At 59.8% G+C, this 42,270-nt stretch carries 37 protein-coding genes and 1 pseudogene; 24 read left to right on the top strand and 14 right to left on the bottom strand.

Features of this window, described 5'->3' with window-relative positions:
• Positions 1-293: 293 nt before the first annotated feature.
• Together ACP7CZ_RS22500 and ACP7CZ_RS22495 are read right to left on the bottom strand one after the other, a co-directional pair.
• On the bottom strand, positions 294-1,514 hold the full coding sequence (locus ACP7CZ_RS22500) for a CaiB/BaiF CoA transferase family protein (RefSeq protein WP_054920883.1): 1,221 nt from the start codon (positions 1,512-1,514) through the stop codon (positions 294-296).
• Between the two features lie 13 nt (positions 1,515-1,527).
• On the bottom strand, positions 1,528-2,709 hold the full coding sequence (locus ACP7CZ_RS22495) for an acyl-CoA dehydrogenase (protein WP_003187423.1): 1,182 nt from the start codon (positions 2,707-2,709) through the stop codon (positions 1,528-1,530).
• Positions 2,710-2,865: 156 nt separating this feature from the next.
• Here ACP7CZ_RS22495 and ACP7CZ_RS22490 point away from each other — a divergent pair, with 156 nt between their 5' ends.
• From ACP7CZ_RS22490 to ACP7CZ_RS22400, 19 genes are all read left to right on the top strand, one after another.
• Positions 2,866-3,765: a LysR family transcriptional regulator gene (locus ACP7CZ_RS22490; protein WP_236453083.1), complete on the top strand. Its 900-nt coding sequence runs from the start codon at positions 2,866-2,868 to the stop codon at positions 3,763-3,765.
• A gap of 452 nt (positions 3,766-4,217) precedes the next feature.
• A complete protein-coding gene (locus tag ACP7CZ_RS22485) occupies positions 4,218-5,339 on the top strand; it encodes a Re/Si-specific NAD(P)(+) transhydrogenase subunit alpha (protein ID WP_034129252.1) in 1,122 nt (373 codons plus the stop codon).
• Positions 5,340-5,354: 15 nt separating this feature from the next.
• Positions 5,355-5,675, top strand: a complete 321-nt coding sequence (locus tag ACP7CZ_RS22480; RefSeq protein WP_003187417.1) for an NAD(P) transhydrogenase subunit alpha — start codon at positions 5,355-5,357, stop codon at positions 5,673-5,675.
• The gene (locus tag ACP7CZ_RS22475) at positions 5,675-7,111 is read left to right on the top strand and encodes an NAD(P)(+) transhydrogenase (Re/Si-specific) subunit beta (protein WP_021491387.1); all 1,437 of its coding nucleotides are present in this window, start codon (positions 5,675-5,677) and stop codon (positions 7,109-7,111) included. The genes ACP7CZ_RS22480 and ACP7CZ_RS22475 overlap by 1 nt, the downstream gene beginning before the upstream one ends.
• 236 nt (positions 7,112-7,347) lie before the next feature.
• Positions 7,348-8,841: an acetyl-CoA hydrolase/transferase family protein gene (locus ACP7CZ_RS22470; RefSeq protein WP_198791747.1), complete on the top strand. Its 1,494-nt coding sequence runs from the start codon at positions 7,348-7,350 to the stop codon at positions 8,839-8,841.
• Between the two features lie 318 nt (positions 8,842-9,159).
• Positions 9,160-9,375 carry a DUF1127 domain-containing protein gene (locus tag ACP7CZ_RS22465; protein WP_003187413.1) on the top strand — a complete coding sequence of 72 codons (216 nt, stop codon included), beginning with the start codon at positions 9,160-9,162 and terminating at the stop codon, positions 9,373-9,375.
• A gap of 330 nt (positions 9,376-9,705) precedes the next feature.
• Entirely contained in the window at positions 9,706-10,026 is a 321-nt protein-coding gene (locus ACP7CZ_RS22460) for a DUF2388 domain-containing protein (RefSeq protein ID WP_034136006.1), read from the top strand.
• A 106-nt stretch (positions 10,027-10,132) separates the two neighbouring features.
• Positions 10,133-10,441: a DUF2388 domain-containing protein gene (locus tag ACP7CZ_RS22455; protein ID WP_294191143.1), complete on the top strand. Its 309-nt coding sequence runs from the start codon at positions 10,133-10,135 to the stop codon at positions 10,439-10,441.
• Between the two features lie 39 nt (positions 10,442-10,480).
• Entirely contained in the window at positions 10,481-10,801 is a 321-nt protein-coding gene (locus ACP7CZ_RS22450) for a DUF2388 domain-containing protein (RefSeq protein ID WP_003187408.1), read from the top strand.
• Positions 10,798-12,759, top strand: a complete 1,962-nt coding sequence (locus ACP7CZ_RS22445) for a DUF4105 domain-containing protein (RefSeq protein ID WP_127880281.1) — start codon at positions 10,798-10,800, stop codon at positions 12,757-12,759. Before ACP7CZ_RS22450 ends, ACP7CZ_RS22445 begins: the two co-directional genes overlap by 4 nt.
• 408 nt (positions 12,760-13,167) lie before the next feature.
• Complete coding sequence (locus tag ACP7CZ_RS22440) at positions 13,168-14,475, top strand: CitMHS family transporter (RefSeq protein WP_003187405.1); 1,308 nt, start codon at positions 13,168-13,170, stop codon at positions 14,473-14,475.
• A gap of 67 nt (positions 14,476-14,542) precedes the next feature.
• Positions 14,543-15,310, top strand: a complete 768-nt coding sequence (locus tag ACP7CZ_RS22435) for a TerC family protein (protein WP_003187403.1) — start codon at positions 14,543-14,545, stop codon at positions 15,308-15,310.
• 272 nt (positions 15,311-15,582) lie between these two features.
• On the top strand, positions 15,583-17,241 hold the full coding sequence (locus tag ACP7CZ_RS22430) for a Na/Pi cotransporter family protein (RefSeq protein ID WP_003187402.1): 1,659 nt from the start codon (positions 15,583-15,585) through the stop codon (positions 17,239-17,241).
• A 58-nt stretch (positions 17,242-17,299) separates the two neighbouring features.
• Positions 17,300-18,682, top strand: coding sequence for a M16 family metallopeptidase (locus ACP7CZ_RS22425; RefSeq protein ID WP_294191137.1), 1,383 nt, complete (start codon positions 17,300-17,302; stop codon positions 18,680-18,682).
• Positions 18,683-18,750: 68 nt separating this feature from the next.
• A complete protein-coding gene (locus ACP7CZ_RS22420) occupies positions 18,751-19,782 on the top strand; it encodes a DUF5924 family protein (RefSeq protein ID WP_003187399.1) in 1,032 nt (343 codons plus the stop codon).
• 54 nt (positions 19,783-19,836) lie between these two features.
• Positions 19,837-20,985, top strand: a complete 1,149-nt coding sequence (locus ACP7CZ_RS22415; protein WP_034129245.1) for an ABC transporter permease — start codon at positions 19,837-19,839, stop codon at positions 20,983-20,985.
• Positions 20,982-21,785 (top strand): ABC transporter ATP-binding protein, encoded by an 804-nt coding sequence (locus ACP7CZ_RS22410; RefSeq protein WP_014716351.1) that lies wholly within the window; start codon positions 20,982-20,984, stop codon positions 21,783-21,785. Before ACP7CZ_RS22415 ends, ACP7CZ_RS22410 begins: the two co-directional genes overlap by 4 nt.
• A gap of 1 nt (position 21,786) precedes the next feature.
• Entirely contained in the window at positions 21,787-22,725 is a 939-nt protein-coding gene (locus ACP7CZ_RS22405; protein WP_003187394.1) for an MlaD family protein, read from the top strand.
• A complete protein-coding gene (locus ACP7CZ_RS22400) occupies positions 22,722-23,333 on the top strand; it encodes an ABC-type transport auxiliary lipoprotein family protein (protein ID WP_070415401.1) in 612 nt (203 codons plus the stop codon). Before ACP7CZ_RS22405 ends, ACP7CZ_RS22400 begins: the two co-directional genes overlap by 4 nt.
• A 92-nt stretch (positions 23,334-23,425) precedes the next feature.
• Here ACP7CZ_RS22400 and ACP7CZ_RS22395 read toward each other — a convergent pair whose 3' ends face one another.
• From ACP7CZ_RS22395 to ACP7CZ_RS22375, 5 genes are all read right to left on the bottom strand, one after another.
• Positions 23,426-24,655 (bottom strand): nucleoside recognition domain-containing protein, encoded by a 1,230-nt coding sequence (locus ACP7CZ_RS22395; RefSeq protein WP_054897227.1) that lies wholly within the window; start codon positions 24,653-24,655, stop codon positions 23,426-23,428.
• 97 nt (positions 24,656-24,752) lie between these two features.
• A complete protein-coding gene (gltP, locus tag ACP7CZ_RS22390) occupies positions 24,753-26,084 on the bottom strand; it encodes a glutamate/aspartate:proton symporter GltP (RefSeq protein WP_003187390.1) in 1,332 nt (443 codons plus the stop codon).
• 712 nt (positions 26,085-26,796) lie between these two features.
• Entirely contained in the window at positions 26,797-27,264 is a 468-nt protein-coding gene (locus ACP7CZ_RS22385; RefSeq protein WP_034129242.1) for an inhibitor of vertebrate lysozyme family protein, read from the bottom strand.
• A 2-nt stretch (positions 27,265-27,266) separates the two neighbouring features.
• Entirely contained in the window at positions 27,267-27,431 is a 165-nt protein-coding gene (locus ACP7CZ_RS22380; protein ID WP_003187386.1) for a DUF1328 domain-containing protein, read from the bottom strand.
• Between the two features lie 77 nt (positions 27,432-27,508).
• Positions 27,509-27,793 carry a hypothetical protein gene (locus ACP7CZ_RS22375; protein ID WP_020301400.1) on the bottom strand — a complete coding sequence of 95 codons (285 nt, stop codon included), beginning with the start codon at positions 27,791-27,793 and terminating at the stop codon, positions 27,509-27,511.
• A gap of 389 nt (positions 27,794-28,182) precedes the next feature.
• Between ACP7CZ_RS22375 and algB the strand changes: the two genes are divergently transcribed.
• A complete protein-coding gene (gene algB / locus ACP7CZ_RS22370) occupies positions 28,183-29,529 on the top strand; it encodes a sigma-54-dependent response regulator transcription factor AlgB (RefSeq protein WP_034129241.1) in 1,347 nt (448 codons plus the stop codon).
• 10 nt (positions 29,530-29,539) lie between these two features.
• Positions 29,540-31,327, top strand: coding sequence for an ATP-binding protein (locus ACP7CZ_RS22365; RefSeq protein ID WP_054897229.1), 1,788 nt, complete (start codon positions 29,540-29,542; stop codon positions 31,325-31,327).
• A 137-nt stretch (positions 31,328-31,464) separates the two neighbouring features.
• Here the strand turns inward: ACP7CZ_RS22365 and ACP7CZ_RS22360 are convergent, their stop codons facing one another.
• The 6 genes and pseudogenes from ACP7CZ_RS22360 to ACP7CZ_RS22335 form a co-directional block, all read right to left on the bottom strand.
• Complete coding sequence (locus ACP7CZ_RS22360; protein WP_054897230.1) at positions 31,465-32,241, bottom strand: N-acetylmuramoyl-L-alanine amidase; 777 nt, start codon at positions 32,239-32,241, stop codon at positions 31,465-31,467.
• 89 nt (positions 32,242-32,330) lie between these two features.
• Entirely contained in the window at positions 32,331-34,388 is a 2,058-nt protein-coding gene (locus tag ACP7CZ_RS22355; protein ID WP_294191129.1) for a GGDEF domain-containing protein, read from the bottom strand.
• Positions 34,385-35,263, bottom strand: a complete 879-nt coding sequence (locus ACP7CZ_RS22350; protein WP_003187377.1) for an endonuclease/exonuclease/phosphatase family protein — start codon at positions 35,261-35,263, stop codon at positions 34,385-34,387. Before ACP7CZ_RS22350 ends, ACP7CZ_RS22355 begins: the two co-directional genes overlap by 4 nt.
• A gap of 10 nt (positions 35,264-35,273) precedes the next feature.
• Positions 35,274-35,909, bottom strand: coding sequence for a thiol:disulfide interchange protein DsbA (dsbA, locus tag ACP7CZ_RS22345; protein ID WP_003187375.1), 636 nt, complete (start codon positions 35,907-35,909; stop codon positions 35,274-35,276).
• Positions 35,910-36,076: 167 nt separating this feature from the next.
• On the bottom strand, positions 36,077-36,703 hold the full coding sequence (locus ACP7CZ_RS22340; protein WP_014716340.1) for a c-type cytochrome: 627 nt from the start codon (positions 36,701-36,703) through the stop codon (positions 36,077-36,079).
• Between the two features lie 33 nt (positions 36,704-36,736).
• Positions 36,737-36,944, bottom strand: a pseudogene (locus ACP7CZ_RS22335) (cytochrome).
• A gap of 192 nt (positions 36,945-37,136) precedes the next feature.
• Between ACP7CZ_RS22335 and yihA the strand changes: the two are divergent.
• Positions 37,137-37,778 (top strand): ribosome biogenesis GTP-binding protein YihA/YsxC, encoded by a 642-nt coding sequence (yihA, locus tag ACP7CZ_RS22330; protein ID WP_003187369.1) that lies wholly within the window; start codon positions 37,137-37,139, stop codon positions 37,776-37,778.
• Between the two features lie 271 nt (positions 37,779-38,049).
• Here the strand turns inward: yihA and polA are convergent, their stop codons facing one another.
• On the bottom strand, positions 38,050-40,845 hold the full coding sequence (gene polA / locus ACP7CZ_RS22325) for a DNA polymerase I (protein WP_294191114.1): 2,796 nt from the start codon (positions 40,843-40,845) through the stop codon (positions 38,050-38,052).
• A gap of 74 nt (positions 40,846-40,919) precedes the next feature.
• Between polA and ACP7CZ_RS22320 the strand changes: the two genes are divergently transcribed.
• The gene (locus ACP7CZ_RS22320) at positions 40,920-41,210 is read left to right on the top strand and encodes a DUF2782 domain-containing protein (RefSeq protein WP_016978788.1); all 291 of its coding nucleotides are present in this window, start codon (positions 40,920-40,922) and stop codon (positions 41,208-41,210) included.
• A gap of 56 nt (positions 41,211-41,266) precedes the next feature.
• Positions 41,267-42,220, top strand: coding sequence for a homoserine kinase (locus ACP7CZ_RS22315; RefSeq protein WP_054920916.1), 954 nt, complete (start codon positions 41,267-41,269; stop codon positions 42,218-42,220).
• Positions 42,221-42,270: the final 50 nt, after the last annotated feature.

Below are 42,270 nucleotides of genomic sequence, written 5' to 3'. Positions count from 1 at the left end.
GCTTGCGATCTCTCGTAAGCGGGAGGCGAATTCTACAGCGTTACACGCTGCTGTCAACACCTCTTTTTCAACTTCCTTTTGGCTTCGATGAACTGAAGCAACTTGCTGCCGAAAACTGCGTAACTCATTGTTTACCAAGGAGTTTTCCGTTTCGACTGCGCCGGAAGTGGGGCGAATTATAGACAGATATAATTCGCCGTCAACTCTTAATTCCGCTTTTCTATCAATAAGTTAGCTTCGGCTAAAAAACAACCAGCTCTCCACTGGACTTCTATCTATATAGAAGGAAAAGCTTAAATAACACCTGCTTCCTTCAATGCAGCCACATGAGCAGCTCCCAGCCCCAGAACTCCTTGCAGCACCTGAAGCGTGTGCTCGCCCAGTAGAGGAGGCGCACTCCGGTACTCTACAGGCGTCTTGGATAAGCGTATCGGGCTCGCAACCTGAGGCACCATCCCCGCCAATGCATGAGGCAACTCCACCGCCAAGCCACGCGCCTTGACCTGAGGATCGGAAAACACCTGCGCCAGATCATTAATCGGCCCACACGGCACGCCCACTCGCTCCAGCTGCGACACCCACTCAGCGGTAGTCTTGAAGACCGTCGCCTGGCGAATCAAGGGAATCAGCTCCGCGCGATTAGCCACCCGTGCGCGATTGGTGGCGAAACGCACGTCATCCGCCCATTGTGGTTGCCCAGCGACTTCAGCGAATTTACGGAACTGCCCGTCATTGCCTACTGTGAGAATGAAATCTCCATCGGCAGTGGGGAAATCCTGATAGGGCACAATATTAGGGTGAGCGTTGCCCAGGCGCTTCGGCGGCGTCCCGGTGGTCAGGTAATTCATCGCCTGATTCGCCAGGCAAGCCACCTGCACATCCAGCAACGCCATGTCGATATGCTGCCCACCACCATCGTGATCGCGATGAGCTAGCGCAGCCAGGATAGCCACGGTCGAATAAAGCCCGGTCAAGATATCGGTCAAGGCTACGCCAACCTTTACCGGCCCGGCGCCTTCATCCCCTTCAGGCCGCCCCGTCAGGCTCATGAGCCCACCCAAACCTTGGATCATGAAGTCGTAACCGGCGCGCATCGCATAGGGGCCCGTCTGGCCAAACCCCGTGATGGAGCAGTAAATCAGCTCCGGGTTAACCTCTTTGAGGGACTCGTAGTCCAGCCCATACGCCGCAAGGCCGCCCACCTTGAAGTTTTCGATCAGGATGTCCGACTTGGCAGCCAGGTCGCGTACCAGTTTCTGGCCTTCTGGTCGGGTAAAGTCGATGGTCACCGACTCTTTATTACGGTTGGCCGACAGGTAGTACGCCGCCTCACTGGTGTTCTCGCCATCCGCATCCTTAAGGAAGGGAGGACCCCAAGCGCGCGTGTCGTCGCCGCTGCCCGGCCTTTCGACTTTGATCACCTCGGCCCCAAGGTCTGCAAGAATCTGCCCGGACCAAGGGCCCGCGAGTACTCGCGACAAATCCAGCACTCGCAGATGCGAAAGCGCGCCCATACCCATGCTCCTATTAATAGAACGCTTGAAGACCGGTTTGCGCGCGCCCCAGGATCAAGGCATGCACGTCATGGGTCCCTTCATAGGTGTTGACCACTTCCAGGTTGACCAGGTGGCGTGCTACCCCGAACTCGTCAGAGATGCCGTTACCGCCCAGCATGTCCCGGGCCATGCGCGCGATGTCCAATGACTTGCCACACGAGTTACGCTTCATGATCGAAGTGATCTCCACCGCCGCCGTACCCTCATCCTTCATCCGCCCCAGGCGCAGGCAACCTTGCAGGGCCAAGGTAATCTCGGTCTGCATGTCTGCCAGCTTCTTCTGGATCAGCTGAGTGGCAGCCAATGGGCGACCAAACTGCTGGCGATCGAGTGTGTACTGGCGCGCGGTATGCCAGCAGAACTCAGCAGCCCCCAGCGCACCCCAGGAGATCCCGTACCGTGCCGAGTTAAGGCAGGTAAACGGCCCTTTCAAACCACGTACATCCGGGAAGATATTTTCTTCCGGCACAAATACGTTATCCATGACGATTTCACCGGTAATGGAAGCCCGCAACCCCACCTTGCCGTGGATAGCCGGAGCGCTCAGACCTTTCCAGCCTTTTTCCAGGACAAAGCCACGGATATCTCCCGCATCGTCTTTACCCCACACCACAAACACATCCGCAATCGGACTGTTGGTGATCCACATCTTCGCGCCGGTCAGGCTGTAGCCGCCATCCACTTTGCGTGCACGGGTAATCATCGCGCCCGGATCGGAACCATGGTTGGGCTCGGTCAGCCCAAAGCAACCGATCCATTCACCAGAGGCCAGTTTGGGCAAATACTTCTGTTTTTGCGCCTCGGTACCAAACTCATTGATCGGCACCATGACCAGGGAAGACTGCACACTCATCATCGAGCGATAGCCGGAGTCGACACGCTCGACCTCACGAGCAATCAAACCGTAGCTGACGTAGTTCAACCCGCTGCCGCCGTATTGCTCGGGGATCATTGCCCCCAGCAAACCGGTTTCGCCCATCTCACGGAAAATAGCGGGGTCTGTCTTTTCATGGCGGAAGGCTTCGAGCACACGAGGAGCCAGCTTGTCCTGCGCAAATTGCTCGGCGCTGTCACGCACCATGCGCTCTTCTTCGGTGAGCTGTTGATCCAGCAGCAGTGGATCGATCCAGTTGAAGCTTGCCTTGCCAGCCATGAATAAGTCCTCGCGAAAAAATCAGAAGTCGTGGATCCAGACTAGGCGCGGTCAGCGCAGAGGGCAAACGAGGTTTTTGCATAGGCTTGTGCTAATTTCTCACTTCGTAACACTCAAAAAGCCCATAAATGCGCTTTATCTGTGAGGGCAATGTACATGCGCCGGAAAATCCCCAGTACCACCGCACTCATCAGCTTTGAGGCAGCAGCCCGCCATGAGAGCTTCACCAAGGCAGCAATGGAGCTTTCCATCACCCAAGGCGCGATTTGCCGACAGATCGCCAGCCTGGAGGAGTTTTTGAGTGTCGAGCTGTTTCGCCGCTCACGCCGCGGCGTGAAGCTGACGGAGGCGGGGCTGTCTTATAGCCGTAGGGTTGCAACACAGCTGGACGCCGTGGAGCGCGACACCTTGTCGGTAATGGGCCAGCAAGGCGCCAATGTGATCGAACTGGCGGTGGTGCCCACCTTCGGCACGCAGTGGCTGATCCCACGCCTGAAGGACTTTCAACATCAGCACCCGGAAGTCACGGTGAACCTGACGAACCGCACACGCCCCTTCCTGTTCGCCGATACCGAGTTCGATGCGGCGATCTACTTCGGAGATGCCGATTGGTCGGGTACGCAATCCCACAGGCTGATGGGCGAAAACCCAGTACCGGTCTGCAGCCCGCGCTTACTCGGCGACCGCACGCACTTCACCCCTCAACAGATCGCCGAGCTGCCACTGCTGCAGCAGACCACACGCCCCTACGCCTGGCGCCAATGGTTCAACGCCCAACAACTGAGCATCCCTCGCGACATGACAGGCCCTCGATACGAGCTATTCTCGATGCTGTCTCAAGCGGCCATGCATGACATGGGCATCGCACTGATCCCTCCTTTCCTCATCCAGCAGGAGCTGAAGGAGCAACAATTGGTAATCGCCAGCACTGAAGCACTGACCAGCGAAAAGGCTTATTACCTGATGATTCCTGACAGAAAGGTCGAATCTGCCTCTCTGCATGCATTCAGGGACTGGCTGGTCGACCAGTCAAGACGCTACAACCCAAGTAAATGAAGGACAAAGCGCAATTACTGACTTTGTAGTCAAATAAATTAAGAGCCTACAGATGTACGTATATGTCGCATTTAAACAGGCTGTACTTGTCAGCCAAAAATAAGGCTAAAAGCCATGTATTTCATGGCTCGTAGCGACTCTTACCGGTCAATGCACGACTATTCACACTGGCAATGGAAAAACGGACCGAAAACGCCTGAACGCCTTTAAAGACCTGTATTTAAAGAGGTTATTTCAGCCTGTTGCGACAATCAGTCACAGGGTGACTTGTAGTTAATTTTTCGTCACCCGTCATAATCCCTTGATGGCCGTAAAGTTCGCCTGCAAAATGCCGCGCCCCGCTGTCATTTCAGCGGGATCGTGCTGATCGGCCGCCCCAGTTGCGCCACTCGCGGTGCACTGGCCTTTTTACAAAAAGATCAAAAGCAAAAAGATCATGCAGGAGATTTGACGTGCACATTGGTGTTCCTCTCGAAACCCAGACCGGTGAAACGCGGGTGGCTGCCACCCCGGAAACCATCAAGAAGCTGATCGGCCAGGGCCATAAGGTCACTGTACAAAGCGGCGCAGGCATCAATGCCAGCATCGTCGACAGTGCCTATGAAACGGCAGGCGCTACCATTGGCAGCGCCAACGACGCATTTGGCGCCGAGCTGATTCTCAAAGTGGTTGCCCCCAGCGACAGCGAACTTGCGCTGATCAAAAGTGGCACCGTATTGGTGGGCATGCTCAATCCGTTCAGCAACGAAACCATCGCCAAGCTCGCCGAGCGCGGCATCACCGCCTTCGCCCTGGAAGCCGCGCCGCGCACGTCACGCGCTCAAAGCCTTGATGTGCTGTCTTCGCAAGCCAACATCGCCGGTTACAAGGCCGTGTTGCTGGCCGCTCATCACTACCCGCGCTTCATGCCGATGCTGATGACTGCTGCCGGCACTGTAAAAGCCGCACGCGTACTGATCCTTGGCGCCGGTGTGGCGGGCCTGCAAGCCATCGCCACGGCCAAGCGCCTGGGCGCGGTGATCGAAGCGTCCGACGTACGCCCGGCGGTTAAGGAGCAGATCGAATCCCTGGGCGCCAAGTTTGTCGACGTTCCCTACGAAACCGATGAAGAGCGTGAATGCGCCGTCGGTGTCGGGGGCTACGCACGCCCGATGCCCACCAGTTGGATGCAACGCCAGGCCCTGGCCGTGCACGAACGCGCCAAACAGGCCGATATCGTCATCACCACCGCCCTCATCCCGGGCCGCAAGGCGCCGACCCTGCTCAGCGCCGATACCGTGGCGCAGATGAAACCCGGCTCGGTGGTCATCGACCTCGCCGCTGCCCAGGGTGGCAACTGCCCGCTGACCGTGGCCGACCAGGTCGTGGTGGAAAACGGCGTGATCATCTGCGGCCCGACCAACCTGGCGGGCGCTGTCGCCGCCGATGCGTCGGCCTTGTATGCGCGCAACCTGCTGGACTTCCTGAAGCTGGTTTTCACCAAGGAAGGGCAGTTTGAAATCAACCTCGAAGACGACATCGTCGCCGCGTGCCTGATGTGCCGCGACGGCCAAGTCATCCGCAAAAACGCCTAAGCAGGGATTCAGACGATGGAAGAGCTTATCTCCCCCGGTATCTACAACCTGATCATCTTTGTGCTGGCGATTTATGTCGGTTATCACGTGGTCTGGAACGTAACACCTGCATTGCACACGCCACTGATGGCCGTGACCAACGCCATTTCCGCGATTGTCATCGTCGGCGCCATGCTGGCTGCCGCGCTGACCGTCACGCCGTTGGGCAAGACTATGGGCACACTGGCCGTGGCCCTGGCGGCGGTAAATGTCTTCGGTGGCTTCCTGGTCACCCGCAGGATGCTTGAGATGTTCAAGAAGAAAGCCCCGAAAGTAAAAGAAGAGGCGCCCAAGTAATGAGCATGAATCTCGTGACGACGCTCTACCTGATCGCGTCGATCTGTTTCATCCAGGCCCTCAAAGGCCTCTCGCACCCGACCACTTCGCGGCGCGGCAACCTGTTCGGCATGCTCGGCATGGCGCTGGCGGTACTCACCACCGTCGGCCTCATCTATAAGCTGGGGGCTGAACTGGCGACTGCCGGTATCGGCTACGTCATCGTTGGCCTACTGGTTGGCGGTACCGCCGGCTCGATCATGGCCAAGCGTGTTGAAATGACCAAGATGCCCGAGCTGGTCGCGTTCATGCACAGCATGATCGGCCTGGCAGCGGTGTTCATCGCCATTGCCGCCGTGGTCGAGCCGCAGTCCCTGGGCATCGTCAAGCACTTGGGCGATTCGATACCGGCCGGTAACCGCCTGGAACTGTTCCTCGGTGCCGCTATCGGTGCAATCACCTTCTCCGGCTCGGTGATCGCATTCGGCAAGCTGTCGGGCAAGTACAAGTTCCGCCTGTTCCAGGGCGCACCGGTACAGTTCGGCGGCCAACACAAACTGAACCTGGTGCTCGGCCTCGCAACCCTGGGCCTGGGCCTGGCGTTCATGTTCACCGGCAACCTCACTGCGTTCGCGCTGATGCTGGCCTTGGCCTTCGTGCTGGGTGTGCTGATCATCATCCCGATTGGCGGCGCCGACATGCCCGTGGTGGTGTCAATGCTCAACAGCTACTCCGGCTGGGCAGCGGCGGGCATCGGTTTCTCGCTGAACAACTCGATGCTGATCATCGCCGGTTCCCTGGTGGGCTCCAGCGGCGCGATCCTGTCGTACATCATGTGCAAGGCGATGAACCGCTCCTTCTTTAATGTGCTGTTGGGCGGTTTCGGCAATGCGCCGGATGCTGGCGCTGCGGCGGGCTCCAAAGAAGCACGCCCGGTGAAGTCCGGCTCCGCTGATGACGCCACCTTCCTGCTGACCAACGCGGACACCGTGATTATCGTCCCAGGCTACGGCCTTGCGGTCGCGCGGGCACAACACGCGCTCAAGGAACTGACCGAGAAGCTGACCCACCACGGCGTCACCGTAAAGTACGCGATCCACCCGGTGGCGGGCCGTATGCCGGGGCACATGAACGTATTGCTGGCCGAGGCTGAAGTGCCTTACGACCAGGTGTTCGAGATGGAAGACATCAACTCCGAGTTCGGCCAGGCCGACGTGGTGCTGGTATTGGGCGCCAACGACGTGGTCAACCCGGCCGCCAAGAACGACCCGAACTCACCCATCGCCGGCATGCCGATTCTCGAGGCGTTCAAGGCCAAGACCATCATCGTCAACAAGCGCTCGATGGCCAGCGGCTACGCCGGCCTGGATAACGAGTTGTTCTACCTGGACAAGACCATGATGGTGTTCGGTGATGCCAAGAAGGTCATCGAAGACATGGTCAAGGCCGTCGAATAACACTGCGCCAGCGCAATACCTGAAACCCTGGCCTCACGTAGGCTGGGGTTTTTTTATGGTTCCCCCGCTCCGCGTGGGAACGCATCCAGGGATGCTCTGCGTCCCGCTTTGCACACATATGAAACCCGACCAAAGGCTCTAAATCGCGACCTGGCATTCGACCATGGTAGCGGGCCGAAACTTTTTGAAATCACTACACTGCCCACCTTGCTTTCCGTAGCCAGAGATAACAATTCATGTACCGTGATCGTATCCGCTTGCCTTCGTTGTTGAACAAGGTCATGAGCGCGGCAGACGCCGCTGCACTGATCGAGGACGGCATGACCGTCGGCATGAGCGGCTTCACCCGTGCCGGTGAAGCCAAGGCCGTCCCCCACGCCCTGGCCGAACGCGCCAAGACTTCGCCACTCAAAATCACGCTGATGACCGGCGCCAGCCTGGGCAATGACCTGGACAAGCAGTTGACCGAAGCCGGCGTACTGTCACGACGCATGCCCTTTCAAGTCGACAGCACTCTGCGCAAGGCGATCAATGCCGGCGAGGTGATGTTTATCGACCAGCACCTGTCGGAAACCGTCGAGCAACTGCGCAACAATCAGCTCAAATTGCCCGACATCGCCGTGATCGAAGCCGTCGCGATCACTGAGCGGGGCCATATCGTGCCCACTACCTCCGTAGGCAACTCGGCCAGCTTCGCGATTTTCGCCAAACAGGTGATCGTCGAGATCAACCTGGCGCACAATCCGAACCTGGAAGGGCTGCACGACATCTACATCCCGACCTACCGGCCGACGCGCACGCCGATCCCGCTGGTGAAAGTCGACGACCGTATCGGCAGCACCGCGATTCCGATCCCGCCCGAGAAAATCGTCGCCATCGTCATCACCAACCAGGCGGACTCCGCCTCCACGGTAACGCCGCCTGACAGCGACACCCAAGGCATCGCCAATCACCTGATCAACTTCCTCAAGCAAGAAGTCGATGCCGGGCGCATGACCAACAAGCTCGGCCCGCTGCAAGCCGGCATCGGTAATATTGCCAACGCGGTGATGTGCGGATTGATCGAGTCGCCGTTCGAAGACCTGACCATGTACTCGGAAGTGTTGCAGGATTCGACCTTCGACCTGATCGACGCCGGCAAGCTGAGCTTTGCCTCCGGCAGTTCGATTACCTTGTCGGAGCGACGCAATGCCGATGTGTTCGGCAACCTGGAGCACTACAAGGACAAATTGGTGCTGCGCCCGCAGGAAATTTCCAACCACCCTGAAGTGGTACGGCGCCTGGGCATCATCGGTATCAATACCGCGCTGGAGTTCGATATCTACGGCAACGTCAACTCCACCCACGTCTGCGGCACGCGGATGATGAACGGCATCGGCGGCTCCGGGGATTTCGCCCGCAATGCGCACCTGGCGATCTTCGTCACCAAGTCCATTGCCAAGGGCGGCGCAATTTCCAGCGTGGTACCGATGGTCAGCCATGTGGACCACACCGAACATGACGTGGACATTCTCGTCACCGAAGTAGGCCTTGCCGATCTGCGGGGCCTGGCGCCACGGGAGCGCGCTCGGGTGATCATCGATAACTGCGTGCACCCAGCCTACCGCGATGCCCTCAACACTTACTTCGATGCCGCCTGCGCCATCGGTGGGCATACGCCGCACATCTTGCGCGAAGCACTGAGTTGGCACATTAACCTGGAAGAAACCGGGCACATGCTCAAGGCTTGATGAATACAGATCCGGGCTGATGCAAATACAGTTTCATCAGCTCGGTGAACCCACCCGCACTTATGGAAAAAACTGTACTGCTGTACTGGTCATTTCCTACCGAAATATCCCACACACCAACTCAAAAATGCCTATTTCGCACCTTTTAAGTGCGCACAGGTACAGTTGCCCCAATTTCGTACCGTACAGCCTCGCTAAACAGTTAACTGGCCTCTCACAATACAGGTGAACTGTATCTAGAGAGTCTTGCCTCGGAGGAGGATCATTGGCATCAGTTAAACCACTACCTAATCCCGCCACAAGCGGAAGGATGTCATCATGGAACGTACACTCAGTTCCGAACTGTTCTTCGAAGAAAAAGCTGTAAACACCCAGGCTTCCCTGCCTTTGCGCGTTCTCGCCAACCTGATGTTGTGGCAGCGCCGCATCTCCAGCCGCCACCAGTTGGCTCGCCTGGATTCGCGTCTGCTGGCTGACGCCGGTATCAGCGAAGCTCAACGCTACGAAGAGCTGAGCAAGCCGTTCTGGCGCTAAGTGGCGCCCGCTGGCCCTGACCTGACGGGTCCACTGCCAGCACCCTGATTTGTCAAAGCAAAGCCCGCCCCGGGTAACCGGAGGCGGGCTTTGTTGTATCTGCGATAGCGCATTGGATTGGCTCGATTCAAGCCCAAAGATACAGTTTTAAATTTATAAAATATGACAGGTACAGTTTAATTACAGGCTTCCGAATAGCCCTGCACACGCCTAATATCGGTTCACCACGTGGCGAACCCTGTAGAGCGTGCGTCTGATGCTCGACAGTCCCAGTCCGTTTCATTGTGGCCGTTTCGCGCCACCTTATTATTCGTCTACAGGAGTTACCCCATGTCCCGTCTTCGCCTGCTGTGCACTGCCGCTGTGCTGACTCTGGCTGCCAATGCCAACGCGAGCAGCCTGATCATGACGACCGACTCGATCGTCGGCGCTCTGAAGGCAACCTCCGATGCCACGTCTGATGCCACTTCATCCCTGCGCGACAACAAGGTCGTACAAGCAGCCCGTGACGACGCCGCCAGCTTTGTCGCCAGCGAAGGCGCCATCCGTGGCGTGAAACTGGAAAGCGCCCTGGCCCAGATCCGTCAACAAGCGCCGCAATTGAATACCGCTACCGATGCACAGCTGGCACAGGCCATCCTGGCTATCTGATCCACGGCAACCAGACGGGAGCGCCCGCCGCTCCCGGATGGCTCGGCGCTGGCTCTCGCCCGGCCGTTGCGCTAGCCTTGGCGCTCGCTTTCAGTTGTAGAGTCCCATGGCTTTTTCATACCGTTCATTGAGTGTTCCTGTTCTGTTTTGCGCCTGCTGGTCACCCCTGGCTTCAGCGTTGGATGTGTCCACACAGAGCACTGTTGTCAGCGTGTATGCCACCAGCAAAGTGACCTCTGCGCCGTTCGACAATAAGTTGGTCATGGCCGCTCGGGATGATGCTGCCGCTTTCATTGCCACTGACGGCCAATGGCGGGGCGCACGCCTGGAGTCCGCGCTGGACTATCTACGCCGTACCCAGCCAAAACTTCATGCAAGCGACCTTGAACTGGCGCAGGCAATTCTCGTCCAATAATTATCGTTGTATTTCTATCTTTGTCATTGGAGTCACCCCATGCGTAGCCCGCTGATCGTCGCCGCCCTCGGCTTGCTGTTTTTGGCCGATGTCGCCCAGGCGCAAACCTTGAAGGCCACCAGCAACATCGTCGTGCGCGCCTCGGCGCGCACCATTGATTTCACCTCGGACACCACCACCTCCATCCGCGACTCCAAGATCGTGCGCGAAGCCCACGATGACGCCGCCAGTTTCGTCGCCACCAATGGCGAGATCCGTGGCGCCCAGCTGGAAGCCGCGTTCGATACCCTTCGCACCCGCGTGCCAGAAGCCCGTGATGCCAGCGACCAGACCCTCGCCGAAGCTATCCTCGCTCTGTGAGGCGTCTCAAAACCTGGCTCCTGGCCGGGGCCGTGCTGCTGTGTGCAAGTACAGCCCAGGCCGGCCTGCAACTGCGGCTCAAGACCCAAGGCTTGAGCCCAGCCGAACAGCAGGCCAGCCAGGCATTGCTCGATGAAGCACTGCGTTCCTTGCCACCGCGCTTTGTCGAGCAGCTGGATCGACGTATCGATGTCGGCTGGACCGACAAGATGCCTGAAAACGCCTACGGCCAGGCATCCCTGGTGTCCGAGCTGGACCTCAACCAGAACCTGCTCGCCAGCCTGACTGACGGCAGCGCCGCCACCCAGAAAACCAATCGCCCCCACGGTACCGTGCGCCGGGAGATGCTCGCCACCGTGCTGCATGAACTGACCCACATCTATGACCGTGCGCGCCTGTGGTCCAAGGACGAGCGCACGCTGATCCAGCGCTGCAGCCGCCAGAACAACATCACCGGCTTGATCGGCTTGCCCGACCAGTGCCGTGGCCAGAACGACCGCCGCTTTACCCTCAGTGACGACCCGCGCCTGCTGGACCTCGCCGGCTGGCCACAATATGTCGGTCGCCGCGGCGAGCGTGAGCAGCACAACCATCAGGTGGTACGCAGCCCGGACATCTACGAAACCACCAGCCCGCTGGAATTCGTAGCAGTCAACATGGAGTACTTCCTCCTGGACCCCAGCTACGCCTGTCGCCGCCCCGCGCTGTTCCGTTATTACAAGGATCACTTCGGCTGGGCACCGCCCGGACAGGACACCTGCGCCAGCACCTATGCCTTCCTGAACGCGGGCAACGATTTCGCCAAGACGCCCTTGGGCCAGATCGATCCGGAACGCGTGTATGAAATCGACTATCTGCTTGCCGAAGCCAACCAGAACCTGGTGAGCCGTTGGGGCCATAGCATGTTGCGCCTGGTGATTTGCGCTCCAGGCCGCCCGCGTGGCCCGGATTGCCGGCTGGATCTGGACCGGCATCTGGTGCTGTCTTACCGAGCCTTCGTCGGTGACGTCCAGCTGTCGAGCTGGGATGGCCTGGTGGGCAAATACCCGTCGCGGCTGTTCGTACTGCCGCTGGCCCAGGTCATTGATGAGTACACCAAAACCGAACTGCGTGGCCTGGCGTCGGTGCCGCTGAAGCTCAGCCGCCAGGAAATCAACGACACCGTCGAACATGCGGCTGAGATGCACTGGAGCTATGACGGCAACTACTTCTTTATCTCCAACAACTGTGCGGTCGAAAGCCTGAAACTGTTGCGCAGCGGCAGCGCCAACCCGCAATTGACCGGCCTGGACAACATCACCCCCAACGGTTTGCTGGAAGTGCTCAGCGCCCGCGGCCTGGCCGATACCAGCGTATTGAATGACAAGCGCGAGGCACTGCGGCTGGGGTATCACTTCGACTCGTTCCGCGAGCGCTACCAGGCCATGTTCGATGTGCTGCGCAAGCAACTGCCGATCAAGCAGACCCAAGTCGAAGACTGGTTGTCCCTGGATGCGCAAGCGCGTCGCCAATGGTTCAGCCAGGCCGACCTGCGTACCAGCGCCGCGCTGTTGCTGCTGGAGCAGGCCAGCTATCGCAAACAACTGATGCTCGCCCAGGATGAGGTCAAACAACGCTATCTCAATGCCCGCGAGCTGAAATACGGCGGCATGGAGAAAGCCAACAACACGCTGCAGCAAATTCTCGCCAACAGCGGCTTCCTGAGTCGCCCGGCCGAGTTGCTGGACAGTGGGGGTTATGGCCTGCCGCAACCTTCGGAAGCCAAGCGCCTGGAATCGGAGAGCGCCGAACGCCAGAAGCAGTTGCAGTCGTTGACCGGCGAGCTGGATAAAGAGGTGAGGGCGCTGCTCGATCCATCCCGCGCCGCCGAGATTGCCGCCTGTGAAGCCAACCTCAAACAAGTAGGTGAACACCTACGAGCGCTGCATAAAGCCGCCGGTGGCCTCGAGCTGCCCTGAACACCACTGTGTAAGCTGGCTTGCCCTTGTAGGAGCGAGCTTGCTCGCGAAAAACTAACAGGCGCCGCGTTTCTATAGGAAGCGCGCGTTAACGTTGACGTTTTTCGCGAGCAAGCTCGCTCCTACAAAAGCAAGCCAGCCACATTTTGTTCTGCGTCAACCTGAAGAACGAGTGCCTGCCCTTCATCAGCTGTTTTCTCAGCGAAAGCTGGCTGAAAGCTTCCCCGTCTAGGATCGCCCTCACTGCCGGCAACAGACCGGCTGTTAACAACAACAATGGTGATTCCCGATGTCCGCTCGTACCCGCCTGTTCGCTCCAACTCCACCCGTACGCCTCGTGCCTTTCGTTCTGCGCTGACCGCCACTCGGTCCGCCATTCCCTAGCCGCGCTACGCCTGGAGTATTCCTATGCTGACTTTCCTTGGCTTTGCCATGGTCATCACGTTCATGTTCCTGATCATGACCAAGCGCCTGTCCGCGCTGATCGCCTTGATCATCGTGCCGATCCTGTTCGCGCTGTTCGGCGGTTTCGCACCGAAGATCGGCCCGATGATGCTCGAAGGCATCACCAAGCTTGCGCCGACTGGCGTGATGCTGATGTTCGCCATCCTCTATTTTGCCTTGATGATCGACTCCGGCCTGTTCGACCCGGCCGTGCGCAAGATCCTCAAGATGGTCAAGGGCGACCCGCTCAAGGTGTCGGTCGGCACCGCGGTACTGGCCCTGGTGGTATCTCTGGACGGTGACGGTGCCACCACCTACATGATCTGCGTCGCGGCCATGCTGCCCCTGTACCAGCGCATCGGCATGAGCCCAAGGATCATGGCCGGCCTGATCATTCTCGCCGGTGGCGTCATGAACATGACCCCCTGGGGCGGCCCGACGGCGCGCGCCGCCAGTGCGCTGCATGTAGACCCGTCGGACATCTTCGTACCGATGATCCCGGCCATGGCCGCCGGTGTGGTGGCGATCCTGGTGATTGCCTACATGTACGGCAAGCGCGAACGTGCGCGCCTGGGTGAATTGCACCTGCAGGGCGACGAGATCGACCACAGCGAAATCAGCGTGTCGCAATTCCCCGACGCCCGCCGTCCGAAACTGATCTGGTTCAACGGCGCCCTGACCCTGGCGTTGATGTGCACCCTGATTGCCGGCCTGTTGCCGCTGCCGGTGCTGTTCATGGTGGCGTTCAGTATCGCCATGATCGTCAACTACCCATGCCTGCAGCAGCAGAAAGACCGCGTCGCGGCTCACGCCGGTAGCGTATTGGCGGTGGTGGGCTTGATCTTCGCCGCCGGTATCTTCACAGGCATCCTGTCGGGCACCGGCATGGTCGACGCCATGTCCAAGAGCCTGTTGGCGGTCATCCCAGAAGCGATGGGCCCTTACCTGGCGGTGATCACCGCGCTGGTTAGCATGCCGTTCACCTTCTTCATGTCCAACGATGCGTTCTACTACGGCGTACTGCCGGTACTGGCCGAAGCTGCCAGCCATTACGGTATCACCGCGGTGGAAATGGCGCGGGCGTCGATCGTCGGGCAACCCGTGCATTTGCTCAGCCCACTGGTACCCTCGACGTACTTGCTGGTTGCTCTGGCGGGTATCGAATTCGGCGATCACCAGCGCTTCACGCTCAAGTGGGCAGTGTTGGTGTGCCTGTGCATAATGTTCGCCGCATTGCTGATGGGGATTTTTCCGCTGTTCAGCACTCTATAATCGTACCGACTCACTCACCGCGCGGCGCTACAGCTTGCGCGGTTAACACTTGCTCAAAGGAATACACATGGAATGGCTGACCAATCCGGAAATCTGGATTGCCTTCTTCACCCTGACGGCCCTTGAGATCGTCCTGGGCATCGATAACATCATCATGATTTCGATCCTGGTCAGCCGCATGCCCAAGCATATGCAGGCACGCACTCGGATCTTCGGCCTGGCGTTGGCCATGGTCACGCGCATCCTGTTGCTGCTGTCGATCACCTGGGTCATGCAACTGACCGCCGACCTGTTCGTGGTGTTTGGCCAGGGCATCTCCGGTCGTGACCTGATCCTGTTCTTCGGTGGCCTGTTCCTGCTGTGGAAAAGCTCCCAGGAGATGTACCACGCGCTGGAAGGGGAAGATGAAACCCAAGACGAGCCCAAAGGCGCCGGTGGCAAGTTCATCTACACCATTATCCAGATCGCCATCATCGACATCGTGTTCTCCCTGGACTCGGTGATTACCGCCGTCGGCATGGTTTCCCACGTGCCGGTGATGGTTGCCGCCATCGTCGTTGCGGTATTGGTGATGATGCTGGCTGCCGGCACTATCAGCGAGTTCATCGACAAGCACCCGTCGCTGAAAATGCTGGCGCTGTCGTTCCTGCTGGTCGTGGGTACCGTGCTGATCGCTGAATCTTTCGACGTACACGTGCCAAAAGGCTACGTCTACTTCGCCATGGCGTTCTCGCTGGCGGTGGAAGCGGTGAACATCAAGATGCGTACCGCCATCGCGAAAAAGAAGAAACAGCAGGACCCAGTGAAACTGCGCAAGGACATTCCGGGTCAGTAAATTTGACCCGCGAGTGATCGTTCCCACGCTCCGCGTGGGAATGCCCTCTCGGACGCTCCGCGTCCGCAAAGTGACGCAGAGCGTCACAGGATGCGTTCCCACGCCGAGCGTGGGGAACGACCTTCATGACAGTTTTGTTTCAATCCCGAGTTTAGCTATGCGATGCTGGCGCAGAGCCCATTCGCCAACTACAGCTTAGGTACAAGACGTAGAGCGGCACGCGGTAACTTTCCTTCGCTCCTGCTGGAGCGCACCCACACGGGGGGCCGAGCATGCTGACCTTGCTCAATCTGCTTTCCGCCGTGACCCTGCTTATCTGGGGCACGCATATCGTCCGAACCGGCATCCTGCGGGTCTACGGTTCCAATTTGCGCCAAGTCATCGGGCAGAACATGTCCAAGCGCTGGCTGGCATTTGTCGCCGGTATCCTGGTGACGGCCATGGTGCAAAGCAGTAACGCCACCGCGATGCTGGTGACTTCGTTTGTCGGCCAAGGGCTGATGAGCCTCACGCCGGCCTTGGCCACCATGCTTGGCGCCGACGTCGGTACGGCCTTGATGGCGCGGGTGCTGACGTTCGATTTGTCCTGGCTGTCGCCGCTGCTGATCTTCCTCGGGGTGATTTTCTTCCTGTCGCGCAAACAGACGCGAGCAGGGCAGTTGGGCCGGGTCGGAATCGGCCTGGGCCTGATCATCCTCGCGCTGCAGTTGATCGTCGAAGCCGCCGGGCCCATTACCCATGCCCAGGGCGTCAAAGTCATCTTCGCTTCGCTGACCGGCGATATCTTGCTGGACGCCCTGGTGGGCGCGCTGTTCGCCATGATTTCCTACTCCAGCCTTGCTGCGGTGTTGCTCACGGCCACCCTGGCCGGTGCCGGCGTGATCGGCTTGCACGTGGCCATCGGCTTGGTGATCGGCGCCAACATCGGCAGCGGTGTACTGGCTTTTCTCAGCACCAGCATGCAAAACACTGCCGGTCGCCAAGTGGCCCTGGGCAGCCTGTTGTACAAATTGATCGGTCTGTTGCTGATCATTCCGGTGCTTGACCCGCTCGTGGGCTGGATGGACGGCCTGGACTATAGCGTCCAGGGCATGGTCATCACCTTCCACCTGCTCTACAACGTCAGCCGTTGCCTGATCCTGTTGCCCACCATCGGGCCCATGGCACGCCTGTGCGAATGGCTGCTGCCGGAACGCCCCGAAACCAATGGCAAGGCCAAGCCACGCCATCTGGACCTGGCCTCATTGAATACCCCAAGCCTGGCCCTGGCGAACGCCGCCCGCGAAACCCTGCGCCTGGGTGACTTGATCGACAATATGCTCACTTCGATGCAGGAAGTGCTGCGCGGCAATCAAACCGCCGTTACCCAAGAAATGCGCAGCCTGAGCGATGACGTCGAAGCGCTCTACAGCGCGATCAAACTCTACCTGGCGCAAATGCCCCGTGAAGACCTGAGTGAACAGGACAACCGCCGCTGGGCCGAAATCATCGAGCTGTCGATCAACTTGAAATTGGCCGGTGACCTGATCGAACGCATGCTGCGCAAGGTCCAGCAACAGAAGACCTCGCAGCGCCGGCAATTTTCCGAAGTGGGCCTGGAAGAACTCAGCGGGCTGCACAGCCAGTTGATCGCCAACCTGCGCCTGGGCCTGTCGGTGTTTCTCAGCGGCGACCCGGAAAGCGCCCGCCAATTACTGCGCGAAAAGCGCCGCTTCCGCGCTCAGGAACGCCGCCTGGCCCACGCCCATGTCAGCCGCCTGCAGCGCAAGATCGTGCAGAGCCTGGAAACCAGTTCCCTGCACTTGGAACTGATCGCCGACATGAAACGCTTGAACTCGTTGTTTTGCAGCAGTGCTTATGTAGTGTTGGAAACGTCCGACACTGGCGCGCTCTCGGCTGAAAGTATTGCCGACATTACCCATTCGCCCTGAACGTACGCCCGCGAGCGAAGTCAGTTAACAGTGGACCTCATTCGCCAGGAAGCTTGTTATGCGTCGCCTGTTACTCGCCTGCCTGCTCTTGGGCTCGGTACACGCCTTTGCCTTTGACCGCCTGCAAGTCGAGGGCTACACCTTGCCCAACGGCCTGCAACTGCTGCTCAAACCGGGCACCGAGCGTGGGCATGTCGCTATTCGCCTGGTGGTTGGTGTGGGCCTGGACGACTTCGGTTGCGAAGAAAAAGAGCTGCCGCACTTGTTCGAGCACTTGCTGTTCAGCGGTATCGACGGCGGCGGCGAAGGCGACCTCGAAGACCGCATGCAAGCCCTGGGCGGCGAGTGGAACGCCTACACCAGCAACGCCGACACCACCTTCGTGATCGAGGCGCCCGCGCAGAACCAACGCAAGGTGCTGGACCTGCTGCTGGCAATCCTCACGCGCACGCAACTGACCGACGCCCATATCAATGCCGCCAAGCAAGTGGTGGAGCGCGAAGACGGTGGCCATTATTCACACTTGCAACGCCTGCTGGATCGCCAGGACCTCGGTCACAGCGCCAGCAACCAACTGGCCGTGGAGTTGGGCCTCAAGTGCGCCGAACGCGCCGAGGTCAGCCACCTCACCCGCGACCAGTTGGAGAAGCTGCGCAAAGAATGGTACGCGCCGAACAACATGACCCTGATCGTCGTGGGCGATCTCGACAAACTGCTGCCCGCCTACCTGGAACGCACCTATGGTCAACTCGACCCAGTGGAGCCGAGCGAACATCGCCCCCTCCCGGAAATCCAGCATACCGCCGCCGGCCACCGCGACCTGATCCGCGGCTGGGTGGGCGATGGCGCCAAGCTGCACTGGCTGTTCCCAGAGCCGGTGCTGGACGACCAGCATGATGAAACCTACAACCTGCTCAAGGACTACCTCGACTGGGCGCTTTACCGGCAACTGCGCCTCAAGCACGGTTTGTCCTACGGCCCGTGGGTGGAACGCGAAGTGCTCGGCGGCGTTGGGTTCCTCAGCCTGAATGCCGACCTTGAGCGAGAAAACCTCCCTGAAGCCGAGCAGGTCTTGCAAGACCTCAAGGCCCAGTTGCTCAAGGATGGCCTCGACCCAACGGTATTCACACGCCTGCAACAAGCCGCCATTGCCCGCCAAGCCTGGGCAGTGCAAGGCAACAGCGCACTGGCCGACTATTACTGGAGTGCGGCCGGCGACTACTCCAATGGACGTTTCAGCGACCCGGTCAAACGCATCAAGGCCGTGAGCCTGGCACAAACCAACCAGGCCATGCGCGAATCGTTCCAGCAGCCGGGCTACTGGCGCATCGAAAAACCGCTGTTGAGTTATGACGCCTTGACCTGGATCGGTGCGGGCGTACTGGGCCTGATCATCCTTGGTTTGATCGGCCTGAGGCTTTATCGCAAACCTGTTGAGTAATGAGGCGCAGAATATCGGGCCAAGGCGTTATTCTGTCTGAGATTTTTCCCACAACCAGTGAACCGTCCATGCCGAACTTGCCTCCCCTCATCCAGCGCGTTATAGAACTGATCAAGCGCTACCCAGGGGTGATCGCACTCGGCGGTTTCATCTCGGGGGTGGGCAGCTTCATCCTGGTAGACCGCCAGCAGGGCATGGCCAGCTGGATTGCGGTGATCATGCTGGTGAGCTGGTTGTGGCTGATGCTGGAGAACAGTTTTACGCAACTGTTCACCAAGGTCTTCAATCGCGAGATCCCTGAACCGCTGCTGCGCTACGCCACCCAGATGATCCACCAGGAAAGTCTGTTTTTCGTCCTGCCGTTCTTTTTCGTCACCACCGCCTGGAACAGCGGCCAATCGCTGTTCACTGGCCTGCTGGGTGCGGCGGCGCTGGTGTCGATCATCGACCCGCTGTATTACAAATGGCTGGCGCCCAAACGCTCGCTGTTCCTGGCCCTGCACACCCTGACCCTATTCGCCGCGTTGCTGACCGCGCTGCCGATCATCATGCACCTGACCACCGCCCAGAGTTACAAACTGGCGTTGGGCGTGGCCATGGTCCTGTCGATCCCGAGCCTGGCCGTCAGCCTGCCGCTGCGTAGCCTCAAGGGCTGGGCGATGCTGCTGGGGGTAACGGCCGCCATCGGCTGCGCCGGCTGGTTCCTGCGCAGCTGGGTACCGCCCGCCACCCTGTGGATGACCGAAGTCGCCATCAGCACCCAACTGCAAGACCGCACGCCGGGCGACGACCTCAAGCAAGTCACCGCCGCCCAATTGCGCAGTGGTGGGCTGTATGCGTACACCGCGATCAACGCGCCACGCGGGCTGGATGAGCGGATCTACCATGTGTGGAAATTCAACGGCCAGGAAGTCGACCGCATTGCCCTGGACATCCATGGTGGGCGCAAGGAGGGCTATCGCGCCTGGACCCACAAGCAGAATTTCCCGGGTGATGCCGTAGGGCGCTGGCAGGTGCAGGTGCTCACCGAAGACGGCCAGGTCATCGGCGTTCTGCGTTTCAAGGTGATAGACACAGCACAAGCGGACAACCCAAAGTAAGCCGGATCGTGCTATTACGTAGCAATTGTGGATAGCCAAACAAGCTCGGAGCTTATGACCACTCGCACGACGGCCGGCGCGGCCCATCTTGATACGTCCAGCACCCCGCCTTCGCTACGGATTACCGGCGACTGGACGCTGGCCCACTACGCCCACCTGAAGAAGCTGTCGGCCACACTCGACGGCCAATACGACGCCGGCGCCCGCATTGACCTCAACGGCCTCGGTGCGCTGGATACCGCCGGCGCCTCGCTGCTGGTGGAGCTGCTGGGTCCTGCACGCATCGAACATTCTGCCGAACAGACTGATTGCACCCTGGCAGCCGCCGACCGTGCACTGCTCAAGACCGTCTACCGCTCCCTGAATGACTTTTGCGTACCGATCAAAGAGCCGGAAGAGGCCGCCGGCATTCAAGTGTTGGCTCGCATCGGCCGCGCAGTAGACACGGTCTGGCAAGACGCAATGAAGCTGTTGGGCTTTATCGGCCTGATCCTCGAAACCTTCGCCCGCGGTATTTGGCGGCCCAAGCGCTGGCGCCTGACGCCCATGGTCGCCCACATCGAACAGACGGGTCTGGATGCGGCGCCTATCGTCGCACTGCTGACCTTTCTGGTCGGCGCCGTCGTGGCCTTCCTTGGCGCCACCGTGCTCAAGAGCTTCGGCGCGACGATCTTTACCGTGGACCTGGTGGCGTTCTCCTTCCTGCGTGAATTCGGCGTGTTGCTCACCGCAATCCTCATCGCCGGCCGTACCGCCAGTGCATTCACCGCGCAAATCGGCTCCATGAAAGCCAACGAAGAAATCGACGCCATCCGTACCCTGGGCCTGGACCCCATGGAGCTGTTGGTATTGCCGCGCGTGCTGGCGCTACTGGTGGCGTTGCCGATGCTGACCTTCCTGGCGATGCTCTCGGGGATCGTCGGCGGTGGTGTGGTGTGTGCGGTGGCCCTGGATATTTCGCCGGCGATGTTTCTTTCGCTGCTGCAATCGGACATTGGCGTGCAGCACTTTCTGGTGGGCATGGTGAAGGCGCCGATCTTTGCCTTTTTGATCGCGGCCATTGGCTGCCTGGAAGGTTTCAAAGTCAGCGGCAGTGCCGAGTCAGTCGGCGCGCACACCACATCGAGCGTGGTGCAATCGATCTTTGTAGTGATCGTGCTGGATGCGGTCGCGGCGATGTTTTTCATGGAGATGGGCTGGTGAGTCGTCTACACCGTGCGCCCACTGAGGCGGTGATTGAAGTGCGTGGCTTGTGCAATCGCTTTGGCAGCCAAAGCGTGCATGAGAACCTCGACCTGGATTTGTACAAAGGCGAGATCCTGGCGGTGGTGGGGGGCTCTGGCAGCGGTAAATCCGTGTTGTTGCGCAGCATCGTTGGCCTGCGGCGCCCCAGCGAAGGCGAGGTACGGGTGTTCGGCAAAAACCTGCCGAGCCTGCCTGAACATGAACGCTCACTGGTAGAACGCCGCTTTGGCGTACTGTTCCAGAAGGGCGCGCTGTTTTCCTCGCTGACGGTGACCGAGAACGTGGCTCTGCCATTGATCGAGCACGCCGGCCTCAGCCGCGCCGATGCCGAGCACTTGGCGGCGGTCAAGCTGGCCCTGGCGGGGTTGCCGCTGTCGGCGGCCGACAAATACCCGGCCTCGTTATCCGGCGGCATGATCAAACGTGCCGCCCTGGCCCGCGCACTGGCCTTGGACCCGGACATCCTGTTTCTGGACGAACCCACCGCCGGTCTCGACCCCATTGGCGCGGCGCAATTCGACCAACTGATCCTCACCCTGCGCGATGCGTTGGGCTTGAGTGTGTTCCTGGTCACCCACGACCTCGACACGCTGTACACCATCACCGACCGTGTGGCGGTGCTGGCGCAGAAGAAAGTGCTGGTGGCCGACGCCATCGATGTCGTTTCGGAAACGGACGACGCCTGGATTCACGAATATTTCCACGGCCCCCGGGGCCGCGCGGCATTGGATGCCGCTCAATCGCTCAACGAGGTATGACATGGAAACCCGAGCCCATCATGTGATGATCGGACTGTTCAGCGTAATTGTGGTGGTCGGCGCGATGCTGTTTGGCCTGTGGCTGGCCAAGTCCAGCGTCGATACCGCCTTCCAGGATTACGAAGTGATCTTCAACGAAGCGGTCAGCGGCCTGTCCCAAGGCAGTGCGGTTCAGTACAGCGGCATCAAGGTGGGCGACGTGATCAGCCTGCGTCTGGACCCCAAAGACCCACGCCGAGTCCTGGCGCGCATCCGCCTGGCCGGGCAAACGCCAATCAAGGAAGACACCCAGGCCAAACTGGCCCTGACCGGTATCACCGGCACCTCGATCATCCAGCTCAGTGGGGGCACCCCGCAGAGCCCGGAGCTCAAGGGCAAGGACGGCAACCTGCCGGAAATCATCGCGTCGCCATCGCCTATCGCACGCCTGCTCAATAACAGCAACGACCTGATGACCAGCGTCAACCTGCTGCTGCACAACGCCAACCACCTGTTCTCACGGGAAAACGTCGAACGCCTGAGCAACACCTTGGACAACCTGCAACAAACCACCGGCGCCATTGCCGAGCAACGCGGCGACATCAAGGTGGTGATGCAGCAATTGATGCAGGTGAGCAAACAGGCGGGCGCGGCGCTGGAGCAAACCACCGTGCTGATGCGCAGCGCCAATGGTTTGCTCAGTGAACAAGGCAAGCAAGCCTTCGGCAGCGCCGAGCAGGCGATGAAATCCCTGGAGCAAAGCACCGCCACCATCAATACCTTGCTGACCAATAACCAGGACTCGGTGAACAGCGGCATGCAGGGCCTTAACGAGCTGGCGCCAGCCGTGCGCGAGCTGCGTGAAACCCTCGGCTCGCTGCGCGCCATCTCTCGCCGCCTGGAAGCCAACCCCAGCGGTTACCTGCTGGGCAGTGACAAGAACAAGGAGTTCACGCCATGAAGCGTGCTTACCACATGATCGTCCCCATGGCCCTGGCACTGGTCAGCGCGTGCTCGATCCTGCCCAAGCCGGACCCATCGGACGTGTACCGCCTGGCGTCCGCCCAACCGGCCAGCCAAGGCACGCCGGTGAGTTGGTCGCTGCGCGTGACCAAGCCGCAGACCAGCGAGTTTCTCGATAGCCCGCGCATCGCCGTAGTGCCAGATGGCAACTTGATCAGCAACTACGCGAATTCACGCTGGAGCGACCCGGCGCCGGTGCTGCTGCGTAATCGCCTGCTGGATGGCTTCCAGCGCGACGGGCGCGTGACGCTGTTGAGTACCGACGAGACCAACCTGCAAGCCGACTATGAACTGGGCGGGCAGTTGCAGGCGTTTCAGAGTGAGTATCGAGGCAAAGCGGTGGAGGTGGTGATTCGCCTCGACGCGCGATTGGTGCGTGGGCGTGATCAAAGGATTATCGCCAGCCGCCGGTTTGAAGTGAGGCAGCCGGTGAGTGACGCCAAGGTGCCAGCGGTGGTGGCTGCTTTTGGCCAGGCTGGGGATCAGCTGAATAAGCAGGTGGTGGATTGGGTAGTCAGCCAGGGCAATACCGCTCTGAAACCTTGAAGGCCTCATCGCAGGCAAGCCAGCTCCCACATTTTACTGCGTTCACACATCAAACTGTGGGAGCTGGCTTGCCTGCGATAACGATTGTGGCCTTAACCAAAAAACCAGTAGCACACCGAAATAGCCGCGACCACACCAGCAAACTCCGCGAACAACGCACATCCCACCGCATGCCGCGCCCGCTGGATGCCTACCGAGCCGAAGTACACGGCCAGCACATAAAACGTGGTTTCAGTACTGCCCTGTATCGTCGCCGCCACCAACGCCGCAAAGCTGTCCACACCCTGGGTCTGCATGGTCTCGATCAGCATCGCCCGCGCCGCGCTGCCGGAGAACGGCTTGACCATTGCGGTCGGCAGAGCGTCGACAAAGCGCGTATCCAGGCCAGTCCAGGCAACCACATGGCGAATCCCTTCCAGGCCGAACTCCAAGGCGCCCGAGGCACGCAACACGCCAACCGCACACAGCATCGCCACCAGATAGGGCAGTAGGTTCTTGGCTACGTCGAAGCCTTCCTTGGCGCCTTCGACGAATGCCTCGTACACCTTGACCTTGCGCAACGCGCCGATCACCAGAAACAGCATGATCAAGCCAAACAGCGTGAGGTTGCCCAGGATCGACGACAAACCGGCCAGCGCTGTGGCAGACAGGGTCGCCAGCAGCGCCATGAAGCCGCCCAGTACCAGCGCGCCGGGGATCAGATAGGCCAGCACCACCGGGTCCCACAAACGCAGGCGCTGCATCACCGCCACCGACAGCAGGCCCACCAGCGTCGAGGCGCTGGTGGCCAGCAGGATCGGCAGGAACACCAGCGTCGGGTCCGCAGCGCCTTGCTGGGCGCGGTACATGAAGATGGTCACCGGCAACAGCGTCAGCGAGGACGCGTTGAGCACCAGGAACAGGATCTGAGCGTTGGTCGCCGTATTGGGGATGGGGTTGAGCTCTTGCAGCGCCTTCATGGCTTTCAGGCCGATGGGCGTGGCGGCGTTGTCCAGGCCCAGGCCGTTGGCGGCAAAGTTGAGGGTGATCAAACCGATCGCGGGGTGCCCGGCGGGCACTTCCGGCATCAGGCGGCGAAACAGCGGGCCGAGGGCCTTGGCCAGCCAATCGACGATCCCGGCTTTTTCGGCAATCCGCAGAAAGCCCAGCCATAACGTCAGGGTACCGAACAGCAGCACCATGACTTCCACCGACAATTTGGCCATGGCGAAAATGCTTTCGACCATCGCCGCGAAGATCCCGGCGTTACCGCCCACCAGCCATTGCGCCAGTGCTGACACCATTGCCACGACAAAGAAGCCAAGCCACAGGCCATTGAGCATCAGATAAGTCCCCCGAAAGATGGGGCGAATGATAACGGGGCTGGCAGAAACGACAAACCCCGGAATTTCCCGGGGTTTGTTTTCGATCAATCTGCAATCAGCTACGGGTGGCTTGTGCCGTAGGCAGGGCTTCCTTGCTGCGCCAGTGCGGCAGGGAATTCCAGTAGCGCTCGCCCTTGGCGTCGTCGTACATGCCTTCCCAACGGGAGATAACCAGTACGGCCAAGGCATTGCCGATCACGTTCAGGGCGGTACGCGCCATGTCCATCACACGGTCGACACCGGCGATAAACGCCAAGCCTTCCAGTGGGATGCCCACGCTGCCCAGCGTCGCCAACAACACCACGAAGGACACGCCCGGCACGCCGGCGATACCTTTGGAGGTCACCATCAGGGTCAGTACCAGCATCAGTTGCTGGCCGATCGACAGGTCAATGCCATACAGCTGGGCAATGAAGATGGCCGCGATGCTCTGGTACAGGGTCGAACCGTCGAGGTTGAACGAATAGCCGGTCGGCACCACGAAGCTGCAGATCGCTTTCGGCGCGCCGTAGGCTTCCATCTTCTCGATCACACGCGGCAGCACGGTTTCGGAGCTGGCGGTGGAGTAAGCCAATACCAACTCATCTTTGAAGATGCGGATCAGCTTGAGGATCGAGAAGCCAAACAGGCGTGCGATCAAACCCAGGACCGCGAAGGCGAAGAACAGGATCGCGACGTAAACCAGGATCACCAGCTTGGCCAGCGGCAGCAGCGAGGCGAAGCCGAAGTTGGCGACCGTCACCGCGATCAGTGCAAATACACCGATAGGGGCGTACTTCATGATCATGTGGGTGACTTTGAACATGCTCTCGGACACGCCCTGGAACATGGTCACCAGCGGTTCGCGCAGTTCAGGCTTGAGGCTCGACAGGCCCAGGCCGAACAACACCGAGAAGAAGATGATCGGCAGCATCTCGCCTCGGGCGACTGCGGCGAAGATGTTCGAGGGGATCAGGTTGAGGATGGTCTCGATGAACGCATGTTCATGCTGCACTTCGGCGGCAGTCGCCTGGTACTTGGAGATATCGACGGTACCCAGGGTACTCATGTCGATGCCAGCGCCTGGGTGGAACAGGTTGGCGAGCAACAGGCCCACCACGATAGCGATGGTGGTGACGATTTCGAAGTAGAGGATGGTTTTGACGCCGATACGACCGAGCTTTTTCGCGTCGCCGACACCGGCAATGCCGACGATCAGCGAAGAAATCACAATTGGGATCACGATCATCTTGATCAGGCGGATAAAGATATCGCCCGCCGGCTGCAACACATTGCTGATCCACCAGGCCTTTTCAGCACTGAAATGGTTGAGCACGGCACCGATTGCAATGCCCAGTACCAAACCGATGAGGATCTGCCAGGCGAGGCTTAGCTTTGCCTTCTTCATGTCATTACCCTTGCTTCAAGTGGACTTACGGCAAATGCGCCAGCTGCAACGCTCGAAAGCGAAAAAGTGTGTGCATCTGCCTCCATGGAAGGTCACCGCAGCGTGGCCGAAATGGCTTACTGGCAGGCGAAAAAAGGCGCAACTATTCCCATGCAAGGGAGCGACGTCTAATGCCGTAAACGCCTACCCTATGCCGAATCGGCATGGCTTTTTTTGAAAATATTTGTCCAAACGGTCAGTTCGTATCCGCCATTCGAGCGGGTGAATATGCCGTTAAGCAGCCAAATCAGGCTCGCGCAGAGATACTGGACGACTTCGATTGGCTGACAGAAATGTCTGAGAAATCCATCACCTAGGGCCGGAAAGATCCTATAGCGCGATTGAAAAATTCTCGATAGATGGTCACGCCGACATACCCGGTAATGGTTGGCCAGACGCAAAAAACAAAACTGCGGCTATAGGCGGCATGAAACGCGGGAATGAGAGTCGTAAGCCCGCCGCAAGTTCAGCAAGCTTGAGGTCTTGTGAACTTGCGTCGCAGCTTTTCGCCTGACCCGGCCCTTGCGCAGGTACTCCCTGTACCCGTAGGTCACGCCGATCCTGATCGATCAGAGCAACCCGGCCCCCTGGTCATGCATCACTCAAGGAGCGATGCAAACAGAAAGAAGCACAAGGGCTTCCTTCTATGGACGCCGGCTCCGTCAGACGGAACCTAGTACCAATTCGGATCTTTCTTGAGCTGTTCCATCAGCAGCTTTTGCATACCCTCGTCCGGCTTACCGAGGAAACGGTAATCGGCGTGCCGGGTCGGGGACTTGTCCGCTGGCAAACCCGCCGGGACTTCCACCAACATGGCGTAGGCATCTTCCTTGTCGAGGCTGAAGGCAACGATCAGGCGCTTGTTCAGGCAGGTGTCTGCGGTTTCGCAAAGCGGCCCGACCAAGTACTTGTCGCCATCTTCCTCAACGGCATTCATTTGCTCGGCCGTGCCCGACAGGTTCATCACCCATTCGGGCAGGCGTTCCTCTTTCTTCACCACGTCTTGCCAGGTTTCACGGTACTGCGGATCCGCGCTGAGCAATTCGTTAGCCCGGGACTGGCCGTCGTTGGCGGCCATGGCCAGGCCGCTGCCGCCCAACAGCAGGGCGGCAGCAAGGGCTTTAAAAGGCAGGCTGACCATATTCAACCTCGGCCTTTGCGACCAAAGAAGAACGAAGCGATAAACATCACCAGGAAGACCACAAACAGGATCTTGGCGATGCCGGTGGCGGTGCCAGCGATACCACCGAAGCCCAGGACTGCGGCCACAATGGCGATGATCAGAAATGTGATTGCCCAACTCAACATGGTGATTCTCCTTATGCTTCTATAGGGGTAACAGCGGTGATACCGTGCAGCCGCTCAACACGAGCGACATTTTTTGCCTAGAACACCCAACGGTCATGGGCCGGCAGTTCGTCCAGGGTGGAACCCTGGTCTACCAGGCTCAATTGCGGGGCAGTCACATCGGCGCTGGCGCTGCCAATGGAACGGAAATGGGTCTGAGTCATGACGGGACGTTCAAATTGCGGGGCTGGCTGCGCACGCTCCTGCCAATGCTGCAACTGCTGGCCGGCAATCAACGTGACCATCAAGGCCAGGCTGGCGAACAGGCCCTGCTGCAAGCGCAGCGGCGATACACGCAATTGGCTGAGGCTTTGGCGAGTCATGCTGCATTACTCCCGCATTCTGATTATTCGTTCATGACGCTCTTGGGGGAGATATTGCAGAGTGCATGCCAGCTTTATTGCAAAATAAAACACAATAAAATCAAGCATTTACACTTGCTCGATAGATTCGTCGCCTAGCATCCTGCACGATGCCTCCTTGCAGGCCGTGCGAAATGCACGATGACCAGTGGGCGGAACCAGACACCTGGCGCGCACATCGAAGGATCGAAGAGCAACAAGTCCTGAAAATGTCCGCAAACCACGTCTGTAGGAAGGCGCGCAGATAGCTGCACGACGAAGCCTTTTATGAATCAGAATAAACCATGCAACTTGCCCGATTATTCCGGGACTAAACACCATCACATTTATAGTTAAGGAGTGCGGGACAGATGGATTCAGCCAAGGAACTTCAAGGCCGCATTCTTTTAGTGGATGACGAATCCGCGATCCTGCGCACCTTCCGCTATTGCCTGGAAGATGAGGGCTACACCGTCGCCACCGCGAACAGTGCCGCACAGGCCGATGCCCTGATGCAGCGTCAGGTGTTCGACCTGTGCTTCCTCGACCTGCGCCTGGGCGAGGACAATGGCCTGGACGTGCTGGCCCAGATGCGCGTGCAGGCTCCGTGGATGCGCGTGGTGATTGTGACCGCCCATTCGGCCGTGGATACCGCCGTGGACGCCATCCAGGCTGGCGCCGCCGACTACCTGGTCAAACCTTGCAGCCCCGACCAACTGCGCCTGGCCACGGCCAAGCAACTGGAGGTGCGTCAGCTCTCTGCGCGGCTGGAAGCGCTGGAAGGCGAGGTGCGCCAGCCCAAAGACGGCCTGGACTCCCATAGCCCGGCCATGATGGTGGTGTTGGAAACCGCGCGGCAGGTGGCCGGGACGGACGCCAATATCTTGATTCTCGGCGAGTCCGGCACCGGTAAAGGTGAGTTGGCCCGGGCGATACACGGCTGGAGCAAACGCTCGAAGAAGTCCTGCGTGACCATCAACTGCCCGTCACTGACCGCCGAACTGATGGAAAGCGAACTGTTCGGCCATAGCCGCGGCGCATTCACCGGCGCCAGTGAAAGCACCCTGGGCCGAGTGAACCAGGCGGACGGCGGTACGCTGTTTCTCGACGAGATCGGCGATTTCCCCCTCACGTTGCAACCCAAGTTGCTGCGGTTTATCCAAGACAAAGAGTATGAGCGCGTGGGCGACCCGGTCACCCGCCGCGCTGACGTGCGCATCCTCGCAGCCACCAACCTGAACCTGGAAGACATGGTGCGCGATGGCCGTTTCCGTGAAGACTTGCTCTACCGTCTGAATGTCATCACCTTGCACTTGCCCCCGCTGCGCGAACGCAGTGAAGACATCCTGACCCTGGCTGACCGCTTCCTTGCCCGCTTCGTCAAGGAATACGCACGCCCGGCGCGCGGCTTCAGCGATAATGCCCGCGAAGCGCTACTGAACTACCGCTGGCCCGGCAATATTCGTGAACTGCGCAACGTAGTGGAACGCGCCAGCATCATCTGCCCCCAGGAGAAGGTTGAGATCAGCCACCTGGGGATGGCCGAGCAACCGGCCAACAATGCACCGCGTATCGGGTCGGCTTTGAGCCTTGACGAGCTGGAGAAAGCCCATATCGGCGCCGTACTTGCGACCAGCGACACACTGGACCAAGCGGCCCGCACACTCGGCATCGATGCGTCGACGCTGTACCGCAAACGCAAGCAGTACAACCTTTGAACAGGACCTTATGAAGCTCGCGATGAAACTGCGCACCCGGTTATTCCTGAGCATCTCAGCCTTGATTACCGTGGCTTTGCTGGGGTTGGTCCTGGGCTTGGTCAGCGTCATGCAAATGGCCAAGACCCAGGAATCGCTGATCCGCAGTAATTTCATCACCCTGGACCTGGGGCTCAAATTGCGTCAGAGCCTGGGCGACCAGTTGATCATGATGCTGGAGAAGCGTCCCGACCCAGACGCCCTGCAAGCCTCCAAGCAGCATTATTTCGATCTGTTGGATCAGGGCATCGCCCATGAGCAGGTCGACGGCAAAAACCATGGTTTCAGCCAGGCACGCTCGGATTACCAGAATCTGCTCAAGGCGTTTGACCAATCCCAGCAGACATCACCGCCTGCGGGCAGCAAGGAAAAGCTCACCGAGACCTTCAACATACTGCGCAACGGCTTGATCGCCGACCACAAGCGGGCCCTGGAAAATATCAGTACCAGTGAGCATAAATCCCGTGAGCGCGCCCTGTTGATAGCGGGCCTGCTCGGGCTGGTAGGGCTCGCGGTGCTGATCATCGGTTTCGTCACGGCCCATGGCATCGCCCGGCGTTTCGGTGGTCCCATCGAGGCCCTGGCCAAGGCCGCCGACAAGATCGGGCAGGGCGACTTTGAAGTCACGCTGCCGATCTCCTCCGCAGCGGAAATGAACCTGCTGACCCGCCGTTTCGGCATCATGGCCGAAGCGTTGCGCCAACATCAGGCCACTAACATCGATGAACTGCTGGCCGGCCAACAGCGCCTGCAAGCGGTGCTCGACAGTATCGATGACGGCCTGTTGATGATTGATCGCCAAGGCTGCCTGGAGCACCTCAACCCTGTAGCGCAGCGCCAATTGGGCTGGGATGAGGAGCGGCTGGGTCAAGGCCTTGGTGAAGCCATGGGTCGTGCGGAAATGGATGAACAGCTGCAACTGGTGCTGCGCGGCGGCAACCTGGAGCGGGCCCCGGACGATCTGGAGGTGGAAGTCGAGGGTGAGTTGCGCCTGCTGACCTACAGCCTGACCCCGGTCAGCCATACACAGGGGCACATTCTCGGGGCCGTGATGGTGCTGCATGATGTGACTGAACAGCGCGCCTTCGAACGGGTGCGCAGCGAGTTCGTATTGCGCGCCTCCCATGAGCTGCGCACGCCGGTTACCGGCATGCACATGGCCTTCGGCTTGTTCCGAGAGCGGGCCAAGTTCCCACCTGACTCCCGCGAGGCGGACCTGCTGGATACGGTGAATGAAGAAATGCAGCGCCTGATGCAGTTGATCAATGACCTGCTCAACTTCTCGCGTTACCAGAACGGCCTGCAAAAACTCACCCTGGGTACGTGCGATGTCACCGACTTGCTGGAGCACGCACGGGCTCGGTTTGCTGAGCCTGCGAACGCCCAGCACATTGAGTTGCTGGTAGAAGCTCAACCTGAGTTGCCAAGGCTGTATGCCGACCAAGTGCAACTGGAGCGGGTGCTCGACAACCTGCTGGGCAATGCCCTGCGCCACACCGCCGAAGGCGGGCAGATTCGTCTGCAGGCACGACGGCATGGCGAGCGGGTGATTATCAGCGTCGAGGATAACGGCGAAGGCATTGCCTACGGCCAGCAAGGGCGGATCTTCGAACCCTTTGTACAGGTGGGCCGCAAGAAAGGCGGTGCGGGCCTGGGGTTGGCACTGTGCAAGGAAATCGTGCAATTGCACGGCGGCCGCATGGGTGTGTACTCGCGGCCAGGGCAGGGTACGCAGTTCTATATGGCATTGCCCCTGTAGGAGCGAGAACCCTATGGCGAGCAAGCTTGCTTGCGCTGGGGTGCGAAGCGCCCCTCAAAAAAGCCGGCTCCAGCTTCGCTGTCGAACGGGAGCAAGCTCCCTCGCCACAGCAAGCTCGCTCCAACATTGTTACACCATCAGCGGTGATTCAAGGCCTTCAGGATCGCGGCGCTTTCAGCATCTGGGGTGCCGTCAAACAATGACGGGCGAAAGCGCATCTGGAACGCAGCGATGACGTGCCTTGTGGCCACATCCAGCTCACCGGTCTGCGGCGTCTGGTAGCCCAGGCGCGCCAGCTCTTCCTGGAACCAGGTAATGCTCGGCAACTGCGCGGCGTACTGCACCTGGAACCGGGCCACTGCCTGGGCATCCGGCCACACGGCCAGACCTTCTGCCGCCAAGCGTTTCCAAGGGAACAACGGGCCTGGGTCCAGCTTGCGCAGTGGGGCAATGTCGCTGTGCCCGATGATGTTCTTGGGGTCGATGCCATTGCGCTTGCTGATGTCCTTGAGCAGCACGATCAGCGACTGCACCTGCGCTTCGGAATACGGGTACCACACACGCCCCGTCGGCGTATCACTGAACCCTGGGTTGACGATCTCGATGCCGATGGAGCTGGAATTGAGCCAGGTGCGCCCCATCCACTCGCTTTGCCCGGCGTGCCAGGCGCGCTGGCTTTCATCCACCAGCTTGTAGATGGTGCCGGAGGCGTCGTCGCCGATCAGGTAATGGCTGCTGACCTGGCCATGGGTCAACAGCGCCAGGGAACGTTCAAGGTTGGTAGAGGTGTAATGCACCACAACGAACTGCACACGGTTGTCGTGGTTGACCGAGGGATGGCTGGTGTTCAGGCGCGGGCCGCTGGCGCAGCCGGCAAGCAGAAGAAACGCTAAAGCGATATACAAGGATTTCATGGCGAGAGGCATTACACTGAAAGACGATAATGCAACAGTGTAACGTAAGGTTCATGGCCAGGCGGTCAAATTACAAAATGGAACATCTTTTATGCCGCCTGCACCTGATTACGTCCCGCAGCCTTTGCCCTGTAGAGCGCCTCGTCGGCACGCTTGAGCGCCAGGTCACTGCGCTCGCCGGCCTGAAACTGCGCCACGCCCATGGACACCGTGATCGTTACCGGTTCACCTTTGAAGTGGAAAGGGCACGCTGCAATGGCCTCACGCAATAGTTCACCCACGGCCAACGCATCCGCCAAAGCTGAGTCGGGCATTAGCAGCACAAACTCTTCACCCCCGAAACGCGCGATGAAGTCAGTCGGCCGCAGGCGTTTGCTCAGCACATTGGCGATGATCTTCAAGACTTTGTCCCCTGCCAGGTGACCGTAGCCGTCGTTGATGCGCTTGAAGTGGTCCAGGTCGAGCATGGCCAGCGACAGGCTGTTACCGCGCTGATGCCAGGCGTTGACCTCGTAATCGAGGCGTTCGCTCCACGCCGCACGGTTGGGCAGCCCGGTGAGCGGATCGATCAAGGCCTTCTGGCGCTGCACCTCCAGGTGCTCGCGGTATCCCTGGGCCTCCTGCTCCATATGGGCCACGCGTTCAGCCAGGCCTTTGAGGCGTGCGGCCACTTCCTGTTCCCGCAGGTGACGCTGTTGCTGGTGTTCATCCATGGTGCCGAGCAAGCCTTCAAGGTGGCTTTCGAGCACCTGCTTGAGGCTGTCCAGGTCGGCGGCGTCCTGCACGCTGCTTTGCAGGCCGTCCACCTGCTCGCGAATCTGTGTGTCCAACTCCCGCGCGGCCAGGCTGCTGTCGGCGTGGCCGTCGCTGGCGACCTGCAAATGCCCCTGGAATGCCTCGAGACGCTCGTTGAGCTGCTTGAGATAAGCCTCGAACTCATGCTGGCCACTGTCGGTGACCGCCAGCATCAGCACGGCCAGGTCATCCAGGATCGGCAGCAGTTCGTACCAATTCAAACCATGGGCGAGACGCTCACGCATCGCCTCGGCCTGGGGCTGGTGACGTTCGGGCAGGGAAAGGTCTTCCAGCAGGCCGAGCAAAGTGCCTTCAATGTGCTTGGCCACCGAGCTGTAGGACGGTTCAGGCGAATCGGGCAGGGCGTAGGTGCCGTCCGGTTGCAGCTCGTCAGGCTCGGGGCTTTCCAGCACGGGGGGCAGCGACAGGCTGCCGATGGTGGTCTCATCCGGCGTTTCGACTGGAGCCGGCGGCGGTTCGATAAAGGCAGCGAGTGCGCTTTCGTGAGCAGGCTCCGCAACCGGTGGCGCCTGCACGTCGGGCTCCGGTAATTGCGCAGGCGCAATCGACGGCAGCTCTGGAGCGTCGAATACCGGCGTTTCTCTGGCGACCTCTTGCCCTTCGGCCGCGGCAACAGGCGCAGCCTTCAAGGCCACGGGTGTGGGTGACAGCGGTGCAAAGGCACGCAAGGCTTGGGTCAGCTCTTCCGATTGCGCAGGTTCTTCCGGTTCGGGTGCGGGTTTGGGCGCTGCAGGCTTTGGCGCTGCCAATTGCATTGCCGGCAGTGGCTCAGCGTCAACCGGCAATGCTTCACTGGCGGCCTCCTTACTACCGAACAGGCGTTGCAACAGGCCCGGGCCTGGGCGTGCGGTATCGCCTTCAGGCTCCAGATTATTCAGCGCCTGCCCCTGCAGGCTGCTCAGCTCACTGAGTAGCAGGGGTATCTCCCGCGCTTGTGCCACGCGACCATCGAGTTGCTTGGCGAAGGTTTTCAGCGGGCGAGCCACCTCGCGGGGCAACGGCAGTTTTTGCAACTGGGTGACCAAGGCGGTGAGCGCGGTGCTGATCTGGTCGACACGGGTTTCGCGGCGCTGCTCCGAATCCAGCACGGCCTTTTCCAGGCGTGGCAGTAAAGCGGCGAGGGCAGCGTCCATGTCGTCCGTGCGCACGACATCGCGCATTTCCTTCATGCATTGATCGACGGCGCGGTCGGTGCCTTCAGCGGCCAGCGTGCTGCGCACCAGCCCGCGGCGCAGCAAATCGAGGCGGGCAGCCCAGCGGCGTTCGAGTTTGTCTTGTTGCTCGATGCTCTGGAGGTATTTCTCTTTCCAGCGCTGGGCGTCGTCGCTCATGCAAGGGGTCCGCGAGGGCCTGGGCTCAACGCGGGTAATGCATCAGCCGTGAGCGAACCCGGCAGACGAATCTCTACCGCGACCGGCAGGTGATCGGAAATGGGCTGCGCTAGCACCTGCACACTTTCCAGTGTGAGGCTTGGGCTGAGCAGGATATGGTCAAGACAGCGCTGCGGGCGCCAGCTGGGAAACGTGGCTTCGACTTGCGGGGCCAGTAACCCCAGGTCGCGCAGCGGAGAATTCTGCAGCAGGTCGTTGGCATGGGTGTTCATGTCACCCATGAGCACCTGGTGCTTGTAGTTACCAATCAATTCACGCACGTAGGCCAGTTGCAGGTTGCGCGTACGCCCCCCGAGGGCCAGGTGCATCATCACCACCACCAAGGCTTCCGGGCCTTCGCCAAAACGCACAAGGATCGCCCCGCGCCCTTTGGGGCCTGGCAAGGGATGATCTTCAATAGCCGTGGGTTTGAGGCGGCTGAGTACGCCATTGCTGTGCTGCGCCAGGCGCCCCAGGTTGCGGTTGAGTTGCTGATACCAGTACGGGAAGGCGCCCAGCTGAGCCAGGTGTTCCACCTGGTTGATATAGCCGGAGCGCAGGCTGCCGCCGTCGGCTTCCTGCAGGGCGACCAAGTCGAAGTCGCTGAGCAGGTCGCCGATTTTCTGCAGGTTACCGGTACGCCCCTTGTGGGGCAGCAGGTGCTGCCAGCCACGCGTGAGGTAGTGCCGATACTTCTCGGTACTGTTGCCCACCTGGATATTGAAGCTGAGCAGGCGCAAGCGGCTGTCTGCCGGCAGGCCTGTGGACTCCAGGTGATGCTCGTTGACCTGCGGTTCATGCAGGCCAACGACACGCTCGGTACCCCAGCGGCGCATGGCGAGCCCCTTACTTGGCAGCGCGTTCTTTGGCAATCAGTTGGTCAGCAACGTTCAGGGTCGCTTCAGGACCACCGGTGCTGCCCAGGTCGAAACGGTATTTGCCGTTGACGATCAGAGTTGGAACGCCTTGCACGCCGTACTTCTGCGCGAGTTCCTTGGCCTGTTTGATCTGGCCCTGGATAGCGAAGGAGTTAAAGGTCGCGAGGAACTTGTCCTTGTCGACACCTTGAGTAGCAACGAAGTCAGCCATTTCGTCCGGCTTGGTCAGGCGCTTGCCTTGTTTCTGGATCGCTTCGAAGACAGCGTTGTGGACCTTGTGCTCAACACCCATGGCTTCCAGGGTCAGGAACAGTTGGCCGTGGGCGTCCCATGGGCCACCGAACATGGCAGGAATGCGACGGAAGTTAACGTCCTTGGGCAGCTTTTCAGCCCATGGGTTGATAGTCGGCTCGAAGGCGTAGCAATGCGGGCAGCCGTACCAGAACAGCTCCACCACCTCGATCTTGCCGGGTACCGCAACCGGAACCGGGTTAGCCAGTTCAACATAGGTTTTACCGGCTTCAAGCGGCACATCGGCAGCTTGAGCGGTCATGCCGAAGAGGCTGGCAGTGACGAGAGCGGCGCTGAGGATCAGATTACGCATGCTTTACTCCTGGACAAATAAAGTCGCCTCACGCGACCTTTGTTGTGACAGGTCTACGCGGACATGAGTTCGTTAGTGTAACGGCAGCGGCCACAAAAAAGGGCGGCCTGAGCCACCCTTTTTATGCTTGCATCGCGGGATTAATCGAGCGTTAACGCCCAGCCCCGTCAGTGCAGGCCCTGGATATAACTGGAGAGGGCTGCGATGTCTTCGTCGCTCAGCTTGCGAGCGATGGTGCGCATGGTCATGGCGTCCCCATCGTTGGCCCGGCCGGCTTCTTCTTTGCGGAAGTCGGTCAACTGTTTGGCGATGTAGGTGGCATGCTGGCCGCTCAGGTGCGGGAAGCCTGCGGCAGCGTTGCCTGCGCCATTGGGCGAGTGGCAACCGGTGCAGGCGGGCAAGCCTTTTTCCAGGTTACCGCCACGGAACAACTGCTCTCCGCGGGCGACCAATTTAGGATCGGCAGCTCCCACGCTACCCTTCTGGCTGGCAAAATACGCCGCGAGGTCCGCCAGGTCCTGATCGTTGAGATTGGTCAGCAGGCCGGTCATTTCCAGCACCGTGCGCTTGCCGTCCTTGATGTCGTGCATCTGCTTGCTCAGGTAGCGTTCACCCTGGCCGGCCAGTTTGGGGAAGTTCGGCGCCGGGCTGTTACCATCCGGCCCGTGGCAGGCACCACACACGGCGGCCTTCGCTTGACCGGCAGTGGCATCACCTTTGACGGGGCCCTCTGCAGCGACGGCAGCGCCTGTGATGCCCAAGGTCAACAGCAGACTCACGATCAGTTTGTTCATCAGCTAATCCAACTACGGCTAAGGGTTTAAGAGTTATCTACCGGGTTTACTCACCATCAAATCAATGACGGCCTGGTAATCCTCAGTACTGCAGTCCATGCACAAACCACGCGGCGGCATTGCCTTGAAACCCTGGGTCACGCACTGCTTCAGCCTGACCATGCAAACTCGGTTGATCCTGTGTAGCCTGAGCGCCGTAAAGCGGAATCAGGGCAGCAGAAGCGAGCAACCGTCGGTCCATACATCGACCTATTCAGGGTTTGAGAGCGTTTTGCGTTCTAATGCGCAATAAAGGTCTTTCGCTCCCGTGAACCTCATCCTTCGCTGGGACAAAGCACACACAAAATCTGCGGCATTATATACTGGCGCTACTGAAACGGAAACGACACCGCTTGCCGCACCCTTTCTCGGCACCGCCCACATCGGAAATCTCATGCAACTCAAGAACCCCATCCTCGGCCTGTGCCAACAGTCCACCTTCATGCTCAGCGCCGCCAAAGTGGACCAATGCCCCGATGACGAGGGCTTTGAAGTCGCCTTTGCCGGCCGTTCCAACGCCGGTAAATCCAGCGCACTGAACACCCTGACTCACGCCAGCCTGGCGCGCACCTCGAAAACCCCGGGCCGCACGCAACTACTCAATTTCTTCAAGCTAGACGATGATCGGCGTCTGGTCGACCTGCCGGGCTACGGTTATGCAAAAGTACCTATCCCGCTGAAGCTGCACTGGCAGCGTCACCTTGAGGCTTACCTGGGCGGTCGCGAGAGTTTGAAGGGTTTGATCCTGATGATGGACATCCGCCATCCAATGACCGACTTCGACTTGCTGATGCTCGACTGGGCTGTCGCCAGCGGCATGCCGATGCACATTTTGCTGACCAAGGCCGACAAGCTCACCTACGGCGCAGCCAAGAACACCCTGCTCAAAGTGCAGTCCGAAATCCGTAAGGGCTGGGGCGATACCATCACGATTCAGCTGTTCTCCGCCCCCAAGCGCATGGGCCTTGAAGAGGCCTACACCGTACTGGCCGGCTGGATGGAATTGGCGGACAAGGGCGCAGAAATCGCCGAGTAACTTTTCTACGGGCAAAAAAAACCCCGGACTTCTTTTGGGGAGGGGAAGTTCGGGGTTCAAGTTCCGGACCGCTAGGGCGGGGTCTGGAATTATCTGCCAACACTTAACACAACATAGGAGCATTGAAGGGCTTCACCACCCATTCAGTAACTCTGAGTGGCAGTTCACAGGTTAAGTTCCGACAGGCTCAAAAAACTATTGGAAATAACTGACGACGGTTTCCGATCTAAACCGCTTCGCCACCACTGACGGTGATGGCAAAGCCGCGGAATCAGTGCGCCTCGTCCCAGTTATCGCCTACGCCTACGTCCACCACCAAAGGCACGTCCAACTGAGCCGCCGCGCTCATATGCTCGCGAATCTTCTCGCTGACCTGCGCGACCAGGTCTTCACGCACCTCCAGCACCAATTCGTCGTGCACTTGAAGGATGACCTTGGCATCCAGGCCCGACTCGGTCAGCCAGTTATCCACCTGCACCATGGCTTTCTTGATGATGTCCGCCGCCGTGCCCTGCATCGGCGCGTTGATCGCTGTGCGCTCGGCCGCCGCGCGCTCCTGGGGCTTGTTGGAGTTGATATCCGGCAAGTACAGGCGCCGCCCGAAGAAGGTTTCGACATACCCCTGATCCGCCGCCTGGGCGCGGGTTCGCTCCATATATTCGCGCACCCCTGGATAGCGAGCGAAGTACACATCGATGTAAGCCTTGGCGGTCTTGGTATCGACGCCGATGTCCTTGCCCAGCTTCTGGGCGCCCATGCCGTAAATCAGGCCAAAGTTGATCGCCTTGGCGCTGCGGCGCTGGTTGGACGTGACCTCATTCAACTCGACCTTGAACACTTCGGCCGCCGTGGCCGTGTGCACGTCCAGGTCATTGCGGAAGGCGTTCATCAGGCCTTCGTCCTTGGACAAATGCGCCATGATCCGCAGCTCGATCTGCGAATAGTCCGCCGCCAGCAGTTTGTAGCCCTTGGGCGCGACAAACGCCTGGCGAATGCGCCGCCCCTCGGCGGTGCGCACCGGGATGTTCTGCAGGTTCGGATCGCTGGAGGACAAGCGCCCGGTCGCCGCGACGGCCTGATGGTAAGACGTATGAATACGCCCGGTACGCGGGTTGATCTGTTCCGGCAGGCGGTCGGTATAGGTACTTTTGAGCTTGCTCATGCTGCGGTACTGCATCAATACCTTGGGCAACGGAAAATCATCTTCGGCCAGTTTGGCCAACACTTCCTCAGCGGTGGATGCCTGGCCCTTGCCGGTTTTTTTCAGCACCGGCATGCCGAGCTTCTCGTACAGGATCGCCCCGAGCTGCTTGGGCGAACCCAGGTTGAATTCTTCACCGGCGATCTCGTACGCCTGGCGCTCCAGCTCGACCATCTTGTTACCCAGCTCGATGCTCTGAATGCCGAGCAGGTCCTTGTCTACCAGTGCGCCCTGGCGCTCGATGCGTGCCAGCACCGGCACCAGCGGCATCTCGATGTCCGTCAGCACACTGGCCAGGCTCGGGATCGCCGCCAGTTGCGCGTACAAGTGCTGATGCAGGCGCAAGGTCACGTCGGCATCTTCGGCCGCGTAGGGGCCGGCTTGCTCAAGGGCGATCTGATCGAACGTGAGTTGCTTGGCCCCTTTGCCGGCGATGTCCTGGAAGCTGACCGTGTCGTGATCCAGGTACTTCTTCGCCAGACTGTCCATATCGTGCCGGGTCGCGGTGGAATTGAGCACGTAGGATTCGAGCATGGTGTCGAAGGCGATGCCGCGCACGGTAATGCCCTGGGCAGGGTCGCCGCCAATGGCGCAGTTGGCCAGGATGTTCATATCGAACTTGGCGTGCTGGCCCACCTTGAGTTTGGTCGGGTCTTCCAACAGCGGTTTCAGGGCCAGCAGCACGGTGTCGCGGTCCAACTGATCCGGCGCGCCGATATAGGAATGGGTCAGCGGGATGTAGGCGGCTTCATGGGGCTGCACAGCAAACGAGACCCCGACCAATTGCGCCTGCTGGGCGTCGATGCCGGTGGTTTCGGTGTCGAAAGCAAACAACGGCGCATCGTGGAGTTTTTTCAGCCACACGTCGAAGGTAGCCTGGTCCAGAATGGTGGTGTAAACCGCCTCTACCGGTACCGATATAACAGCCTCGACCGGCATTTCGGCGGCCGGCGCAACCTCGCTCGCCGATTTGAGCTCGACACGCTTGGCATCGCGCTGAATCTCGTCGTGCCAGCTCTTGAACTCAAGCAGCGTGTACAGCTCCAGCAGCTTTTCGCGATCCGGTTCGATCAGGTGCAAATCATCCAACCCGATATCCAGCGGCACATCGATCTTGATCGTCGCCAACTGATAGGACAGGAATGCCATCTCCTTGTGCTCCTCCAGCTTGGCCGGCAGGGTCTTGGCCCCACGGATAGGCAGGGTCGGCACAATATCCAGCTGCTCATAAAGCTCTTTGAGGCCGCCATTGACTCCCACCAGCAAGCCGGAGGCGGTCTTGGGGCCAATGCCCGGAACGCCGGGAATGTTGTCGGACGAATCCCCCATCAACGCCAGATAGTCGATGATCTGCTCCGGAGCGACGCCGAATTTCTCCTTAACGCCCTCGATGTCCATCGAGCTACCGGTCATGGTGTTGACCAAGGTAATGTGGCCGTCCACCAGCTGCGCCATGTCTTTGTCACCGGTCGAGATCACCACCGGGCGGCTGGCGGCCGCGCTGCTGCGAGCCAGGGTGCCGATCACGTCATCGGCCTCGACGCCCTCGACGCACAGCAACGGGAAGCCAAGAGCGATCACGCTTTGATGCAGCGGCTCGATCTGCAGGCGCATGTCATCAGGCATGCTCGGGCGGTTGGCTTTGTATTCGGCGTACATCTCATCGCGAAACGTCCCACCCTTGGCGTCGAAAACCACCGCAAATGGGCTGTCCGGGTACTGCTTGCGCAGGCTTTTGAGCATGTTCAACACGCCCTTCACCGCACCGGTGGGCAGGCCTTTGGAGGTGGTCAGCGGTGGCAGCGCGTGGAAGGCGCGATACAGATAAGAAGAACCGTCCACCAGGACGAGGGGCGCTTGGCTCATGAGCAGGATCAACCTTTTCGGCGGGTCAGGCGCTAGAATAGCCGGACCAATGAAAACAAAGGGACAAGGTTATCATGCGTACATTCAATCGCCTGCTGTTGACCGGTTTGATTGCACTCGCTCCGATGGCTGCCATGGCGGCAGACAGTGCCCCTGGAGGTGATCCGGAAGTTACCATTCGCACGGAAGGCGACAAAACCATCCAGGAATACCGCCAAAACGGCTTTCTGTATGCGATCAAGGTCACCCCGAAGGGCGCACCACCGTACTTTCTGGTACGTGCGGACGGCACCGACGCGAACTTCATCCGCTCTGACCAGCCGGATATGCTGATCCCGTCATGGAAGATCTTCGAATGGAAATGATTTCTTAATTTTAACCGGCGCTGCCCACCGCAGCGCCCGTAACGGCAGTTTTAACCATGTCTGTGTTCACCCCCCTGGCTCGGCCTGAGCTGGAAACCTTTCTCGCCCCTTATGGGCTCGGCCGCCTGCTTGATTTCCAGGGGATTGCCGCCGGCAGCGAAAACACCAATTTCTTTATCAGCCTGGAGCAGGGCGAGTTCGTCCTGACCCTGGTTGAGCGTGGCCCGGTGGCAGAAATGCCGTTCTTCATCGAACTGCTCGACGTGCTCCACGACGCCGACCTGCCTGTGCCGTACGCCCTGCGTACCACCGACGGCATCGCTTTGCGCGAACTCAAGGGCAAACCGGCCTTGCTGCAACCGCGCCTGGCGGGCAAGCACATCAAGGAGGCCAATGCACAGCATTGCACCCAGGTTGGCGAACTGCTCGGCCACCTGCACTTGGCCACCCAGGGCGAAAAGGTACTTGAACGCAAGACCGACCGCGGCCTGGATTGGATGCTCTGCGAGGGCGCGCAACTCATTTCGCACCTGAACGAGGCCCAGCAACGCCTGTTGCGCGATGCGCTGGCCGAGATCGACGCCCACAAGGCCGACATCCTCGGCCTGCCGCGGGCGAATGTGCACGCCGATCTGTTTCGCGATAACGCGATGTTTGAAGGCACGCACCTGACAGGCCTGATCGACTTCTACAACGCCTGTTCGGGGCCGATGCTCTACGACGTGGCAATCGCCTTGAATGATTGGTGCTCGGATGCCGATGGCGTGATTGACGGTCACCGTGCCCGGGCGCTGCTGGGCGCTTACGCGGGGCTACGGGCGTTTACCGCGAAGGAAGCCGAGCTATGGCCGACCATGCTGCGCGTGGCGTGCGTACGGTTCTGGCTGTCCCGGCTGATCGCGGCCGAATCATTTGCAGGGCAGGATGTGTTGATTCATGACCCGGCTGAGTTCGAGCACCGCTTGGCGCAGCGTCAACAGGTCACGGTCCACCTGCCGTTCGCACTTTAAAAGACCGACTCGGTCAATGGGGGAGCTGGCTTGCCTGCAATAGCAGTATC

This window comes from Pseudomonas sp. DWP2-2 (assembly GCF_049897065.1).
Taxonomy (GTDB): Bacteria; Pseudomonadota; Gammaproteobacteria; order Pseudomonadales; family Pseudomonadaceae; genus Aquipseudomonas; species Aquipseudomonas paracarnis.
Note: the sequence above shows the minus strand (reverse complement) of the source record. Positions and strands in the feature narration are given on the sequence as shown.

Coding starts and splice junctions, on each gene's coding strand:
- ACP7CZ_RS22340 (WP_014716340.1), bottom strand. CDS start 36,703: ATGAACAAACTGATCGTGAGTCTGCTGTTGACCTTGGGCATCACAGGC.
- ACP7CZ_RS22500 (WP_054920883.1), bottom strand. CDS start 1,514: ATGGGCGCGCTTTCGCATCTGCGAGTGCTGGATTTGTCGCGAGTACTC.
- ACP7CZ_RS22455 (WP_294191143.1), top strand. CDS start 10,133: ATGGCTTTTTCATACCGTTCATTGAGTGTTCCTGTTCTGTTTTGCGCC.
- gltP (WP_003187390.1), bottom strand. CDS start 26,084: ATGAAGAAGGCAAAGCTAAGCCTCGCCTGGCAGATCCTCATCGGTTTG.
- ACP7CZ_RS22450 (WP_003187408.1), top strand. CDS start 10,481: ATGCGTAGCCCGCTGATCGTCGCCGCCCTCGGCTTGCTGTTTTTGGCC.
- ACP7CZ_RS22495 (WP_003187423.1), bottom strand. CDS start 2,709: ATGGCTGGCAAGGCAAGCTTCAACTGGATCGATCCACTGCTGCTGGAT.
- ACP7CZ_RS22355 (WP_294191129.1), bottom strand. CDS start 34,388: ATGAGCGACGACGCCCAGCGCTGGAAAGAGAAATACCTCCAGAGCATC.
- dsbA (WP_003187375.1), bottom strand. CDS start 35,909: ATGCGTAATCTGATCCTCAGCGCCGCTCTCGTCACTGCCAGCCTCTTC.
- ACP7CZ_RS22415 (WP_034129245.1), top strand. CDS start 19,837: ATGACCACTCGCACGACGGCCGGCGCGGCCCATCTTGATACGTCCAGC.
- ACP7CZ_RS22375 (WP_020301400.1), bottom strand. CDS start 27,793: ATGACTCGCCAAAGCCTCAGCCAATTGCGTGTATCGCCGCTGCGCTTG.
- ACP7CZ_RS22430 (WP_003187402.1), top strand. CDS start 15,583: ATGCTGACCTTGCTCAATCTGCTTTCCGCCGTGACCCTGCTTATCTGG.
- yihA (WP_003187369.1), top strand. CDS start 37,137: ATGCAACTCAAGAACCCCATCCTCGGCCTGTGCCAACAGTCCACCTTC.
- ACP7CZ_RS22365 (WP_054897229.1), top strand. CDS start 29,540: ATGAAGCTCGCGATGAAACTGCGCACCCGGTTATTCCTGAGCATCTCA.
- ACP7CZ_RS22480 (WP_003187417.1), top strand. CDS start 5,355: ATGGAAGAGCTTATCTCCCCCGGTATCTACAACCTGATCATCTTTGTG.
- ACP7CZ_RS22350 (WP_003187377.1), bottom strand. CDS start 35,263: ATGCGCCGCTGGGGTACCGAGCGTGTCGTTGGCCTGCATGAACCGCAG.
- ACP7CZ_RS22435 (WP_003187403.1), top strand. CDS start 14,543: ATGGAATGGCTGACCAATCCGGAAATCTGGATTGCCTTCTTCACCCTG.
- ACP7CZ_RS22490 (WP_236453083.1), top strand. CDS start 2,866: ATGCGCCGGAAAATCCCCAGTACCACCGCACTCATCAGCTTTGAGGCA.
- ACP7CZ_RS22465 (WP_003187413.1), top strand. CDS start 9,160: ATGGAACGTACACTCAGTTCCGAACTGTTCTTCGAAGAAAAAGCTGTA.
- ACP7CZ_RS22395 (WP_054897227.1), bottom strand. CDS start 24,655: ATGCTCAATGGCCTGTGGCTTGGCTTCTTTGTCGTGGCAATGGTGTCA.
- ACP7CZ_RS22315 (WP_054920916.1), top strand. CDS start 41,267: ATGTCTGTGTTCACCCCCCTGGCTCGGCCTGAGCTGGAAACCTTTCTC.
- ACP7CZ_RS22440 (WP_003187405.1), top strand. CDS start 13,168: ATGCTGACTTTCCTTGGCTTTGCCATGGTCATCACGTTCATGTTCCTG.
- polA (WP_294191114.1), bottom strand. CDS start 40,845: ATGAGCCAAGCGCCCCTCGTCCTGGTGGACGGTTCTTCTTATCTGTAT.
- ACP7CZ_RS22360 (WP_054897230.1), bottom strand. CDS start 32,241: ATGAAATCCTTGTATATCGCTTTAGCGTTTCTTCTGCTTGCCGGCTGC.
- ACP7CZ_RS22320 (WP_016978788.1), top strand. CDS start 40,920: ATGCGTACATTCAATCGCCTGCTGTTGACCGGTTTGATTGCACTCGCT.
- ACP7CZ_RS22405 (WP_003187394.1), top strand. CDS start 21,787: ATGGAAACCCGAGCCCATCATGTGATGATCGGACTGTTCAGCGTAATT.
- algB (WP_034129241.1), top strand. CDS start 28,183: ATGGATTCAGCCAAGGAACTTCAAGGCCGCATTCTTTTAGTGGATGAC.
- ACP7CZ_RS22400 (WP_070415401.1), top strand. CDS start 22,722: ATGAAGCGTGCTTACCACATGATCGTCCCCATGGCCCTGGCACTGGTC.
- ACP7CZ_RS22460 (WP_034136006.1), top strand. CDS start 9,706: ATGTCCCGTCTTCGCCTGCTGTGCACTGCCGCTGTGCTGACTCTGGCT.
- ACP7CZ_RS22470 (WP_198791747.1), top strand. CDS start 7,348: ATGTACCGTGATCGTATCCGCTTGCCTTCGTTGTTGAACAAGGTCATG.
- ACP7CZ_RS22380 (WP_003187386.1), bottom strand. CDS start 27,431: ATGTTGAGTTGGGCAATCACATTTCTGATCATCGCCATTGTGGCCGCA.
- ACP7CZ_RS22425 (WP_294191137.1), top strand. CDS start 17,300: ATGCGTCGCCTGTTACTCGCCTGCCTGCTCTTGGGCTCGGTACACGCC.
- ACP7CZ_RS22420 (WP_003187399.1), top strand. CDS start 18,751: ATGCCGAACTTGCCTCCCCTCATCCAGCGCGTTATAGAACTGATCAAG.
- ACP7CZ_RS22475 (WP_021491387.1), top strand. CDS start 5,675: ATGAGCATGAATCTCGTGACGACGCTCTACCTGATCGCGTCGATCTGT.
- ACP7CZ_RS22385 (WP_034129242.1), bottom strand. CDS start 27,264: ATGGTCAGCCTGCCTTTTAAAGCCCTTGCTGCCGCCCTGCTGTTGGGC.